Annotated in this window: 58 protein-coding genes, 1 pseudogene and 1 riboswitch; of the genes and pseudogenes, 13 read left to right on the plus strand and 46 right to left on the minus strand. The window is 38.9% G+C overall.

Going from position 1 to position 57671, the window contains the following annotated elements; genetic code table 11:
* Positions 1-254 precede the first annotated feature (254 nt).
* The 24 genes from NSS70_RS17325 to NSS70_RS17440 form a co-directional block, all read right to left on the minus strand.
* Complete coding sequence (locus tag NSS70_RS17325; protein ID WP_130157206.1) at positions 255-494, minus strand: hypothetical protein; 240 nt, start codon at positions 492-494, stop codon at positions 255-257.
* A gap of 67 nt (positions 495-561) precedes the next feature.
* Entirely contained in the window at positions 562-1611 is a 1050-nt protein-coding gene (locus NSS70_RS17330; RefSeq protein ID WP_339210363.1) for a hypothetical protein, read from the minus strand.
* Positions 1612-1665: 54 nt separating this feature from the next.
* A complete protein-coding gene (locus tag NSS70_RS17335) occupies positions 1666-2070 on the minus strand; it encodes a hypothetical protein (protein ID WP_063389154.1) in 405 nt (134 codons plus the stop codon).
* A gap of 88 nt (positions 2071-2158) precedes the next feature.
* On the minus strand, positions 2159-3736 hold the full coding sequence (tnpC, locus tag NSS70_RS17340; RefSeq protein WP_094245431.1) for an IS66 family transposase: 1578 nt from the start codon (positions 3734-3736) through the stop codon (positions 2159-2161).
* Between the two features lie 61 nt (positions 3737-3797).
* Positions 3798-4154 (minus strand): IS66 family insertion sequence element accessory protein TnpB, encoded by a 357-nt coding sequence (gene tnpB / locus NSS70_RS17345; RefSeq protein WP_003352857.1) that lies wholly within the window; start codon positions 4152-4154, stop codon positions 3798-3800.
* A complete protein-coding gene (gene tnpA, locus NSS70_RS17350; protein ID WP_003352856.1) occupies positions 4148-4468 on the minus strand; it encodes an IS66 family insertion sequence element accessory protein TnpA in 321 nt (106 codons plus the stop codon). Before tnpA ends, tnpB begins: the two co-directional genes overlap by 7 nt.
* Positions 4469-4522: 54 nt before the next feature.
* The gene (locus tag NSS70_RS17355) at positions 4523-4675 is read right to left on the minus strand and encodes a hypothetical protein (RefSeq protein ID WP_340882047.1); all 153 of its coding nucleotides are present in this window, start codon (positions 4673-4675) and stop codon (positions 4523-4525) included.
* Positions 4676-5353: 678 nt separating this feature from the next.
* Entirely contained in the window at positions 5354-5593 is a 240-nt protein-coding gene (locus tag NSS70_RS17360; RefSeq protein WP_066251013.1) for a hypothetical protein, read from the minus strand.
* 3 nt (positions 5594-5596) lie between these two features.
* On the minus strand, positions 5597-5767 hold the full coding sequence (locus NSS70_RS17365) for a hypothetical protein (protein WP_157727863.1): 171 nt from the start codon (positions 5765-5767) through the stop codon (positions 5597-5599).
* Between the two features lie 176 nt (positions 5768-5943).
* A complete protein-coding gene (locus NSS70_RS17370) occupies positions 5944-6300 on the minus strand; it encodes a hypothetical protein (protein WP_094244501.1) in 357 nt (118 codons plus the stop codon).
* 402 nt (positions 6301-6702) lie between these two features.
* Entirely contained in the window at positions 6703-7344 is a 642-nt protein-coding gene (locus NSS70_RS17375; RefSeq protein ID WP_066251020.1) for a hypothetical protein, read from the minus strand.
* Complete coding sequence (locus NSS70_RS17380) at positions 7341-9077, minus strand: TNT domain-containing protein (RefSeq protein WP_340882051.1); 1737 nt, start codon at positions 9075-9077, stop codon at positions 7341-7343. The genes NSS70_RS17375 and NSS70_RS17380 overlap by 4 nt, the downstream gene beginning before the upstream one ends.
* Before the next feature lie 4 nt (positions 9078-9081).
* Positions 9082-9411, minus strand: a complete 330-nt coding sequence (locus tag NSS70_RS17385; RefSeq protein ID WP_066249523.1) for a hypothetical protein — start codon at positions 9409-9411, stop codon at positions 9082-9084.
* Complete coding sequence (locus NSS70_RS17390; RefSeq protein ID WP_066249519.1) at positions 9404-10108, minus strand: DUF5081 family protein; 705 nt, start codon at positions 10106-10108, stop codon at positions 9404-9406. The genes NSS70_RS17385 and NSS70_RS17390 overlap by 8 nt, the downstream gene beginning before the upstream one ends.
* On the minus strand, positions 10105-10404 hold the full coding sequence (locus tag NSS70_RS17395; protein ID WP_066249517.1) for a WXG100 family type VII secretion target: 300 nt from the start codon (positions 10402-10404) through the stop codon (positions 10105-10107). The genes NSS70_RS17390 and NSS70_RS17395 overlap by 4 nt, the downstream gene beginning before the upstream one ends.
* Positions 10391-10783, minus strand: coding sequence for a chorismate synthase (locus NSS70_RS17400; RefSeq protein WP_339193342.1), 393 nt, complete (start codon positions 10781-10783; stop codon positions 10391-10393). The genes NSS70_RS17395 and NSS70_RS17400 overlap by 14 nt, the downstream gene beginning before the upstream one ends.
* Positions 10776-15311: a type VII secretion protein EssC gene (gene essC, locus NSS70_RS17405; protein WP_339197407.1), complete on the minus strand. Its 4536-nt coding sequence runs from the start codon at positions 15309-15311 to the stop codon at positions 10776-10778. The genes NSS70_RS17400 and essC overlap by 8 nt, the downstream gene beginning before the upstream one ends.
* Positions 15312-15471: 160 nt before the next feature.
* Positions 15472-16794, minus strand: coding sequence for a type VII secretion protein EssB (gene essB, locus NSS70_RS17410; RefSeq protein WP_340882055.1), 1323 nt, complete (start codon positions 16792-16794; stop codon positions 15472-15474).
* Between the two features lie 57 nt (positions 16795-16851).
* Positions 16852-17103 (minus strand): EsaB/YukD family protein, encoded by a 252-nt coding sequence (locus NSS70_RS17415; protein ID WP_066249503.1) that lies wholly within the window; start codon positions 17101-17103, stop codon positions 16852-16854.
* Positions 17104-17117: 14 nt separating this feature from the next.
* Positions 17118-17630 carry a type VII secretion protein EssA gene (gene essA / locus NSS70_RS17420; RefSeq protein WP_066249501.1) on the minus strand — a complete coding sequence of 171 codons (513 nt, stop codon included), beginning with the start codon at positions 17628-17630 and terminating at the stop codon, positions 17118-17120.
* On the minus strand, positions 17608-20865 hold the full coding sequence (gene esaA / locus NSS70_RS17425) for a type VII secretion protein EsaA (RefSeq protein WP_327848423.1): 3258 nt from the start codon (positions 20863-20865) through the stop codon (positions 17608-17610). The genes essA and esaA overlap by 23 nt, the downstream gene beginning before the upstream one ends.
* Positions 20866-21106: 241 nt before the next feature.
* Positions 21107-21403 (minus strand): WXG100 family type VII secretion target, encoded by a 297-nt coding sequence (locus tag NSS70_RS17430; RefSeq protein ID WP_340882059.1) that lies wholly within the window; start codon positions 21401-21403, stop codon positions 21107-21109.
* Positions 21404-22037: 634 nt separating this feature from the next.
* The gene (locus NSS70_RS17435; protein ID WP_340882061.1) at positions 22038-23993 is read right to left on the minus strand and encodes an NEAT domain-containing protein; all 1956 of its coding nucleotides are present in this window, start codon (positions 23991-23993) and stop codon (positions 22038-22040) included.
* 82 nt (positions 23994-24075) lie between these two features.
* Positions 24076-24477 carry a hypothetical protein gene (locus NSS70_RS17440; RefSeq protein ID WP_066247764.1) on the minus strand — a complete coding sequence of 134 codons (402 nt, stop codon included), beginning with the start codon at positions 24475-24477 and terminating at the stop codon, positions 24076-24078.
* Between the two features lie 516 nt (positions 24478-24993).
* Here NSS70_RS17440 and NSS70_RS17445 point away from each other — a divergent pair.
* Positions 24994-26223 carry an IS110 family transposase gene (locus NSS70_RS17445; protein WP_027725928.1) on the plus strand — a complete coding sequence of 410 codons (1230 nt, stop codon included), beginning with the start codon at positions 24994-24996 and terminating at the stop codon, positions 26221-26223.
* Positions 26224-26864: 641 nt separating this feature from the next.
* Here NSS70_RS17445 and NSS70_RS17450 read toward each other — a convergent pair.
* Positions 26865-27407, minus strand: coding sequence for a hypothetical protein (locus NSS70_RS17450; protein ID WP_130158894.1), 543 nt, complete (start codon positions 27405-27407; stop codon positions 26865-26867).
* A gap of 79 nt (positions 27408-27486) precedes the next feature.
* Complete coding sequence (locus NSS70_RS17455; protein WP_339193347.1) at positions 27487-27873, minus strand: hypothetical protein; 387 nt, start codon at positions 27871-27873, stop codon at positions 27487-27489.
* A gap of 533 nt (positions 27874-28406) precedes the next feature.
* Here NSS70_RS17455 and NSS70_RS20925 point away from each other — a divergent pair.
* Together NSS70_RS20925 and NSS70_RS20930 are read left to right on the plus strand one after the other, a co-directional pair.
* Positions 28407-28550 carry a hypothetical protein gene (locus NSS70_RS20925; protein WP_445206390.1) on the plus strand — a complete coding sequence of 48 codons (144 nt, stop codon included), beginning with the start codon at positions 28407-28409 and terminating at the stop codon, positions 28548-28550.
* Between the two features lie 22 nt (positions 28551-28572).
* Entirely contained in the window at positions 28573-28938 is a 366-nt protein-coding gene (locus NSS70_RS20930; protein WP_445290603.1) for a hypothetical protein, read from the plus strand.
* A gap of 151 nt (positions 28939-29089) precedes the next feature.
* On the opposite strand, the gene NSS70_RS17465 is transcribed toward NSS70_RS20930, so the two are convergent.
* Positions 29090-30340: an IS4 family transposase gene (locus tag NSS70_RS17465; protein WP_340882063.1), complete on the minus strand. Its 1251-nt coding sequence runs from the start codon at positions 30338-30340 to the stop codon at positions 29090-29092.
* Positions 30341-30573: 233 nt separating this feature from the next.
* Between NSS70_RS17465 and NSS70_RS17470 the strand changes: the two genes are divergently transcribed.
* Positions 30574-30930, plus strand: a complete 357-nt coding sequence (locus tag NSS70_RS17470; protein WP_340882065.1) for a cupin domain-containing protein — start codon at positions 30574-30576, stop codon at positions 30928-30930.
* 363 nt (positions 30931-31293) lie between these two features.
* Here NSS70_RS17470 and NSS70_RS17475 read toward each other — a convergent pair whose 3' ends face one another.
* From NSS70_RS17475 to NSS70_RS20935, 4 genes are all read right to left on the minus strand, one after another.
* Complete coding sequence (locus NSS70_RS17475) at positions 31294-31689, minus strand: HI0074 family nucleotidyltransferase substrate-binding subunit (RefSeq protein ID WP_340882066.1); 396 nt, start codon at positions 31687-31689, stop codon at positions 31294-31296.
* Positions 31677-31988 (minus strand): nucleotidyltransferase family protein, encoded by a 312-nt coding sequence (locus NSS70_RS17480; RefSeq protein ID WP_130158900.1) that lies wholly within the window; start codon positions 31986-31988, stop codon positions 31677-31679. The genes NSS70_RS17475 and NSS70_RS17480 overlap by 13 nt, the downstream gene beginning before the upstream one ends.
* A 312-nt stretch (positions 31989-32300) precedes the next feature.
* Positions 32301-32708 carry an IS3 family transposase gene (locus NSS70_RS17485; protein WP_340882068.1) on the minus strand — a complete coding sequence of 136 codons (408 nt, stop codon included), beginning with the start codon at positions 32706-32708 and terminating at the stop codon, positions 32301-32303.
* On the minus strand, positions 32705-32839 hold the full coding sequence (locus tag NSS70_RS20935; protein WP_445290589.1) for a transposase: 135 nt from the start codon (positions 32837-32839) through the stop codon (positions 32705-32707). The genes NSS70_RS17485 and NSS70_RS20935 overlap by 4 nt, the downstream gene beginning before the upstream one ends.
* Before the next feature lie 372 nt (positions 32840-33211).
* Here NSS70_RS20935 and NSS70_RS17490 point away from each other — a divergent pair, with 372 nt between their 5' ends.
* From NSS70_RS17490 to NSS70_RS17510, 5 genes and pseudogenes are all read left to right on the plus strand, one after another.
* Positions 33212-34036, plus strand: coding sequence for a S8 family serine peptidase (locus NSS70_RS17490; protein ID WP_157727859.1), 825 nt, complete (start codon positions 33212-33214; stop codon positions 34034-34036).
* 1 nt (position 34037) lies between these two features.
* Entirely contained in the window at positions 34038-34955 is a 918-nt protein-coding gene (locus NSS70_RS17495) for an SAR2788 family putative toxin (RefSeq protein ID WP_094244484.1), read from the plus strand.
* Between the two features lie 327 nt (positions 34956-35282).
* A complete protein-coding gene (locus NSS70_RS17500) occupies positions 35283-35759 on the plus strand; it encodes a hypothetical protein (protein ID WP_066247761.1) in 477 nt (158 codons plus the stop codon).
* Between the two features lie 146 nt (positions 35760-35905).
* Positions 35906-36251 (plus strand): annotated as a pseudogene (locus NSS70_RS17505) (transposase); the annotation flags it as partial.
* A 430-nt stretch (positions 36252-36681) separates the two neighbouring features.
* On the plus strand, positions 36682-38349 hold the full coding sequence (locus NSS70_RS17510) for an IS1634 family transposase (protein ID WP_340882070.1): 1668 nt from the start codon (positions 36682-36684) through the stop codon (positions 38347-38349).
* On the opposite strand, the gene NSS70_RS17515 is transcribed toward NSS70_RS17510, so the two are convergent.
* The 6 genes from NSS70_RS17515 to NSS70_RS17540 form a co-directional block, all read right to left on the minus strand.
* Entirely contained in the window at positions 38326-39036 is a 711-nt protein-coding gene (locus NSS70_RS17515; protein WP_340882564.1) for a recombinase zinc beta ribbon domain-containing protein, read from the minus strand. The two genes, NSS70_RS17510 and NSS70_RS17515, sit on opposite strands and share 24 nt — an antisense overlap.
* A gap of 472 nt (positions 39037-39508) precedes the next feature.
* The gene (rlmD, locus tag NSS70_RS17520) at positions 39509-40903 is read right to left on the minus strand and encodes a 23S rRNA (uracil(1939)-C(5))-methyltransferase RlmD (protein WP_130156880.1); all 1395 of its coding nucleotides are present in this window, start codon (positions 40901-40903) and stop codon (positions 39509-39511) included.
* The gene (locus NSS70_RS17525) at positions 40900-41790 is read right to left on the minus strand and encodes a DNA-3-methyladenine glycosylase family protein (protein ID WP_340882072.1); all 891 of its coding nucleotides are present in this window, start codon (positions 41788-41790) and stop codon (positions 40900-40902) included. Before NSS70_RS17525 ends, rlmD begins: the two co-directional genes overlap by 4 nt.
* Positions 41791-41849: 59 nt before the next feature.
* Positions 41850-42647 carry a delta-lactam-biosynthetic de-N-acetylase gene (gene pdaA, locus NSS70_RS17530; protein ID WP_327856984.1) on the minus strand — a complete coding sequence of 266 codons (798 nt, stop codon included), beginning with the start codon at positions 42645-42647 and terminating at the stop codon, positions 41850-41852.
* A 123-nt stretch (positions 42648-42770) separates the two neighbouring features.
* On the minus strand, positions 42771-44315 hold the full coding sequence (locus tag NSS70_RS17535) for a fumarate hydratase (RefSeq protein ID WP_094244479.1): 1545 nt from the start codon (positions 44313-44315) through the stop codon (positions 42771-42773).
* Between the two features lie 146 nt (positions 44316-44461).
* Positions 44462-45625: a pyridoxal phosphate-dependent aminotransferase gene (locus NSS70_RS17540; protein ID WP_339210374.1), complete on the minus strand. Its 1164-nt coding sequence runs from the start codon at positions 45623-45625 to the stop codon at positions 44462-44464.
* Between the two features lie 87 nt (positions 45626-45712).
* Here NSS70_RS17540 and NSS70_RS17545 point away from each other — a divergent pair, with 87 nt between their 5' ends.
* The gene (locus tag NSS70_RS17545) at positions 45713-46495 is read left to right on the plus strand and encodes a carbon-nitrogen family hydrolase (RefSeq protein ID WP_340882074.1); all 783 of its coding nucleotides are present in this window, start codon (positions 45713-45715) and stop codon (positions 46493-46495) included.
* Positions 46496-46561: 66 nt separating this feature from the next.
* Here NSS70_RS17545 and mtnA read toward each other — a convergent pair whose 3' ends face one another.
* The 7 genes from mtnA to NSS70_RS17580 form a co-directional block, all read right to left on the minus strand.
* On the minus strand, positions 46562-47623 hold the full coding sequence (gene mtnA, locus NSS70_RS17550) for an S-methyl-5-thioribose-1-phosphate isomerase (protein ID WP_063386758.1): 1062 nt from the start codon (positions 47621-47623) through the stop codon (positions 46562-46564).
* A complete protein-coding gene (mtnK, locus tag NSS70_RS17555; RefSeq protein WP_340882075.1) occupies positions 47583-48860 on the minus strand; it encodes an S-methyl-5-thioribose kinase in 1278 nt (425 codons plus the stop codon). The genes mtnA and mtnK overlap by 41 nt, the downstream gene beginning before the upstream one ends.
* Positions 48861-49118: 258 nt before the next feature.
* A complete protein-coding gene (locus NSS70_RS17560; protein WP_340882076.1) occupies positions 49119-49289 on the minus strand; it encodes a hypothetical protein in 171 nt (56 codons plus the stop codon).
* A gap of 239 nt (positions 49290-49528) precedes the next feature.
* Positions 49529-50059, minus strand: coding sequence for a 1,2-dihydroxy-3-keto-5-methylthiopentene dioxygenase (locus NSS70_RS17565; protein ID WP_339193354.1), 531 nt, complete (start codon positions 50057-50059; stop codon positions 49529-49531).
* 22 nt (positions 50060-50081) lie between these two features.
* Positions 50082-50729: a methylthioribulose 1-phosphate dehydratase gene (locus tag NSS70_RS17570; RefSeq protein WP_339197486.1), complete on the minus strand. Its 648-nt coding sequence runs from the start codon at positions 50727-50729 to the stop codon at positions 50082-50084.
* Positions 50726-51415 (minus strand): 2-hydroxy-3-keto-5-methylthiopentenyl-1-phosphate phosphatase, encoded by a 690-nt coding sequence (locus NSS70_RS17575; protein WP_186439276.1) that lies wholly within the window; start codon positions 51413-51415, stop codon positions 50726-50728. The genes NSS70_RS17570 and NSS70_RS17575 overlap by 4 nt, the downstream gene beginning before the upstream one ends.
* The gene (locus tag NSS70_RS17580; RefSeq protein ID WP_340882078.1) at positions 51412-52635 is read right to left on the minus strand and encodes a 2,3-diketo-5-methylthiopentyl-1-phosphate enolase; all 1224 of its coding nucleotides are present in this window, start codon (positions 52633-52635) and stop codon (positions 51412-51414) included. Before NSS70_RS17580 ends, NSS70_RS17575 begins: the two co-directional genes overlap by 4 nt.
* Before the next feature lie 77 nt (positions 52636-52712).
* Positions 52713-52818: riboswitch (SAM riboswitch) on the minus strand.
* Between the two features lie 169 nt (positions 52819-52987).
* On the opposite strand from NSS70_RS17580, the gene yfkAB reads away from it, so the two are divergent.
* Positions 52988-54109: a radical SAM/CxCxxxxC motif protein YfkAB gene (gene yfkAB / locus NSS70_RS17585; protein WP_063386763.1), complete on the plus strand. Its 1122-nt coding sequence runs from the start codon at positions 52988-52990 to the stop codon at positions 54107-54109.
* A gap of 57 nt (positions 54110-54166) precedes the next feature.
* Here yfkAB and NSS70_RS17590 read toward each other — a convergent pair whose 3' ends face one another.
* Both NSS70_RS17590 and cax read right to left on the minus strand, forming a co-directional pair.
* Positions 54167-54916 carry a YfkD famly protein gene (locus NSS70_RS17590; RefSeq protein WP_395994375.1) on the minus strand — a complete coding sequence of 250 codons (750 nt, stop codon included), beginning with the start codon at positions 54914-54916 and terminating at the stop codon, positions 54167-54169.
* A gap of 108 nt (positions 54917-55024) precedes the next feature.
* Positions 55025-56080 carry a calcium/proton exchanger gene (gene cax / locus NSS70_RS17595; protein ID WP_130156871.1) on the minus strand — a complete coding sequence of 352 codons (1056 nt, stop codon included), beginning with the start codon at positions 56078-56080 and terminating at the stop codon, positions 55025-55027.
* A gap of 397 nt (positions 56081-56477) precedes the next feature.
* On the opposite strand from cax, the gene NSS70_RS17600 reads away from it, so the two are divergent.
* The gene (locus tag NSS70_RS17600) at positions 56478-56606 is read left to right on the plus strand and encodes a hypothetical protein (protein WP_339210386.1); all 129 of its coding nucleotides are present in this window, start codon (positions 56478-56480) and stop codon (positions 56604-56606) included.
* A gap of 208 nt (positions 56607-56814) precedes the next feature.
* Positions 56815-57444, plus strand: coding sequence for a hypothetical protein (locus tag NSS70_RS17605; RefSeq protein WP_340882080.1), 630 nt, complete (start codon positions 56815-56817; stop codon positions 57442-57444).
* Positions 57445-57671 lie beyond the last annotated feature (227 nt).

Raw genomic sequence — 57671 nt, forward strand, 5'->3', positions numbered from 1 at the left:
AGCTTTTCTGTTCTAAGCCTTTTTATAAAGTTATCAAGGGCATCACTTTCATTATTAAATATTACTTCCGAACCTGTTACAATATTGGATCTTTATTATCATGGATAACATAAAAAGGATTCAAAAACCCCTCTTCTCTGAACCATTTATTACGGTCAAATTTAATTTCCATTAACTATTAATTTTATTTCATCGACATGGAATAGCTTAGAAGCTTTGGATAAGTAGTGCGGTCAAATTAAAATGTTTATTTTCTATCTACCTATTTTTCCCATCGTTATCATATATAAAAATTTGAAAATTTGATTCTCATTTCCCCTCTCGATAATTGAAAAATTTTGTCTTTCATCCACATTATATAAGATCCAATTATCACCTTCAAAGTAGCAACCTGTTGAAAATGGTACATTGGTTTTTCTACCAATAACAATATTCAATTCTTCCAAATCTATGCCTAACTCTTTTATTTTATTTTCATATTCAGTTCGTGTCATTTTTTACCAACCTCCTTTATTTTGTAATATACCGATATCCTCTAAAGCTTTCACATTTATTGGAGTGTTAATTTGTTTCACACCACCCGTAGTTATTTTCCCATGGAGCTGCTTCCCCCATAACACCATATGTTGAGTCTATTTCTTTTTCTTTATACAAAGCTACCAATTCAGGATTTGATTGAAAAGCTTTATATTGAGAATACCAATTGGCAATAACATTTTCAGTAATATGAGGATTATTAGTTCCAATCTTTATATTTAATTTATCAATAATAGAATTTATTTTGTTAACAGAATCTTCTGGATGGTCAATACTAAAATTTTTAATAGCATCTATTGCATCTTTATAGTACGTTTTATCAAAATAATAGGTGTTCCTCGCATACTCATTTTCAATATAACAAATAGAACGTTCACTTTGTGTACTATGATAACCATTTTCTACCACACCTAAATTGTTGCCAAAAGGACTTCCAATTCTATCTAGTTCACTTGGAATTAATATTTCTCCAGTTTCTTTATTAAATACACCAATTGCAGTATCTTTATTCAAATCTGGAAAACTTGGCCAGTCAATATCTGGCCATTCTCCCCAATTAGAATAATCAGCATTTTTTATCACTCTAACATCATTTAAAACATTAAAATTTATTTTTTGTTCCGGTGTTAACTTATTGAAGTTAGCTTTCATAATTTCAATCTTTTCAGCATTAGATAACGTTTCATTACACCAAACATTATCTCTGAGATATTTATTGAAATTATCTTGTGCCTCTTTCCCTATACCTTCAAATGATTCACAAACATATTTTTCTAATTTAGGATCTATAGTACTTTCGCCTGTTCCCATATCCTTAATGTTATATTCGAAGCCATCGTTGTTAACTTTATTCCCCCCAACATTCACCCCATCGACCTTGCTCAAGTATGCCCGGATTTTGTTTTCCACCGCATGCGTATTTTCCGCCGGAACCTTAACATCCCCAACCCCTTCCATGGCGAATCCCATTTGCCGGTCAGGGATCGCATTTTTCAGATTTGTTATGGCGTTGTCTACGAATCGGCCGACTTTAGGCGCACCGTTTGCTGCGCCGATTTTCAAATGCTGCGGCACTTCTAATTCATTAGCCTCCTACTCGATGTTTAGTAAATTCCCACCTTGTGAAAATCAGAGTATGATTGATTTCTTATGTGTTATAGTTTTAACCCTACTTTTTGGCACCCAATCCATAAATGTATCTCGATCTTTTCTGTCTAGATCTAACTCAACTCCTATTGCAACATCAGATGTAGCAACAAGATATTCATTAACATTTTCATTTAATATTTGCACCTCTAGTCCATCAATCACTCCAATAAGTTCTATTTCATAAATATCTTCTATCTCATTCTGTTCAACTTCATTAATATACACTCTAGGGAGATTACTAATGTCATAATTATCTGGATATTTTTTTTCTTTAAACCCCTTATCTAAATCTGTTGCATTATAGCTAATTAACCTAACTTTATTCTCTATTAATCTAGCCTTATAGTCCTCACCTTTATATTTGGCATATAATCCTTTTTTCAAAATAATCCCTCCAGTAATTATTTTATCGGAACAAATCTACGTAAGCGTAAAATAATCCCCACCTTTTAATGATAGGGATTAAATACTATTATTGTGATAAGTTATTAAAAACCCGACAATTCAAAGGAATTGTTTTGGACCAAGGAAGTAGTTGATCAAGCTCATCCATATTGCTTATATCCATATTGGGAAGCCTTTCAAATAAGTAGCGAAGATAATAAAATGGATTTAATTTATTCTCTTTTGCTGTCTCCACAATACTGTAAATGATTGAGCTGGCCTTAGCTCCTTTCGGAGTATTGCTAAAAATCCAGTTCTTCCTTCCGATCACAAATGGTTTAATGGATCGTTCACTTCGATTATTATCGATTTCTAATCGTCCATCCTCTAAAAATGCCACGAGTTTTTCCCATTGGTTGAGGCAGTATGTAATGGCTTGACCTAATAGACTCTTTGGTAAAACATTGCTTTTCTCTGTTTTTAGCCATGCTGAAAAAGCCTCCAACAATGGTTGGCTGTGTTTAAGTCGTTTTTTATATCGTTCTTCTGGTGTACATTCTTTCAAATCACGCTCGATGGCAAATAGCTGATTACAGAAATTGAGTCCTTCCCGAGCTGTGACTGCTGAATGACGTTTGGATTCAGGAAGTACGTTTAAAGCCTCATCGAACTTTCTGCGGGCATGAGCCCAACATCCAACTAATGTTACGCCGGATACCTTATGGTATCCTGCATATCCATCGACATGCAGGTATCCTTTAAACCCTTTTAGGAATTCTTTGGCATGTTCTCCTGCTCTAGTTTCCTGATAGTCATAAAGGACAAGTGGTGGATCCTCTCTTCCAGTCCGATAAAGCCACATGTAAGATTTCGATGTGCTTGACCTTCCAGGTTCATGTAAAACCTGAACAGTTGTTTCATCCGCATGTAGAATGTCTTTAGAGAGGAGATGCTCTTTCATTCGTTGATAAATTGGCGCAAGCCATTTTTCGGCACCATAAAGCATCCAATTGGCCATGGTTTGCCTGGATAAGATCACACCTAATCGTTTGAACTGTTGTTCTTGGCGATATAGAGGTAGCCCCTCTACATATTTTTGATTCATAATATATGCCATGCTTGACGGTGAAGCTAAACTTTTTGGATACACAGATTTTGGGGCAGGTGCTGTAACGATTGGTGTCTCTATTTCATTACGCTCACAATGACGGCATCCATAGACATATCGAACGTGTTTTAAAACTTTGACTTGAGCCGGAATAATCACTAATTCTTGTCGTACTTCTGTGCTCATTTCGTGTGTTTTTTCACCGCAACACGAACAGACCTGCTCTTCTTCGGGTAAACGATATTCAATCGTTTCCATAGGCAGGTTTTCAAACGTAGCTTGACGTTGACCACGTTTCTTTTTACGACGATATGTAATTGTTTCAACAGTTGGCTCTTCGGCTTTTACATTAGACTCTACCTCTGCTTCATTGAATAAAGGTAGTTCTAATTGATTAGGATTTGTTTTTTCGCTTGAAGAGCCAAATTTTCGTTTTTGACTAAGACGATACTGTTCTTCATACCATTGTAATTTCGCCGTCAATTCAACGATTTGCTGTTGAAGTTTTTCAATTAATTCAAATGGGTTTTGGTTAGGATTCTTTAAATTTTTCATCATGTAGTAATAATTCGACGGTTTTAGCTATTTTCCTCCAAGGTTTTTGTTAAAAGTAAAAAATTCATATAACTGTTCTAGCCTTTACTTCTGGGTGTGCTTTCTTTTGCTCCATTGCAAGACCATCCAATAACCAGCGTAATTGCCGATAACTAATTTGTATCGTTCCAGTGTCATTTTCATTTGGCCATTGAAATTTTCCTTTTTCCAATCGACGATAATAAAGCCAAAAACCATTATAGTCCCAGTGAAGAATTTTTAATTTATCTCGCTTTCGATTACAGAACACAAAATAGCTTGATGAAAAGGGATCTAAATCAAATCCCTCTTTCACCAAAGCAGCTAATCCATCAATGGATTTTCTCAAATCAGTACTTCCTTTTGCCAAGTAAACTCGTTCAGCTCTTGTACCAACTAACATGTTGATTTCAACGTCCTAACCACTTCTGAAAGAAAGGCCGGATCGAAACCAGGTTTTACTTCAATTGAAATCCCACTAATTTCAATCCGTAATGAATTTTCAACTGTTTGTGAATGATCTTCTAGGGTAACGGATGCCCATTTTGTAGACTTTCCTTGATTTTTTATTGGATTTTCAATTTTTCTTAACCAGTATTTAAACTGGTGAATACTCCATTGATTTTCCTTGCACCAGTTTACTTGAGTTTGACCGCTTTTACGATAGTCAGCGATTCGTTGTTCCCAAACCTTTCGTAATTCAGGATTCTTAGGCATAAAAAAACCTCCTTCAATTTCATCTTGAGGAGATTATCTCATGAAATTAGCACATCAAGAAGGTGTGCAAGATTTGACGCTTACAAATCTACCAACGTCTTCGTCATATATAGCGCGTAAAAATTCTTCTCCATTGATTACTTCATACAATTCAGCCCCATCTTTTGGAGCAAAGTAACCTTTAAATTTCCATTCAGGAACTCTCATTTATCCACAAATCCCAACTTTAACGATTCTGGATCCTACTTATTATTATTAGATTTCCATCCATATTACGAGTCATTTCATATTCTTTTCCCTTATAAGTGGCGAAACGGCCTTTTCTGATCATGTTTATTCACCTCGGTAATTTGATAGGATTGTCTATTTATGGAAAAAAGGGGTGTCTAATAAGTCGTTTTTACGGCTTATTGACACCCCCATTAATGTTTTAGAAAAGTTGATATATCGGTGTTTATGATTTTTTGTTTTCAATGGCGATTTGACTTTCTGGACAGCCCTTCAAAAATTCTGTCGATCCCTCTATTAAAAAATTTTATGCTCTACCACATTTATTGACAGAAAATATTTTATGTTTCTATTACTTAAATACCTTATTGTTCTTAGCTAATATTATATATCCTAAAATAACAGCTTTTCTGTTCTAAGCCTTTTTATAAAGTTATCAAGGGCATCACTTTCATTATTAAATATTACTTCCGAACCTGTTACAATATTGGCTCTTTATTATCATGGATAACATAAAAAGGATTCAAAAGCCCCTCTTCTCTGAACCATTTATTACGGTCAAATTTAATTTCCATTAATTATTAATTTTATTTCAACGACATGGAATAGCTTAGAAGCTTTGGATAAGTAGTGCGGTCAAATTAAAATGTTTATTTTCTATCTACCTATTTTTCCCATCGTTATCATATATAAAAATTTGAAAATTTGATTCTCATTTCCCCTTTCGATAATTGAAAAATTTTGTCTTTCATCCACATTATATAAGATCCAATTATCACCTTCTAAGTAGCAACCTGTTGAAAATGGTACATTGGTTTTTCTACCAATAACAATATTCAATTCTTCCAAATCTATGCCTAACTCTTTTATTTTATTTTCATATTCAGTTCGTGTCATTTTTTACCAACCTCCTTTATTTTGTAATATACCGATATCCTCTAAAGCTTTCACATTTATTGGAGTGTTAATTTGTTTCGCACCACCCGTAGTTATTATTTCACCGTTTTTTTCCCATGGAGCTGCTTCCCCCATAACACCATATGTTGAGTCTATTTCTTTTTCTTTACACAAAGCTACCAATTTAGGATTTGATTGAAAAGCTTTATATTGAGAATACCAATTGGCAATAACATTTTCAGTAATATGAGGATTATTTGTTCCATTCTTTATATTTAATTTATCAATAATAGAATTTATTTTGTTAACAGAATATTCTGGATGGTCAATACTAAAATTTTTAATAGCATCTATTGCATCTTTATAGTACGTTTTATCAAAATAATAGGTGTTCCTCGCATACTCATTTCAATATAACAAATAGAACGTTCACTTTGTGTACTATGATAACCATTTTCTACCACACCTAAATTGTTGCCAAAAGGACTTCCAATTCTATCTAGTTCACTTGGAATTAATATTTCTCCAGTTTCTTTATTAAATACACCAATTGCAGTATCTTTATTCAAATCTGGAAAACTTGGCCAGTCAATATCTGGCCATTCTCCCCAATTAGAATAATCAGCATTTTTTATCACTCTAACATCATTTAAAACATTAAAATTTATTTTTTGTTCCGGTGTTAACTTATTGAAGTTAGCTTTCATAATTTCAATCTTTTCAGCATTAGATAACGTTTCATTACACCAAACATTATCTCTGAGATATTTATTGAAATTATCTTGTGCCTCTTTCCCTATACCTTCAAATGATTCACAAACATATTTTTCTAATTTAGGATCTATAGTACTTTCGCCTTTTCCCGTACCCTTAATGTTATATTCGAAGCCATCGTTGTTAACTTTATTCCCCCCAACATTTTTTACAAAGAAGTGCTATTTTTCAAAGTCTTTCGTTGCTCATTCCGTCATCAACCCTTAGACCGATTGGGACCGGCCCATGTCGAGATACCGCGATAATAAAGAAAAAGCTGAGGTTCTATGAATTAAGACTTCATATTTTAGTGTTTATGATAAATTAAATCAGTTTCGTAACTATCACCGCTGTAATTATTTTTTTAAATACAATCTCTTTAATTCTTCTGTTTCTTCTTTCTTTAATTTTAAATTGTAATGTGAAATGATCTTTTTCATTAAGGAGTCAAATTGCTTTAAATAAAAGCCATAATTATAAATTATCACAAATGCACTTGTCAATCTTTTGTTTCGGACAATTGGGATTATATTATTCTCAAGAGACAAGTAAAAAACATCACAACGATCGTCATTTATTTTATCAATATTTATTTTTCCAATTTCTTTTCTATACAAAGAAAAATAATTTTTCCCTATATGATCTTCAAGGATTTTATTTGCTTTATTAACATCTTCTCCTATATTTCGCAGCATTTTTCTTACGCTATTACTTGGTTTATCTTGATTAAAGTAACTATACACAACTATATAAAATGCCAATTGGCCAAATTCCGAATCGGCATATTGTCCAATCAAAAATTCTTTATTTCTTTGGACTTCATATAATCTCATTTTTTTGTTGACAATATCAGTTTTACATCTTATAGACATATCGAAATACACATTGTCTTTATCATAATTTTTTTGATAGACAGAAACTTCTTTTAACGATTGGTTATCATTTTCAACGATAAAAAGATTAGGATCCTTCTTTAAGAGTTCAAGCACATTCATCATGGACTCCACTTCCTTACAGAAACAAGTTCAATTAAATCTTCTTCAATTAATTCATTAATTGTATAAGGTTTCCCATTTTCATGGTATTTTACAAATTGTGTTCCCCCGCCTGGTCTGCCAAACCAAGGCGCAGCTTTACCAGATTTAACACTAAAGTCTTCCAATACTCTATAAACGTAATAGTTTGCTTCGTCACTATGCAATGCGAGCGCTCTCTCTTCATACGGAACACCCTTTGGAGAAAAGAAGCCTCCAGTTGGTTCTCCATATCTATCTATTAACATTCCTTCTTTCAGGATTGTGTCAACCGGTTCTTCTGCGAATCCATCATTTGGAGGCCATATTACTTCTCCAGTTTCTTGATTATAATATTTTGGATTATCATATACATCTTTATATTTAAGGTACTTTTCCTCACTGGGTGGATACATCCATTTTTCAATTTTCGCTTTATCACCTGGACTTAAACCTTTTGAATTATCTTTAATTTCTTTTATGTCCTCCAAATTCACCCCATCGACCTTGCTCAAGTATGCCCGGATTTTGTTTTCCACCGCATGCATATTTTCCGCCGGAACCTTAACATCCCCAACCCCTTCCATGGCGAATCCCATTTGCCGGTCAGGGATCGCATTTTTCAGATTTGTTATGGCGTTGTCTACGAATCGGCCGACTTGCAACGCACCGTTTGCTGCGCCGGTTTTCAAATGCTGAGGCATTTCCTTCGCCCATGCTTTCGCATTTCGAATGCGGGCAACGATGTCTTTTTCAGCATGGACAACCATGTCGCAGGCACGTAGTGATTTTTGCTGGAAGCCCGTTTTTAACCCCGTTAATAATTGAAGATCACTTGCTTCTCTTAGAGGTGAAAAGCGGGCGGCGCTGCTGAATCTAGAAAGCGCGCTGACGCCAGGGACGATATCCAATGGAGCGAGGACACCACGGAATACTCTTTCGCCTGTTTCTAGTTCCCTCCCTGAAATCCAGTCTTTTCCGGAAACGGCCGAGCTTAATTCCAGTGTACCATAGGCCATGCCCAATGCCATCCCTGCTGGCGGACAAATAAATGAGACGCCGACAATCACGACGAGCGCCGCTATTTGCCCCCAGAATTCTTTGTTCATTTGCCCGTCTTTGATCGATTCATACTGAAAGGCGTAGGAATTCAATGCATTCTTTATGTATTCTTTTTCCGAAAAGTCCTGGTGGGGATTCAGTTCTTTCCATGAGGCGTATTCCCGTTCCATCAGCCTGGCATAGTAGTTGCTGCCGCTGAACAGATCTTCTAGTCCGACCTCGGCTTTTGGCACTTCGATCGTCTCTTGTGTGCCATAAGTTCCTGGAACGACGATTATTTCTTTAACACCGATGTGGTTTTTCGTCTTGATCTCTGATATCGATAAGTTGCGCATCGCTTCGACAAAAGCATCGATATCTTGATAAAACGGCTCATCGATCGTACGGTCGACAATATCTCCGACACGGCCGCTAAAGCGGTGCAGGACGAGATAATCTTCATATAATTGTTGATATTGGCTTTTGCGGTCCGTGTGGGTGAAAGAGATGACACCGTCGCTATCATATTTGACGATGTCTGATTGGGCGTCTTCCAAAAGATCACTGATATCTTTTAAGTTGTCGATCATGCCTTTTCCCCATGCACCGAGGCCGATCAGATCGCCAATGCCTTTCTTGGTCCTTTCCCATTCGGAAGGTATATATTTGACATCCATCCGATTATACCTCCAATTTTGCTATAATCTGTTCCGCAATTTGTTGGTCCACTTCCATCATGGTTAATAAAATGTCCATTACTAACGTTGCTGCACGACTGTAATGATCGTACAAATCCATGATCTTTTCATTCGCTTCATCGTATACAGCCATCGCTTTCATCGCTTTGCCCGCCGTATAGTAATCAAGGCTGCTTAGTTTTTTTATATTGGGAATTGCCGTTTCCTCTAATTCCGAAAGAATTCTGTTCAAATAATTAAAAACAGTCGTGATTTCATCCGGATTGACATCAATGGTGCCGGATCCTCCTCCGCCCATATTCGCGTTAGCCATGCGCTTTTGCCTCCTTATAAGGAAATTCCAATTCGTCAAAGAGCAGTTTCAGAAACCAATATTGGCTTGCATGGTAGTATTTCTTTTGTGGGATATCCACCATAATCAGATTTTGATCTTTCGTAAAAATCATCCACTGCTGATAGAATTTCGGATTGTCAGGCTCCATCGGCCGTTCAGTCATATGAAAGAATTCAAGATTCATAAACATTTTTTCCGGTTCAAAACTTTCTACTTCTCGCCTTTCTTCATGGGTTAGTTCACGCTTTAAAAAAGTTTTTTCAAGCGGCGCCGGTTCTCTTGACATTAACGGAAACTGTTCGCTTAGCAATTTGAGAACAAAAGCTTTGGCCATGATCCTTAATTGGTATAAGTTATTTTCTAGTTCCACCAAAACGATCAGCTTGTCATTTGTTTTCTCGAAGAAAGCAAACATTAAATTATTAATTCGCACATATTTTTCACTTTGAGCATAATGTTCCAGTGCTTGAATGACCAAGGCCCCCGCCTCTGTGATTTTGCCGGCAGAATCTAATATTTGTTTTTCTTTTAAGCGTTCGTGAGCTTCTTTAAAAACTTCTTCTCCCTTTAATTGGTAAATTTGTTTATCCGGGAGGCCGAATATCGTATTGCATCCAAAAGCCGCAGCCAACAAATATAATTCCGGTACGTTAAAAGCATCGCGAGCAACGTTCATAAGTTTCTCACTTCTTTAACTGATGGATCGTTCAAAAAGTCATGGAAATAACTTTCCAAATTATTCAGGGCTTTTGTCTGTTTCGCTGCAGCCTTTTCCATCTCTTGATGATATTTGTGTATAATCTCGAGATAGGTAAGAAATGCGTCTCGTGATTTTCCACTCCACCCCGCCGAGTGAATATAGGAAATTAATTGGCTGCATGTGTTCTTCGTGTTTCTAATCGACTCTTCAAGCGCTTTTGCCGTTTCTTTCGCTTCATTTACTTTGGCACCGTTGATTTTAACGCTTCCCATATAACCGCTCCATCCTTTCTTTCCGTTCTCTTTCCTCTCTTTCCGCTCTCTCCCTCGCTTCTTTAATGGCTAAGTTTTTATAGTAAATGTATCTTTCGTATGCCTTATTTTTGGCGGACACAAGAGAGCTTCTTTTCTGCTTTTCCAGTTGGAAATATTTATTCAGCTTCTGATTGAGTTCTTGCCGCTTAGGTTCGAAGTCGTTTGATGGAATGTCTGAGATGGATAAATGAGCTGCTTTTCCTACATAGCTTTCGTAGATTCCTTCTGCTTCCAAAACATTTTGATCATAATCCGAAAGTGCATCATGAAGTTTTTCGTAAAGCTTATGGTAATCATCTCTTTTTTTCTCCGTCGCCGTTTTGAACCAATCAAACATGTTCGCTCACTTCCTCCTTTGTACGATATGGCGCGGCGATTTTAATTTTTACCGCTTTTCCATATCGGATATAATAAGCTTCGTAAGGCGGCAGGTTCTTTTCCTTATACGGCCGATTCATCACTTCCAAAATATTTTGGTCGGCAACCCTGCCAATCAACACACCCGTTTTTTGTTTTTTGATCATAGTGGAAATGTCATCATACATTCTTTCAATTCTTCCCGGGATTCCGCCAATAATGAAATAGATTCCAAGTCTTGCTCCCGTTTCCATCAGCTTTGCAAGCGTTGACTGCGACAGCGCCGACATCGTTTCAACGACAAAGGAGGCATCGGTGATTAAAACAACGAGCGGACGGATTTGGTTCTTAAAATCGCGTATGGTCGCTCGCCCGTTTGTTTCCAACTGGATTTGGCGAAATGCGTCTTCCCTTGCCTCGTATAGTTCTTGAATTTTGGCTACAAACAAATCCATTGAAGCTCCATTATCCGCATACAAATTGACATGGTTTTGATACAATTGGAATGCTGCTGCAGCATTATCCAACAAACCGACATCAATGTGCTCATTGAGCGAAATGCTGGATAGAAGAGTTAAATACGTTTGTTCCACTGCATCAGCCATTTCTCCTAAAATTAATGTATTTTGGTCTTCAACAACCTGTAGTGCTACAGGCTCTACTTCTTCAAAATCCACCGCAAATGGAATGCCTCCTGACGCCAACATATCTTTTGCCTTCGGATGTTTAATGAATACAGAAAATTCAACCACTTCTGGAACCATTGGAATTGGAGCCGGCGTTTTGCCTTTCCACGCTTCACGCATACCTTTGCTCTCCGTTTGGATTCCCTCAATGATTTGCAGCGTATCTTCGCCTTTTACAGGCAAAGCTGTTTGAAAAGCAGTTGGCTGATCCAATTTGATTAGGCCGCGGCCTGGTATTTCCTCAATCGATAAATCCGTTCTCCCTACAATATTGCGAACTTCTGTAGCATCTATCATAAACAAGGCAATCTGATGTTTAATATTGGCGAGGAGAGGCGCTCTTAACGCGCTTTGCCTTCCTGCGCTGATGGCAAGATGTATACCGACGCTGACGCCTTCCCTTGCAACTTGCGCGACCATATTCTCAAAATCATCCTTATAAGAAGAGTCTAAAACGGAATCATACGTATCGATTATGAGTAGAATCGCCGGAACGTTTTCGCCGATTGCCTTTTCGTACATGCGAATGTTGGCAACTCCGTATTTACTTAATTTCTGCTTGCGCTCCTTCATCTCGTTTCGTAAGCGGCGAATAAGCTTAGCCATTTTCACTTCGTCATCTGCCATAATGGTGTCGGCGACATGGGGCAAATCTTTCAATGGCAACAAACCGTTAGTTCCTAAATCGATTAAATACATATGAACTCTTTCGGGGTTATACTGTCTGGCAATATCCACTGCCAAAGTCTGCAAAAAGGTTGATTTCCCATAGCCTGGGCTGGAATAAACAGCTAAATGTCCATCCTTCTCCAAATTCAAGGTTAATGGCTTTTGCTCTTGCATTTCCGGCAAATCTAAAAAGCCGATGGTCGCTTCAAGCCCTTGCTTCTCTTGATACCAAGCTTCTGTATATTCTACTTGATGCAGCTCCGTTAAATAGATCTTCTCTTCTAACGGCGGCAGCCACGGTCTTGGCAATTCTTCCACACCGATTTTTTCAGCGTAGGCGTTGATCCAGTCGACGACAGCTTCGAGTTCAGTCGGGACTTTTACTATTTCTTTGCGGTTGGAAAGGCCGCTTAAATCCTGAGAAATCGGCTCATATTGGCCAAGCTCGTTTATCGCGTAAATCGTCGTGTCCAAAAGGTCTTGGTCCTCCTGATCCGGAACATAATTTGCGCCGCTCCATGCGCTTTGAAATAGTTCGTAAATTTCATTGTTGCCGACTTGCAGGTAGGCGCGTCCCGGCAAGGTGATTTCAGCGGCGTCCGGTGTTTTTAAAATTTCCATCGAGTCGCTTGTGTTTTGGACTTTGAGTGCCAGTTTAAATTTCGAGTTGGACCAAATTTGATCGTCGACAACCCCGCTCGGTTTTTGCGTTGCCAATATCAGATGGATGCCGAGCGAACGACCGATGCGGGCGGTCGAGACAAGTTCTTTCATGAAATCCGGCTGCTCCGCTTTCAGTTCGGCAAATTCGTCTGAGATCAGGAATAAATGCGGCATCGGCTCTTTCGCTTCGCCCGTTTTATATAACTTCTGGTATTGGTTGATATGGTTGACGTTATGCTCTCCAAACAAGCGCTGGCGCTTCTTTAGTTCGGCTTTGATCGAGGCAAGCGCGCGCATCGACTGGACACCGTCAAGGTTTGTGATGGTGCCGAGCAGGTGCGGCAGCTTCCGGAACAGATTCGCCATCCCGCCGCCTTTATAGTCGATCAGCAAAAATGCAACTTCATGCGGATGGAAATTAACGGCAAGCGAGAGAATATAAGATTGAATGATTTCAGATTTCCCCGAACCCGTCGTCCCGGCGATCAGCCCGTGCGGTCCGTGCGCTTTTTCATGGAGGTTCAACTGGACAATATCCTCTTTTCCCCGCAGTCCGATCGGTACTGCCAGGCTTTTATATGCTTCGTTTCGTGCCCAGCGTTCTTCAATCCCGAGCTCCTCAACCTTTTCCACGCCGTACATTTCAAGGAAAGTCACGCTTTCCGGAATGGAATTTTTCAAGTTTTGCAGGTGGTTTAAAGGAGCCAAAGCACGGGAAATGTCTTCTTTGTTAAAACCGTCCGGGAAGTGATCTGGAACAAACCGTTTGTTTACCAATTCGCCGTTTTCGATAATGATGTTGCCATAGTGGGCATCGCGTATATCAATCACCGTTTTTACATGCTCAGGCAATGACTGCATGACATCTTCCACAAACACGAGCGAAACACCAAGTTCGATTGGATCTTCATTAAAAAACTCCATGATCGTATGGTCTAAAATCAGCTTTTCATCTGTAATAAAAATGACAAAATGCGGTGAAAAATAGATATTCTCATTTTTGTTCGCTTTCTCATCAATTGTTAATTTTCTTTCTTTTAAAATTTGATAGAGCGAATTGAGAACCTGGTCGCGAGATCGCTCGTGGTATATAAAACCTCTAATATTTAAATCACGCAAACTGGCATGCGGCAGCCAGCGCATCCAAGCCCATTGTTGCTTTTCTTCCTCCGGGAATATCGTCACAAATTGAACATCGTGATAACTGTGAAATAAGGCTGTTTGCATGACGAGCATTTGCAGCTGTTCCAACACAAGACGGCGCTGACCAATATATCCCACTGGCCCATTTAACAAGGACGTTACAATCGGAACATCATGCAATTTTAAAAATTGTGATCGAAGGCTGCGCGCCTCCTCGACCAGTTCATCTTTATCCTGTGTAAATTCTTCCATGCTGAATTCGATGTCAAAGCTGGCATCCACTGTCCCTGTTCCAACGCGATACATTAAAAAGTCATGGTGAAACCTCGTCTTTTCGTAAATCCGCGAGTCCACCCTTAAGGCCATATCACGGATTTGCTCCACACTTGGGTAGTGATAGTTTAAGGCATGGCGCTGTTCTTCACTTGCTTGATACAATTCATGTGTTTTTTGCTTCAAATAATCCCGGTAGCTCTCCTCCCGTTCTTTCATATCCAATCGATATTGCCGCAAGCTTTTCACATAAGAGGTGATGGAAAAAATAACTGTGACAATCGTCATAGACAGCATCACAATTAAATAAATGCCGCTTCGCTGAAAAAAGGAAACGAGTACGAAGGCTGCAATCATGACTAGCGGCGGAACAATGACACGGGCAAGTTGTTCACTCGGTTTGCTTGGCTTGCTGGATGGTTTAGCAATTTTCCGTTTATCTTCCGGAACACGGTAAATAATGCGCGGTGAACGGTGATAATCAGGATAATCCGCGTTATACTTGCTTTGTGCGCTATATAATGGCACCAATTTAGATATATAGGGTTCGGAGGCCAATATCTCCAAACGATCTCTGGTCACTCTGACCATTACACCGGCAAAAAAAAGCTCATCCCCCGCTTCAATCTTCACTTCTTCTCCATCCACAAATGTATAGTTATGATAGACAGTGCCCTGATAGACAGCCATTTGAAAAGAGTCTCCCAATTGATCACGGAACAATACGAAATCAATAGCAGTATTGGGAATCTGCACATCATCATACGTATTTTTGCCAAAGGTAATGTTCAATTTATTGGAAATGTCATAGTAGTGCCAATCATTATGCTCCGTAAGGTATATTTCCAGCGGAATATTGTTTATCTGTAATGAAATGGCACCATTTATCAATGATTTATTTTCAACCTTGCATGTTTCACCATCCCAATCCACCCAAATGGTGTCGGATAAACCGCGAAAGGTAATAGTGTCAGACCATTGGCCGCCGATTGATACTCTTTTCGGTTCATGGTCATGTAAATGGCATTTATGCAATTGTTTATCATAACTCACCAGTAATAATCGTTGTGCCATCTCTTTCTCCCTCTCTACATGCAATTAAGAAAGACGCATGCCTTTTTTTCCAGTAAGCGAAATGATTGGGGTACATGAATCGTAACGTTTAATTCTTTAAAACTAAAAATCAGCTGAACTATTAAAATGATAGCCGCTCATAAATGCAGGCAAGATCCCCTCATTTCGTTTCTTCTGTTTGGTTTTGTTCAGGAACCTTTTTCTCCGTTCGATCTGTCTGTGTCCCCTTTGCTTGATCGGTTACTTGTTGTTCTGCAGCTGCCGGCGCGGATCCACCCGTTTCTTCAGTTGGATTGGCTTTCTCCGGATCCGTCACAAACAAAGATTCCAGACCATATTTTTCTCCATACGATTTTAACTTCTCTTCATATTGCTGCACCTGGTTTTGCCGTTCGGTTCCACTTAAGTTTGGATCATTTTTTGCCTTCTCAATTTTTTTAATATAGCTGTACATGATTAACACCGGATCATCGAGATACATCGCTAAATCAAGTGATTTATCCAAATCTCCGCGGCCATTGTAAATCCAATACAATAAGTAGTTAGGATCGCTTTTTAAGCTAATATTATTCATAATGGTGTCTTTTTCTTCATCGCCCAGATTTTCGGATTTAACATATGAATAGGCCAATATATATTTTCCCGAATCTGGCAATTTTTCAGGATTGACACTTTCGAGATCTGAAATGACTTCTGAATAATCCTTGGATAAAAAAGCCCTATGCGCTTCCAAAAGGTGCTGCTGAAACGGCAGCTTGAAAAAGCCGAAGTATACAACAGGAACAGCCAAAATGACTGCAGCTGCGATCATGGCAATGGATAAACGTTTAAATAGCTGAAATCTTTTTTTTGGAACGATTTGCATATTTTTCTCTGTTTCGCGCTTTTCCTTGCTATACTGATTGTGTAAAAATTCAACAAAGTCATCAAAATGATCAATTTCACTGATTTGACGTTCAAACTCGGTATCTTTTGCATTTTTCCATGAACCTGCATATAGTTCATCGAAATTATATTTTTTTGAAAATAGGGCGATACTCAAGCATTTATATTGCAGCAGGAAGGTTTCGTCGTTGATCTCATAGGGGGGTAGCACCTGTCGAATGCCTCTGTAAACCAAAAAAGGTATAAGATTATCGTCAAATATGAGATTATGTGGATGCAGGAAGAACGTAATTCGCGTATCTAAAATTTTTCTGAAACGGGCCAGATTGCACAGCAATCGCAACTTGTCACTTCGCCCCAAGCTTTGAATGGTTTCCCAATGGTTCATATTGGAATCAACTTGAAATTGGAAAGTGAGAACCTCTTCCCCGTCCTCCACTTCTACCGGAACAAACTGGTCTGTATTCTCCTTCATCAGAGCCAATTCACGAATATCTTTCACGCGGGTCTGCGATTTTGCCAGTTCTAATTTCCATTGATTGTTTTCAATAAAAAAATGATAAGACACGGAATCCATTTTAATTGTTTTTTCCTTCATGATTTCTGACTCCTTTTCAACGTTACACAGGCTATGATAAAAAGCATGGTTCTTGTTCTATAAAACAAGTAAAATATCTCCATTCGCCACTGGGAACTCGCTAATCTGGTCGTCATCCGCCAGTAAAAGTTCTTTAGTCGGGATTTTTACCGCAAAAAGGGAATAATTAGGGAGTTCGAGCCTTAAAGATTCATTCAAGTTCGACAGCAGCTGTTTTATCGGCTGATGTGCCGGTATCCTCACATCATATCGACCTTTCCCCCATTTACTAAAATCAACGGTCACATTGATATGCGTTTCAACGGGCATTCCTGATCTCCCCTTTACTCCATTATTTTTCTTATAAGAGCCAAAATTCCGCCGACCAACATAACAGCAAATCCGCTCAGAAATCCAATGGCTATCTGATTTACCCTTTCCTTTTTCTCTGCATGATCCGCAGTGCTTTGGCTAGCGGGAGAAGAATGCTGCGTAAAAAAATGTTGTGAAAATAATGTCTTTTTCGCATCGTAAAAGCTTGTTTTTGCATCGCTCGCCACCGAATCGGCAAAAATTTCTTCTTTTAGATGATTCACTGCATGATCCAGCTCTTTTTGTTTTTTCTGGACCGCAGCCCGAGTTTGTTTTTTAAACAAACCGGGCGCGATTTTTTCCAGTTCAGTTTCACTCTCACTTTGGGATTCTTGTGATTTTATGTCATCGCTGATACGGTCTACTTGTAAATCAAGCTTCCCACTGTGATCCAAATGTTCATCTGCCAACGAATGTGCAGAAAGCAAAGGCTGGACGCCTATAGCTGCAGCAACTAAAATACTAATTCGGATTAGCTGCTTCATCCCTTGCCTCCTTACTTTGTGTAAACCCATTTATCACAAATAAATGTCCGACAAGACTTAAAAATGCTGTCCCCACTAATATGGTGATGATCAATGGATCGTACTTTGTATCGTCAACAAAACCTAATAGCAGCTTCTCAATATATTGCAGTGGCGACAATTCTTGCAATGTAGATGCTAAAGACTGTTTGTCGAAATTCAGCCCAAGAGTTTCTGTCAACAATACATAAAGGCTTAACATGCCAAGAAGTAAAAACATCCCGATCATTTTAAGCTGTCTTAGCAAATAAGCTCCTGCCAGCACCATGGTGAACATAATCAGGGAGATCAGGCCAATCCATTGAAAATATTTTTCTTGTGGAATATCGATAAAAGAACCTGACAGCAAACCGATGATGATTCCTTCGATAACGCCAATTCCTGCTGTCACCCATGTGATCGGAGTATTTTTCCAAACCAATGTTCTGTTTTCTGAGAAATCATCCTTTATCAATCTTTTTCTTTCAGACGTTGCAATGACGTATGCAGAAAATAAAGCCAAAATAAAACAGATTAACACCAAATAATAAGGGATAAAAGTATCTTTAACTACTTTCACTTCGCTGTTTTTTGTCTGCACCGGATTTGATAGAAAATTCAACAAGTTTTCATTTGGACGGTCGCCTATACGGCTGTTGGCTAACACTTGTCCAAAGTTATCAGCAAACTCTTGATCCTTCAGCAGCTTATTAGTCAAATCATTTGAAAGCTTTTGAGCCTTTTTCACTAATGTGTCGCCGCTGTTTACAATATTGTCAGCCTGTTTATCAATCGCATCAAAAGTTTTATAGACGCTGTCTGTTGAAATCAATACATTTTCAGATTGATCTGCCAAGGATTGGCTTGTAGCCAGCAATGTTTGAAGTTGATCGTCTAAGGACAGAACAGCGCTTTGTTCTTTATTTTGACCGGCTTGTATCTCACTATTTGCGTTTTGCAGCTTCAAACTGGCTTCCCGCCATGCTTCCAACCGCTGTAATGTATTGGTAATGCGATGATTCAATTCTTCTGCTTGTATCGTCGCTTGTTGGACTAATAAAGCCATTTCGTCAGAATGATTTTGAGTTTTCTGAACTAGCTGCTTATAACCTGCTATCTTATTTTTAAGGTCTTCCGTTTCAGCTCTGACATCCTCAGTTATTTTCCCGGCCATATAGTCGGATATGGCTTCTACAATATCTTGTTTATGGAACAGGTAATAAAGAGAATCCTCTGCAGCCATATCCCCCAAGCTACGTTGTTCCAATCCATTGGCTAAATCGGAAATACTTTTCCCAAAATATAATTCATATAACATCGCTGTTTTTTGATAATCTCTGATACTTTCATTAAGGCTTTTCATGAAAGTATTAGCCGGATCACTTATCAGCTGAGACATTACTTTATGATAGATAACATTGTTAATATCTTCTCTTTCAACAGGAGGTTCATTTGTATTCTCATCATTTGAATCGTCCTGTGTCGATTCGGAATTACTGTTTTCATTCATATTTAGAGCTTCAGGATCAGGCTGTTGCTCTTCTGGCGGCAATGGATCAGATGGATCAGACGGCTCTGGCGCCTCTGTATTTTTATGCTTTTGAATAATCTTCCATTCCCATGCAACAGGCTGAAATAAATCAATTTTCGCATTTTCGTCCTTCAAGCTTATTTTTATGTTGACTGTAATATTTCCTTTTTCAGTGACAGGAAGATCAAATGTAACGTTGTTCTGATCTCCATCCACTTTAAAAACATTTGTTTGCCCATTAGGAAGAGTCAATGTCACTTCATGAATACGAAAAAGTTCAGGAACTGCCGCATTTATATTTTGACTCTCAATATTTCCGCCTAGAATAGCTGCATTGTCCGACAAAATGATGCCTGATTCCGTTAAATCCTTTTTCACTTTGTTTATTAAATTTGCTAAAGGAAGCCCCGTACCGTTGGATGGTTGTGGCTGATATTGAAATTCCCGATTAAATTGGTTTGTCACCTTGATAACCATTTTGATATCGCTCTTCACCGACTCATCGATGTTTAAATCATCAATTTCTTCCCGTTTTAACGTTTGAAGTTTATCAATTTGGCTTTTAATCGTTTTTTGGACAATTTTATCGGGAGTATCAAATATTTGATTTAACGAAACGTAACTGTTTCCGACACCATCTTTCATTTGTTTTGCCAGTTTTTTCGCAATATTTTCCTCTGTTTCATTTTCTAGCTTTTTCGTTAATTCTTGCTCATAGCTGTCTATTGTTTCCAATGTTGATTTTAACGACATCTTCAGCGCTTCAGACTTCAAGAAAATATTTTGGTCCTCCATGGAATTGAAATGGAACTGATTATAAATTGCTTGATTGGTTTCAACCAGTCGGTTAATATTTTGCTGAACGTCTGCAGCGTTTAGACTGCTGTCGAATGCTGTTAGCTGATCTGCAAAACCTTTTGCCAAAGTTTCATGAGCATTCTTCATTTGTTGGAAATCTAAAAAATTTGTTTGATAAGCATTTGTTGCTTTTGCCCCTTCAACAAAGGAGCTCTGGTAATTTTGCAAGATATCCTCCAGACCTTTGAAAGCATCGGTTGATACCTTTGTTTGATCCTTTACTGTCGCAAACTGATTAGTGAAACCAGATAATGGTTGATGAATATCATGATTATATATATTGGTATGATTCCGTTCCTTCCTGACAAGTTCAGCAACATTGTCTTGGGCCTTTTGTAAGTTTCCTATTACACTAGCGAAGTAAACATCAATAATTCGACGATTAAAATCCTCTAAAATTGAACTAGCCGTTTTTTCCGCCCGGGCTTTCATGCTGCTGTTGCCCGATGCATTAATCTTATAGTTTAAAGTGATTTTCTCCGGATTTTTATCATTCATTGATAGTGCTTTTTCTGTAAAATCATTTGGAATGATAATAATCATGTTGTACAAATTGTTTTTAAAGCCGCTTTCAGCAACACCACGGCTGACAATATACCAATCATGTTCATTATCTTTTTCAATACTTTTCACAAATTCATTGCCAAATGCGTATTTTTTGCCATTAAAGGTGCCGCCTTGATCTTCATTTACTAAAGCAACAGTCATTTTTTGCTCATCATCATTTGTACTTTTCGATACTTGGTTTAATGCTAAGTAGGAACTTCCTGAGGAAAGCATGAGCACCAGTCCAAGAAACAAGAAAGAATTGAGCACAAATTTCTTCATTCCATTCACCCCCTTTTATGTGAATGACATACAGATATGTTGGGATGAAAACCAAACATGACAAACATCCTCAAAGGCACTGCCTTCTTGCCAACGCCTCATTTTTCCTTGCACATCCATTCCGAAAATATTTATGTATTAAGAAAAAAGCCACACAACATCGTCGCGTGGCTTTTTTGACAACACGGAAGTCGTCCAACCATCTAAGCCTGGTATTAGACATGAAGTCAACGCGGATTGATTATTGAAGCCCAAAATTGCGTGATAGCTGCTCATCATGTTGAGCTACTGCTTCCGCTGTTCTATTCAATTGCGTATTAATATCATGCATAAGCTGGGCAAAGTTTTGCACCTTCGGTTTTAGTTGATTAAATTGATCATCAAATCCTTGGAAAGCACGGCCTTCCCACTCAGCACGAAGTTCATTTTGTAAATTTGTTAAATCTCTTAAAATTTGCTCAATTTGCAAACCAGCTTGCCCATAACGCTGAGCCTTCGTTTTTAGCTCCTCTGGGGTCATTCGAATTTGTCCTGCCAAAATATCCATCTCCTTCAAAATAGTTTTGTGGCATTCGTTTCTTTAAATAATATCGAATGCTTAATAAATATTTTCCTATAAATGTATTTATCAATAGTTGGAAAAACAGTCAAACGCCCGATGAAAGATGTCAAATTTCACACAGTACTTTTTGCCCAAAATTATCTCGAACCTATGATTTTTTCTAAAAACAATTGATGGCATACAATTCCATTTAACCAGTAATTCGGAATTCTAAAATTGGTTATTTGTGGTTTTTATGTTACATTTTATGGTGCATATAACTTATTTTTTGTAAAAAAATCTAGGTAATGGAAATTGTTTATATTGCGCTTTCATAATTGAGGATTTTTTGTTAGGAGGATGCCGATTGTAGTTAAAAATGCTGTCTTTTTTTGAAATTTTGATAACCCTAAGGACCTGTTCTTTGATGCAAACGCGGAAAAGTATGCTTACAACAGTTAATCCCGTATAACATCTAATACCCTTGCCTATATTGGCAAGAAAAAAGGAAGCAATTACCTCTAAATAAGACAATTACTTCCGGGATTTTTCTTCATTTCTACTTTTTTTGGACTAGACCATTGCAAGGAGAGGCTATCAATTTTTTGTATCTTCACTTGGCATTCTCTTTTTAGTTATATTTTTTTCTTACAACAGCAAAACATATACTCCCCATTCCAAGTAAAATAATGCCAATCAGTAGGAAATTAAATTGATTGGTAGCTGTATTTGGCAATTTTTTACCTTCTAGTTCCTTCTTTTCTTCTGCTAACTGTTCAGATTTTGTTGGTTGTCCGATTTTTTCTTCCGGCTGTTCAGGTTCTGCTGGTTGCTCAGGATCTTCTCCCGGCTGTTCAGGTTCTGCTGGTTGCTCAGGATTTCCTCCCGGCTGTTCAGGCTCTGCTAACAATTCGGCTGTGATAAGCGCAAAATATACAGAGTAAGCAGCAGTTTCCCCATTATTTGAAATCTCTATAGTATACGGTATGGATGGATCAATATCTTTAAAAATATGTGAAGAATCAGCTGCTATTTCCTCACCCGTTTCTTGATTTTGTAAGCTAACTTCGACATTAGCTTTCGGAATGATTTGTAAGCTTAATTGACCATTTTCATCAACAATTAAATGGCTTTTTTCAACAAAATTCGCAAAATCCGCTCCAAAATCTGCTAAACTGAGAACATATGTGCCTGCATCATAGTGTTTCGTTTTTAGAATATTTGTTACTGCTTCTTTCAATGCTTGCGTAGCAGATAAAATTTCCACTCTTGTTGCGGCTAATTTGTTACTAACCTTCTCAGCTTCATTAAGTGACGTTTGAAAAGTATTCACATGCTCCCCATCAGCTTCCAATTTACTTGGATCGATTTTCTTTGCAAGTTCAACGAAATCTTTTAAGTCTTCTTGGATATTGACATTAAAGTTTAAATATACTTCTTTTTCCACACCATCCGTATTATATTTCACATAAGAAATGCCTTTCCAAACATCGTCTCCAGCATCCTTGTGCCTAATGTTTATTTGATAAATATTAGTATCATTTTTCGCTTCTACAAAATACACTTTAGACATAGCACTTGAAAAACCGCCATTTGCAGTATCTGCGGCTTTATAAATTTGTAAAGTTTCTTTTGGTAAATGAACAGGAATATTAGCAACAGTTTGATATGTTCCAAATTGCTTTAATACTGCTGTTGTTTCTTCGCCGAAATCACCTGCATGCTCGGACAGTTCTGCATCATCACCAATAGAGTTTAAAACTCTAAATCTTAAAGGCTCTATCTTAAAGAATTGATCCCTCTTTACAGAATCCATTGCAAATTTTAGACTTTCTATTGCTGCATCAACCTCTGTTTGTGTAGCATTTGGATTATTATAAACGTTTTCAGCGTTGGCAAGCCTTCTTTGAATTTCGGGGACAGCATAGCCATGTTCTCCTTCAGAATAAACATATGGAATCAAAGTCCCTCTAGGATGCACTGTATTAAAGAGGTGTCTTGCCTCCTCAAGCACTTTTTCCAATTCAGATTTATCCGTTTCAACATCAATCGGTAGAGTACTTGTATCTAATTGTAATTGAACATTGTACCAATTATCATATATGCCACCAGGCATACCAGGGACATTTTCCATATGCACATGCATTAAAATATCTAAAGCTTTTGTTACATCCTCCATTTTATAACGAATCACATAATTCCCATTATCTTTTCGTTCTGGCTGAACTTGCTGATACCCATCCATACCAGATATGTTATCACCTGAAATAACAGCCTTTGGCTTACCTGGCAGTCGATAACCAATATAAGGTAAATAATCTTTGTTTACTGCTGTAATTTCATGCTCAAATATTATCGTATCATCTTCTATAATCAATCTTCCTGAATTAGCAACATACAAATAACCATGAGCTGCTGATGTTTCCGCAGTTCCATCTTTTAAATAACGATAATCAACTCCTTCATATGTTCCATTTACTAATCCTGCCCCTTCCGCATGAACATTATGAAATATTGGAAGGATAGGTGATAAAGTCAACAGGAATATTGCAATACCTATCCATAATAACCTACTTTTCCTCTTCAAGCTGATCTCTCCCTAATCACAAAATTTTTCCAATGGAGAGTGAATGGAAAAACCCCGCCACTCTCCAAATATTCTGAAAATATCAAAGCCATTGAATAAATAGAGGAATATATCCACTATGCGGACCAGCGTTTACATATAATTGAACAGCTAAATTTACATCGAAATCATAGACGTCAAAAGTAAATTGAACATTTCCATCCGCATCAACTGTCCGATTGGCGGAAACATAATCACTGCCATCCCATACTAATAAATCACCAATATAACTAGCATCCTTCAATGTAATAGTTGCAGAATTACCATCGATAACGGCATCACCAACAATAAACGAACTCGCGTGACTAGAATAATTCCCATTAGAATCTAAAAACTGATAATTTAATGTTGCGGCAGATACAGATACAGCAATCGCTATGGATAGCAATAATACACTTATGAACATCGCAACAGTTCTTTTATAGCTTAGATTAGTTTGAATCATTCTCTACCATTCTCCTTCATTTCTTGGTATTACATCCATTCTCATAAACCCTGCCATTACTTATTAAATCAATTGCGTTTACTTACTCCTCCCTCCTCGTATACTAAGTTTCAGAAAGTTTTTTTATCGAATTTCCAGTCCGATACGCTCCTTGACAATCGCATATCTTGGGTGGTTGCCTTTGTGGGAGGGGCGCGCCCCTCCCACAAAGGGTTCAGCGTACCGGGGTTGGACTTTTCGCAATGTTCCTGGATAATGGTCTTAGGATCATCGGGGATACTCTTCTCACTCCTGTAGCTTCGACTACTTGTAAAGTCTGTCTCCCCGGCTCCTGTTTGGACGTCTAACCCGCAGGCTGTTCCCGTTGGTTTTCCCCATGCTGGAAGGAGCAGCTTCCAGGGCAGCCCATGGTCCAACGTGAGTTCTCATATGCGAGGGTGACTGGTCAACAGGCGCGATCCGGGGGCATCCCGAAGAGTCCAACCCCTCGATCCTACAACAATAGGAGGTGATCTCATGAAACTCTACGTCGGGATCGACGTGAGCTCACGCGACTTAGCCACCTGCATTATGGATCATGAAGGAAATACGTGCGCACGCTTCAAAGTGGATAATCATCTTCTGGGCGCCACCTTCCTTCGGGATCAAATCCTCCTGTGGGCTAACAAGCGAAAGCCAACCGAAATTCTGATCGGGATGGAAGCCACCTCGGTCTACAGTTGGCATCCAGCTATGTTTTTCCACCAGCAGGAGGCCTTGCAGGCTTGGAACGTCAAGGTGTTTACGATCAATCCAAAGCTCATTCGCAAGTTTAAAGAAGCCTATGTCGACTTGGAGAAAACGGATGACATCGATGCTTGGATCATTGCGGATCGGCTTCGCTTCGGCCGTCTGAAGATGACGGCTGTCCTCAAGGAGCAGTTTCTCGCGCTTCAGCGACTGACACGCATGCGATATCATCTCGTCCACCAGTTAACCCGTGAGAAACAGTATTTTCTCCAGCACTTGTTTTACAAATGCAGTTCCTTTACCCAAGAGGTGGACAGTTCGATCTTCGGACATGCCATTCTCGAACTGCTGCTTGAGTCGTGGAGCCTCGATGACATCTGCCAAATGGATGTCAAGCAGTTGGCCGACTTCCTGCGCCAAAAAGGGCGCAATCGCTTTGCCGATCCGGAATGCATCGCCAAGTCGATTCAAAAGGCGGCCCGTTCGTCGTATCGGTTGTCCAAGTGTGTCGAGGATTCCATCGACTTGCTGTTAGGGCTGTCGATTCAATCAATCCGCAGCCTGCAATCGCAGCTCAAAGAGCTCGATAAAGCCATTACCCGCCATCTTGAAGGCATTCCGAACACACTGCAAACCATCCCAGGCATCGGACCGGTTTATACCGCAGGCATCCTGGCCGAAATCGGGCAAATCGAGCGGTTTCACAACCAGGCCGCCTTGGCAAAATATGCCGGCTTGACATGGTCCAAGCACCAATCGGGCCGTTTTCAAGCCGAGGACACCTCCCTCATTCGTTCCGGCAATCGCTATCTCCGTTACTACCTAGTGGAGGCTGCCAACTCGGTGCAACGGCATGATGCGACGTTTCGTGCGTACTACCGGAAGAAGTATGAGGAAGTGCCCAAACACCAACATAAACGAGCCCTCGTCCTCACCGCTAGAAAACTCGTGCGTGTGATCGATGCGCTGCTACGCAACGGTCAAATCTACACGCCAAGAAAGGGGGAAGATCGATAAGAGGATCGATCTGGTATACCAATATCAACCTTTAGACCCAGTTTATTACATGTACCAATACTGGGTTTCTTCAGTATTGCCTTTTTTCGGATCATCGGACAAGGGAATTTCCAATTTCTATGATTTTTCACCTTGACATATTACCGCAGGACTTTATGTTTTTATATGCCAGGGCATTTAATGGAAACGATAATCATTCTCAATATATGGCGTAAAAAAACACCATTGATTATGATTTCGTTTCAATAATGATAATCATTATCAATGGTGCGCGAAAAAAAATGCCCTGCATAATGAGTGGCATCTTGATGTAGTAAATAAAATGTTTGCCTATCAAGTATAGTTTTACCATTTACATGTATAATTGTCAACTTTTTTTGTATTGGTATGTCAACACTAAACTAGACAATTTTTTTGAGGTGTTTCTCTTTGTACTCCACCGGGCTTAAATACCCAAGTGTTCCATTACACTTTAAAAACCCTGAGATCCATTGTATGCAAGGATTTCAGGGTTTTTCAATTCTTCTGATGATACATAAAATCATGTATTATTTTGGGAGCGATGTCTTTTTGGATAGATTTTTTCAAAACCTTACTTTTATGCTGTTGTCTTTTGGAAAGTGAAGAAACACTTCCTGCCTTCATCCTTTGATCTTTTCGTATTCTTCCAAAGCGTTTGAATATAGGCTTTCTTTTGAGAAAACAAGATTCGACTGCCGGCAAAACCCGATAAACTTGACAAAATTTTTGCGGACTGCCTCCTTTAATTTTTCCGCTGGTATTGTAAATGTATCCGCCGGTCCTTGTTTTCTCTTTTGTAATGTAATTACATAATTGCCGGCTTCTTTTTTGATTATGGCATTCCCATCGGCATTATCAAGGAAGCATATTTCAAATTCTTTATCTTCTTCCTCTCTTAAAATTCTTGCCAAATCCAGCCACGTTGTTAACAAACATTCGGTTTCCGTTCTTTCCTCCGTGAAAACAGGCTTTCCATCATAACTTAAAAATATATAGCCTGCCAGGTAATCCAAGTTATTCTCTTCCAATATTTTCTTGGCGGCAATCCCGGCCAGAGGGTCATCAATCGACAAAAATTTAGTCTTTTTTACCGTATAATATTCCTCAAGTTCATGGCTGTAATTATATACGAAAGTTTTTATCATAACGTCATTTTCAATCATACCTGTTCTCCTCATTTTCTCGGAAATGCTGTAGATACATAGCCATTAGAATTTATTCTTACTTCATATGTTACTCCCCTTATTTTTTTGTAACATTTACTCCTCGTTTTTTCTTAAGTGCAGAACTTATTTTTGATTTATTAGAATTTATAACATTTGCTACTATATTTTTAATATCATTAACTGTAAAATCCGGATCAAAAAAGTCTTTATTCTTTTTTCCAGTCCAATATCTTGGATGGTGATTCTTCAGGATATGTTCCATCTTGGCTTTTGTAAAAATTACTTTTTTTCCACCACCAACGTTATAAGAAACGTTCCTAAATGTTTTCACTGCGTTTTTTGCTGCACTGCTTGACTTTTTCAGGAAAGTCTTTTTTCCAATTTGTAAAACGGTTTTACTACCTATTTTTTTAATAGTATATCTTAAAACAGCACCTCCGAGTAAGTAAACAAAATACGGCACAGCAGAAGCCTGTAATTAGTAGTGTTATATTCGTATTGTTCACCTGTCTTTAGATCGGTGAATATTGCAATAAAAGAATCCCTTCAGACTCAAGAACACTCACATTGAATTTATTTTCTTGAAAAACCCCATCTTCTTCCGCTTCACTTGAAATTTATATTTTTTCAAACTGTACTTGAGCAAATTTACTAACATAAATTTACAAATAAACATAAAAAGAGACATGAACCGATTCCTTGGTTAGAATAGATGTGCTATCAAACTACCCAAACAAGGAGGTTCATGTCTCTCGTATAGATACGATTAGCACATCATCAAGAAATTTACAATACATGATTTTCTCTCGGATTAAAACGTTATTATTCCAAGTCTGTGATGAACCATCTCGTCCACCTCATAGATGGAATGCTCACAAAAGGATGTTCTGGTACTCTGACGGATCTCCATCAGTTGAGTTACCATCCGAAACACCGAACGACGTTTGAGTCATTTCCGATACCCACCTCGTGACCGTGGGAGGCGAAACGTATCGAATGTATCGCTACGAAGGGGCATTGAACGACATTCCAAATGCGGTGGTATTTTTTTGTTGGAAAACCGATCAACCGATGACGAGCGAGCATTTGCGTTGTTTTTTAAGTACAGACACAAAAACTGAGCGATTAGGCTATTCTTGAATACTATGCGAAACGCTGGTCGATCGAAAGCTACTTTCGGCAAACGAAAGAAACATTAGGTTTCGATCGATATCGAATCCGACATGAGCGAGCCATTAAACGATTTTGGGCCATCGTACAATTTACGTATATCTATTGCATGACAGAACATTCAAGTGATTTTTCAACCGGTCTTGCGAGTGTGAGATCGAGAAAAATTCACAATCTCATTGAGTTTATTTATTACGAAGCCCAACGAGGAATGCTACTAGATTCCATTAAAAAAACCAGTTACGAGTGGCATAAGGGGATCTTTGTTTGCTTTTTGAAGATAATAATAAGTGTATCAGAGCAACTCCTACTGGACGAGATTTTTGCATTCGTCCCTTTTTTCATATTCGAACAGTAGCGTTGCATAAAAAAATTTAATGTTTGTCAAGCTCAATAAAAATTCCAGTTATTTCATGTAACTGAATATTCAGACATACAATCTTTCTAAGCAAGCTTAAAAGGACAATGACGTCTTAATCGGCAGTCCATTTCCACAATTTGGTAATATATTACAGAAACATTGGATCATAAACTAAATCGTCTAGGTGTTCCACCTCCCCTTCTTCAAATTGGTACACGATGGTTTCAAAATCTTTTTCCCAATCGTATTTTTTCCGACCGTTGGACGTTCGAATTGGCTTTTTAAAAAGGGAGCGAACAAAACAGTCAAAACCTTTAAAAAGCAGATTCTGTAAAGTTCGCTTGATCTCTAATAAAGGACCATCGTGATTCACTTTTAATTGGAGCATGGCCTGTAAGCAATAGGTGATTAGGGCGATCCAAATTTGATTGTAAACGGCATTTTGACTTTTTCCATAAAATCTTTTTATCTTAAGGTGCTGTTTCATCCATTTAAAGAAGGTCTCTATCTTCCAGCGATATCGGTATAAATCTGCAATCTCTTCCGCAGAAAGATCAAAGCAATTGGTTATGATGATCACGGGATTCCCTTCGCTGTCGACCGTTTCGATCAATCGGAGAGGATGAGTCATTTTGGTATGATTACGGTCATTTCCTAAAATGACAATCTGATCCCTATAAATCAAACGTTCTGGATTGGGAATCCGTTCCGATAAAACTTCAATCTCTGCGTTCTTTTTAAGCCGGGTAATGAATCGCACCCCTTCTCGGCATAAGCGGTCGAACTGTTTGTAATCGACATACCCTCGATCAAACAAGTAAATCGCATTTGGATCGATTTCAATGAGTTCGTCCATCTGTGTGCGATCGGCATGTTTCGCGGGTAAGATAATCCCTTGATCCGGAACAGTGATATCCTTCGTTACAACAACCTTTAAATGGAGTCGAACACCAGCCTTTGTCTTACGAAAAGTTGCCCATGGATATTGGCTCAAACTCATGCTCATCGTGGTAGAATCAATGACCAGAAGACGACCAATGTTTCGGATGATCGGGGCATTTTTCATTTGCCCTTGGATCTTTAAGACCAGATATTTAAATACTTTTTCAAACAGTTGAGGGGATAATTGGCCTAATTTGCGAGAAAGTTGCGAAGTACTAATTGCATCAAATTCCAGATATGTCTGCAACTCTTCCTTGTCTTTCAAATGTTTGGCCAATTTTGTTAAGCTTTCCAATTCGTTTAACTGAGCGATGATACAAAGTTGTAAAAACTTATACGCCGTTAATTTTTTAATGTATTTGTCAACGTCAATCACATTAATTAGTTTTGAAAAAGTTATTGGATCGATCTCTTTAAATAGTTCATTTATTGTGGATTCTGTGGTATTCTTATCCATAATGGTTTCTCCTTATTCTTAGGATTTGGATAGGACTGCCAATCCTAATTATAAGGAGTTTTTTTATATCCAAAAAGATGAAATTTAACATAAAATTGGGCTTGACAAATTAAAATTAACTTAATGCAATGCTACTGATATTCGAAGAAAGAAGTTTAAACTGAGAAACAGGCGCCAAAAACAAAAGAAACATTAGAACTATCAAAAAAGAGGGGGGAAAACTTTGTCAATTCGTGAAGGAAATAAGCGAACAAATTAAGAAATCGCCCGAAAAGACGACAAGGCAATATTTTGTCGGCCAATTATCACGCCCGCAAACACTTCCATATATAGAAGGCGACAAACTGGAAATCGGAATCACTTCATACGGTGATTTTAAGGGTGAATTGCCGCATTACCACACGCAATCTTATGAATATCAATACATTATCAGCGGAAAAACGGAATATTTCGATGTGGAAACAGGAGAACTGTACACCTTTCAAAAAGGCGATTTCTATGTAACTCCCCCAGGCATTAAATATGCTCAACGGTCACAACCCGGCACAGTTATTTTTTTATTAAAGCGCCCCCGGGGAATGATAAAGTGAATGTGGAACCGACGGCTGAAATCGGGAATTGGCTTAATCAAAAAACAAAATAAAGCAAAAACCGGATCCTTATTGTCAGCCGATCCTTCAGACCCGGCCGGTAAAGCCGTTTTTCCGCTTTTCTCCCGAATACCGTCGATACCGATGAAGCAAATTTCATTTACACAAGTCAATACCGAATGCATGTATTCGGTATTGACGATAAACAATCGATTGTTTGAGAAAAGATAGGGAAAATCTGTTCAATATAAAACGATGTTCATAATTCTTCCCAGGCGTAGAAAATTGAGTGGGCGAACTGCAAATGCCAATCTTAAAAAATAACGATACATCGTTAACGGAATTTTACTCTTCCAACTATATTTAATATTCTCTCTTCTCTATACGGATAATCCAGTTATAGAGAAGTTGATAGTATTTATGGAGATTGCCAAAAATTTCAACAGCTAGCTCTTCATTGTATGTATGAACTGTCAAATTCCGATCATCTACCATTTTTAATGCAATGATCGTTTCCTCATCAGATAAAATTCCAATTTCCCTGCTTGAACGAATTACTCCTTTAGGTGAACCGACATCAATTCCTTCTTTATCATATAAAAATTGTTTTACTGCTTTCCAACAAGCTTCAAAACTAAACACAAATCGCTGAATAGCTGCATCCCGTTCAACTTCCGTTGGATTCTCTAGGAGCAAAACCTCTTGGAAAGCACGAAGAGCTTTTAAAGCAAGTTGAATACGTTCCTTTAACCGTTCCATAAAATTCCTTCCTTTTTCACTTTTTCTTTCATAGCCTGATCGGCTTTAGATAAATCGACAAGATCTACTCTGTACGGTAATGGCGATTCCTCTATTCGTTCACGAAGTTCCACCCACTTAGAAATCGGAATAGCTGAATCTGCAGAAAGAGCGATGTCAATATCGGATGTCCTCTTTTCCTCTTTACGAGCCCACGAACCAAACAGATAGACTTTTACTGATTGATCATGTAATGTTTCAACAATTATTTTTTTCAAAAACGACAGTATCTGCTCCCGATCAGCCGAATTTAAATCCATTTTTTATCAAACCCTTTTTTGAATTTGAAAATGATTATACCATAAAATGTATCATAAAAATGATTTCCATAAGATAAAGCGAAGTATTAATTTTCATCTTTCGTTGCCGCTACTTCAATATATGAAGTATTATTTTCCTTTTTACCGTATATAATCTGTTCAATTATTCCTCTCCACTCTGGATTAATATCTTCCCATTTCTTCCCCCAGTTGGAATTTATAAAATGGTAAGCTTTATATGGTTTATCGGAACTTGAAGATTTGGTGTTATGTCAAGAAAACGGACACGTTAACAGAGAGAAATAGCTGAATTTATGCAGTTACTTTTCTCTGGTTATCGTAATATGCAGCTTCAAATTCACATGGCGATACATAGCCAAAGGCTGAATGACTTCTTTTGCGGTTGTAGAAGCATTCGATGTACTCAAAAATGGCTTGTTTCGCTTCTTTTCGCGTGCGGAATCGATTCAGATAAATACACTCTTTCTTGATGAGGCTATGAAACGACTCCATACAAGCGTTATCGTAACAGTTCCCACGTCTCGACATGCTCACTTGAAAATCATGTTCCTGTAAAAGTCGCTGATAGTCATTCGAAGCATATTGACTCCCTCGATCCTCCAGAATCCGAATACGTTTCTTCAGTTCACGAACTTCGTGGTCTTCGGATCGAAAAGTTTGGGTTTCAGATATTTCAGGTTCTTGCTTATATTTTTTCAACCAGCCATGAAGAGTATTAGCTCACGAGCCACTTGTGCAACGGATTTCGCTTCCTCCAAAATATAACGAACAGTCTGACGCTTAAAGTCATCCTCGTACCGCCTTTTTTTTTTGTCATGTAGACACCTCATTTTTTAGTCTATTATTACTATAATAATCTGTGTCTACTTTTTCTGTCCAATTGGATTACTTCTTTATCTCGTTATATCAAGGACTGTCTGCATATTTCTTCGATCGAAAATTTAGTAAATTTATAATATTTACAACAATTTAATCATTTGCTATATTTCTATATGATTATAATTTGTAGAATTACTGTTTAAACGAAAAAAAGAAAAATCTTCTAATTAAGCAACTGGGTGGTATTTGCGATTCTGAGGATTTATAACGCCCAAATATTAGCCTTTCTCAAATTATAAGACTTTGTGCAGATACGATATCAGCCCTTTAATAGGGGGGAGAAATCTATAAAGAAAATATTTCTTCTGAATGCAAGTATTTTATTGGTATTCGGTACTTATACACTTTACGTATCCAATAAAACAAATTGGGCATTACAAGTAATTGACTTTCAAAACATTGAAGGAACAGCTAGTAAACGCCCTATAAAAATAGCTCTTATTGATAGTGGTATTCAAGCTGAAAAAGCTAATGTGACAGTTGCGGAAACTTTTAATGGAAACGGTTCAAATGATTCTTACGGTCATGGTACTGCTATTGCAAGTATTATTGGCGCCAAAAAAAGTTTATTGAATCCTGTAGAAGGTGTATTTAAGAATGTTGTTTTTTATGATGCTAATGTTTTAGATGAAAATGGAAATGCTTCAATTTCAGATATTGTTGCTGCAATTGATTGGGCAATAAAGCATGAAGTGGATATTATCAATATGAGTTTTGGCATTCAAAAGGATGATCCAGCATTACACGAGGCAATCAAGAAAGGCTATGAACAGAACATTATTTTTGTTGCAGCTGCTGGAAATAACCTTGGATTTGAAGCGGACTATCCAGCTCGCTATCATGAGGTATTATCTATTAGCTCGATTGACAAAAACTTAAAACGAGATCCAACGGCTGCAAAAAATAAAGTTGACTATGTTACTCCTGGTATAAACGTACAAGCTGTAAAAATTAATAAAATGAGAGATAAAAGTCTTGATGGAACATCATATGCAACAGCTTATGCAACGGGAATTATTGCACAACTCTTAAGCGAGCAAAAAATAGATCGAACTTCTTATTTCAAGCATTTAAAAGACTACGCAAAACCTTTGGGCAAACAATCAGAATACGGAAATGGATTATTAACATTAAAAAAAGGGGATTAGAATGAAAAAACTATTGATTATCTCATTATGTTTTACTTTAAGTTTTTTAAGTATTGGACCAACTGCAAGTAATGTATATGCTGCTACCTCTGAAAATGAAGTTCCTGTATCTGTAGAAAGTAACATTCAAGAAGTTTTTAACTATGCAGCAGACGAAACAGAAGAAATTGTCCAAGAACTTGAAGAAGAGTTTAATACTGCTGAGGATACTGAACTAGAAGTTTCTAACTTAAATGTTCAGAATGATAGGATTATTATAGAAAGTAAAGTTTCAACATATAACTATGATGTGGATACTACTTTAGAAATACAACCTGAAGAGAATACTGCCCAGTATAACATTACATATGAAGAAAATGGGGATTTAATTGAAAAAGAGTATGATTTAAATATTAATGTTATAGATGATGAAAATTTTATTATAGAGTTTATTGATAAAGAAACTGGTGAAATCACAATTTATGATTCTTCAGTTGTATCTGCCTCAGCGGTTCCTTATGTTGCATATATTATAGGTTCTCAAGTTGTTCGTTTAGCAATTAAAGGTCTTGCGAAAAAATCTATTAAAGTTGCCAGTAACATGGGAAAAATTCTAAAGCACAATAGTCGAGGCGTTCTATTTGAAGGTAATGCTAGCAAAGGATGGAAACATATAAAGAATGGACATATTTTGGGCAAAGGTGCTAAAAAGGGCGATACATTATTCCCCAAAAACTTATCTGAATCTCAAATTAAAAATATTATTATGGAATCTTTACAAAAAGGTACTTATAAAGGTCAAGCAGCTAATGGTTATAAATCTTATGAATATAACCTAAATAAGTATGGTATAAATAAAATGAAAGTCATTGTTGATAAAGATGGTATGATTGTCACTGCGTACCCGTTGTCCGGAAAAAGTGTGATAAAAGTTAAATAATAAGGAGCAATCCTGTTAGAAGGATTTTCGGGGTCTTGAAAAAATAAAAGCCCTCTAGTATGATGCATGAGTGTCAACGCTCATTGACCCATCATCATACAGAGGACTCTATCATATGAATTTTAGTACAAACCATAAAATTAATCAAGTTCTTGAAAACACGTTAGTAATTGGCAGCGATATTGCCAAGCAGAAGCGTATCCTCAAACTGTAAATCAATAAAGTAATGTAAAATACTAAAATATATATCAGTAAAAATATTTTTTTAATAAGGTATAAACGGGTTAAACCGTTGATATCTCAACATTTAAAGAGGGAGTTATTATAATGAAAATATCTTTTTTTGTTGAATTATATGATGAAATGATTGGACAACCTTTTAATATAGATGACTATTTAGCCTGTCGTTTATCTATTTTTGTGCAGCAAAATGGGGAAAAAAAAGAACTTTGTAATTCCACTTTCCATGACGCCTTGCTTTTAGGTATGGGGAAAATTCTTTTGGAATTAAAAGAAAACCATACATCTTTTTCTAATGGATTTGAAACCTATGAAAATGCAATGGAATATACTTTAAACAAAACTGGTAAATTGCTTATTATTAAAGCCTACAGTGAATACGACAATACAACAGAAATCGCCTTTCAAGGTGAGTTTGAAGATTTTCTTACAGCTTTCTTTAAAGAATATGAACGCTACTTTAAAGGACTTCTTCAGAAGGATCCAAATGCCATTCAACACGATTCTGTTGAAATGATGGAGCAACAATTAAAAGCCTATAAAGAACTAAAAAACAAATATTAACTTACAATATTTAAAGGGAGTATGATTTAAAAAAGTTTTTGGGAGTATGAAATATTTTGTGTAAATGAATAGAATGATAAAAAAGGAAGACCTTTTCTTGATAGAATTGAGTTATCGCAAAAAATTCACAGAAAAGAGATCTCCCTATGAATCAGTTTACAACAGAGCTTGTCGATGCACTAGTCAAAAAAACAAGATATCACCGAGGTTTTCCGTACGCATTTAGAAACGGCAGTGAATACGTTACTTGCGACAGAACTAACATTCTTTTTAGACTTCGAAAAGTACGATCGTATCGGCTTTAACTCAGGTAATTCGCGCAATGGTTCTTATTCTCGTAAGTTACACACCGATTTTGGTGACCTAAATATCCGACACGTGATCTAATGGCGAGTTTAAACAACAACCGTGGCTCCATATAAGTGCTCAAACGATACGCTTGGAGCAACCGTCATTCTTTTGTTTCAAAAAGACATCACAATGACTGAAATTTTATATTTGCCTCATTTTGGGAAATCCTTAATAACACCATTTTTTAATCGAATAAATAATAATTTTGTTTATCTTGCTCATGATGATGGTTGGTTTTGTAAATTATATTGTAATGACATTCTATAGTAATAAAAGGTCCATGGACATGTTTCCCAAACAGGCAAATTAGGCAGACATCAATTCTATCAACTCGAGCCATGTTGAATGTGTGTCGCAGATAGTTTTGAGGAAAAATTAAGCAGAAAGAGCCGAAAATCTGTAACCCGAGTTCGACAGTTTTGAGGCCATTTTAGGCAAATGAAAATGGCCAAAATGCTGTTATATCAAAGATTTCGCGATGCGGATCCTAGAAAAAAACACTGAATTTCATAGGCACACGACTTGTTTATTTTAACTTTTAAAACAGCTGAATATCGGTTATAATATAGGCATGTACATACGGCGAGTAACACGCAAAAACAAAGATGGAACGACCGTGGCGTATCTCCAGCTTGCTCACAACGAATGGGATCCGAAGGCCAAATATGCGAAAGCGAAGGTGATTTATTCGTTTGGGCGCGAAGACGAGGTGGATCGCGCTGTCTTGGAGCGTCTGGCCAAAAGCATTTCGCGATTCCTTTCTCCTGAGCAGGCTTGGGAAATCGAGACGTTGACAGGAGAAGTGTCGGATGACTTTCAGTTTCAATCAAGCAAACGCCTTGGTGGCACTTGGCTTTTGGATCAGCTCTGGATACAACTGGGATTGGGAGAGATTCTCCACTCCTTGTTTGCCTCCCGACATCATCAGATTCCGTTGGAACGGCTGATTTTTGCCATGGTGGCGAATCGTGCCCTTCATCCGTCAAGCAAGTTGGCGATGGAGGAGTGGGTGGAGAAAGACGTGTATATCCCTCACCTTTCTCAAGCCGCCAGCCACCAGTTGTACCGGGCGATGGATGAACTGTTGGCCGTGCAGCCGGAATTGGAACGTCAAGTGTTCCATGCTGTGGCCGATTTATTGAATTTGGAAGTCGACTTGATTTACTTCGATACGACTTCGTCGTACTTCGAAGTGGATCCCTCTGAAACACCGGAAGGAGAATCGCTTCGAAAACAAGGATTCTCGAAAGACAAACGCCCAGACTTGGTTCAAATCGTCATTGGGCTGGCTGTCACCCGGGAAGGAATCCCGATTCGCGCTTGGGTATGGCCTGGCAATACGATGGATATGACGGTCATCAAACAGGTGAAACAAGACTTGATTGGCTGGAAGCTTGGGCGTGTGATCAGCGTGATGGACCGCGGATTTTCGTCTGAAGAGAATTTGCGAATCTTGCAACAGGCCGGGGGACACTACATTGTCGGCGAAAAAATGCGGTCCGGCAAAACCGCCGTCGAAGAGGCCCTAAACCGTCGCGGGCGCTACCAACAAGTTCGCGAGAACTTGCATATCAAAGAAATCATCGTGGGCGACGGAGAAGCGCGTCAGCGCTATGTTCTCGTGTACAATCCCAGCGAAGCCGAACGCCAACGCAAGGAACGGGAAAAGCTGCTCGAATCGCTGAAAGAGGAGTTGGAGGGGCTTCGCCAACTCCCCAATGAAGCTCATCATAAGGCCACCTGCCGGCTGCGTTCCCATCCGTCCTACGGAAAATACTTGCGTCAATTGAAGGATGGAACGCTTCGCATCGACAAGCAAGCGGTTCGTGAAGCGGAAACGTACGATGGCAAATATCTCATCCGAACCTCCGATGACACCTTGTCTGCCGAGGATGTCGCGCTCGGGTATAAGCAACTGGTGGATATCGAGCAGGCCTTTCGGACGTTGAAATCAACACTCGAGCTGCGCCCCATGTATCATCGCTTGGAAGACCGTATCCGGGCGCATGTGCTGCTCAGTTGGCTGGCTCTCTTGCTGGTTCGGATCGTGGAGATCCGAACTCATGAATCGTGGCCGAAAGTAAGAGACGAATGCGAGCGTCTCATGCTTGGACATTTTTCTTCAAAAAACGGCGACCTTTATCAACGAACCGAACTGACGGCCAAACAAGCGCTATTCCTTGCGGCTCTAGGGCTGGAACCTCCTCCAAAGATTCTAGGCATCCACCCTCGCACCTAGATACACGCCCGAAGTGTGCCCAAATGCCTCCGATCCCTTTTGTATCAAGGGGCGAGAGGCATTTTGTTTGCCTAGTGACTGTCGAACTCGGGTGTAAAAGATTTTCGGTGTTCCATCTGCTTTTATTTCAATTCTTCTAACAAATCGGTGTAGCATTTCCTCTGTTAAATCATTGAACAAAAGGTATTTGTCTAACTCGGCTTTTAGCTTAGCAATTTCCTCATGGATATTTTTACTTTCCAATGAGTGTTGTAATTCAGTCTTTTGAGCAGACAGTCTTTTCAATTCTCTATTGATTTCTTCAATAGCCCGTTGATAATCAGCTTTAGTAATGATTTCATTTGCTAACAGGTTGAGAAATTTACTTTTTCTTTCAACTAGCCGTTTCATTTCCCTTTCAATGCTAGCTAGCTTTTTGTTCGTCGTTTTCTCGGCTCTCACCGTTTGTTGTTCTAGTTTCTTTATTAAACCTTCTTTACTGATTTCCCTTGCGTATTTTTTTAGATCAGAAAGGATAATTGATTTAAGGCCACTTTCTTTAATAGCATGGTGACTACATTTTTTGCTTCCATGCCTACCGTATCCCCCACATATATATCCCTTTCGATTTTGTCTGTACCACATGCCTGTTCCACAGTCTGCACAAAAAGCAATATTAGTAAATAAATGCTTTTTAGGAGCAGTTATGTCCTCTTTCTAATTTTCATTTGTGCTTGTTGTTTTTGCTCACATAAAATTGAGCCACTTCGCTCATGAAAACGTGAACCACTCCATTTCCATCGAAAAACACCATCTTGATATGGAGTGAGAGGCATGATAGGCTTGTTGCCTATCGAAACACTTTGATGTGTCGCCTTTCGAGTGAAATCATGCCTCTGGAGGCTCCATGTCAAGACACTCCAGATTTACCATTTGCCAATTTCGAAGTGACTCACAAGTATGTAATCGGAGTGGCTCAAAATTCAATTATCAAATACACTTGTACAGCTTCAAAATCTTCTCTAAGATAATGGCAGGGTGGGAGTTTGATACAATTACTTGATTTTCAGCAGACACTTTCTTTCTCCCTTTTATTGAACGGATAGAAGTAGATAACAACCAAAATGTTAAAATTTACCACAAGCTTACGCCGATTTAGTGTGTAAAAGTTTAAACACGCTCAATCATTTTTTAACACTAGCCGTGAAACACACTCCACATGCGCCGTGTGCGGGAACATGTCGACGGGCTGGATGTATTCGACTTTGTACAAGCTGGAAAGAAATTGAATGTCTTTTGCCAGGGTGGACGGATTGCATGAGACGTAAACGAATCGTTTTGGCTTCACTTTTTTGATTGTTTTGAGAAACGCTCGGTCGCAGCCGGTGCGGGGAGGGTCGACGACGACAACATCTGGGCGCCAGCCTTCTTTTGCCCATTTTGGCATCCATGTTTCTGCTTTGCCTGTGACATATGTTGCATTTTTGATCCCGTGTTTTTCGGCGTTTTTTTTCGCGTCGCGGATGGATTCTTCAATGACATCCATTCCTCTGATTTCTGCTGCATCCTTTGCCAGCCACAAGCCGATCGTGCCGACGCCGCAATAGGCATCTACGATTTTTTCGCTTCCTGTTAAACCTGCTGCTTTTTTGACTTCGTCATAAAGTTTGACCGTTTGCACCGGGTTAAGCTGGAAAAAAGCGCGGGCGGAAAGTTCAAAGGAAAGGTCGCCCAATGTTTCTTGGATGACTTCTTCACCTTTTAACAAAACCGTTTTGTCGCCGAAAATCAGCGATGTTTTGCTTCCATTTATATTTTGCATGACTGATTTTACTTCCGGCGCGCGCTTCATGATCTCCGCTGCAATCAGTTCTTTTCGCGGCAATTCTTCCGCTTTTGTAATGAGGACGACTTGCACATGGTTCGTTTGAACGCCGGCGCGTACGACGATTGTGCGAACGATGCCCGTCCGTTTTCGCTCATGGTAAATCGGAATGTGAAAATCCTCCAGTACTTGTTTTACCGTTTGGGTAATTTTATCTGTCAGCGGGTGCTGGACCATGCAAGAGTGAATTGGAACAAGCTTGTGTGAATTCGCACCATACAGGCCTGCTATCACTTGCTGTTTTTCATTTCCGAGCTGAAATTGACTTTTATTGCGGTAATGCCAAGGGTCGTCCATACCGATTGTCGGACGGATGTCGAGGGCGTCAACCTCTAGGTTCGTATGGCGCTCAAGCGCTTGAATGACAATGTCCCGTTTGGCAGCAAGCTGCTGTTCATATTGCAAATGCTGCAATTGGCAGCCTCCGCATCGGTCATAATAGATGCAGGGCGGTTTCACACGATGAGGGGATTTTTTCCGTATTTTTTTAATAACGGCTTCTGCATAATTTGGTTGGATATTCTCTGCTTGAACGACCACTTCTTCCCCGGGCAAAGCTCCCGGGACAAAGACGACTTGTTTCTTAAAATACCCGACACCTTCTCCGTTAATGCCAAGCCGCTTAATGGTCAGCGGAAATTGCTGTCCCTTTTGAATCGTCACAGATGCCGGTCTATTTTTTATCTTCATTTCGCTTCTCCCCGTCTCTTTTCGATGCTTCGCCATAAATAAAAAGCTGCATAGCTTAAATAAGGAGCCCACTCGCGGCTGTAGTTTTCCATTTCTTCTTTTGTCGGTTTCTTTTCCAGTTGAAAATAATGCTTGATCGCATTTTGCAAGCCGATATCAGCAGCAGGAAACAGATTCGGCCTGCCCAGCCCAAATAAAAGAAAATTTTGCACCGTCCACGGGCCGATGCCGCGCACTTGAACCAATTTTTTCATAATATCATCATCGCTCCATTCATGGAAGGCCTGAAGCGGCAGTGCTCCTTCTGCAATCAGTCTGGAGGTATCAATAACATATTCCGCTTTTCTCATGCTGAATTTCAGCGCCCGCAAATCCTCATAGTTCAATTTGGCTACTGTTTCCGGTTTGGGATAAAACCATACATTATCTACTTGAAAACCAAAAGTTTGCACAAAAGCGGTCGTCAACTGATAGGCAAATGATAAATTTAATTGCTGATGAATAATGCATTTCATTAAACAAGCATACGGATGAAAATCTAGCACGAGCGGCGTCCCTTCATGCTCTTGAAAAAGCGGAGCAAGGTTGGTTTGCAGGAAATGATCTTGAATGGTTTTAAGCGAATTCTTCCATTGAAATATGCGTGTCAGCTCATGGATGGCTCGTTCTTTTTGTTCATCCTGTTCCCCTGATATTTCAAATATTGGGTTTTCCTTCGATCCGATTGCTTTTACAGCGGCAACAAAAGGTTCTTCTTTTTCACTATAAAGAGGAACAAGGACGGTTCGCTTGTGCACGTCCACCTTGTTCAACGGATCAAGTGAAAGGCGCTCTAACACGCGGTCGAAGTCATACGGCGGCGCCGCTTTTATCGTCACTTTCCACATGTTTTTACCGACCTTTATCGTATTTTTTCGGAGCTATTATATCACATAATCCGCTTCTATTAATAAAGAAATGGACTTTCAAACATTTTCTCCATCACTAGATCGTCTAAGCTTTTAAAAGTATAGCCTTGCTGTTTTAAAGTTTTAATCGCTTCATCAAGCGCATCAGCGTTGTCTTTTGATACGGTGTGCAGCAAAATGATCGCGCCCGGATGAATTTGATTGATAATGTTGTCGTATGCATATCGCCAGCCTTTTTGTTCATTCACCTTCCAGTCGACAAATGCAAGCGACCAAAAAATATTGCGATAACCGTATTTTTCGGACAATGCAAGTGTGCGTTCGCTAAAAATGCCCCTTGGCGGTCTCACATATACTGTTCCTTCTTGGCCTGTAAGCTCCTTTACTTTGTCGCTGACGGCATCAAGCTCCTTCTTTATTTTATCAGCACTTATTGTCGTCATATCAGGGTGGCTCCATGAATGATTGCCGACAATATGCCCTTCCTTCACCATTCTCTTTACAAGATCAGGGGCTGTTTTTAAATAATGGCCTGTTACAAAAAACGTCGCATGTACATCGTGCTTTTTCAGTACGTCCAAAATTTTCGATGTATAGCCGTTTTCATAGCCATTATCAAACGTTAAATAAATCTCTTTTTTGCTGGGATCTCCTAAATAAAACGCTCCATATTTATTTAAAAGTTCATTCCATTCTTTCCCGGCATCAGGAGGCTGATGATTATTGTTTTTTTGAAAACCCCAATGAATCGGGTGATTGCTGACAGCAGCAGAGGCGCAGCTAAAAAAAGAAAAAAATAACAAGACAGAGCAATATAAAATCCGGAAATAATTCAAGCTGTGAATCTCCTTTCCATTATTTTTACTATTAGTCTTTATCCGTTTTTAGGAATTATGCTCCATCTTGATTTCAAAAAAATACCATAGCTAATCATCTGGCTATGGCATTGAGTTTAATATTTAGCTAAATACCGGCTCTTTAAATTGAGAAAGCTTTTCTAATGACGATTTTTCAATGTCTTCATGCAGGCTGTTGCCGTGTGAATCCATTGTGACAACGGCCGTGAAGTCTTTTACGCGCAAATGCCACATAGCTTCTGGAATTCCAAACTCCAGCAAGTCAACACCTTCAACCGCTTCGATGCAATCCGCATAATATTGAGCAGCACCGCCAATCGCATTCAAGTATACTCCGCCATGCTCTTTTAAAGCTTGCAGCGTTTTTTGCCCCATGCCTCCTTTGCCCATTACCGCACGGATGCCAAATTTTTTCATAATATCCCCTTGATAAGGCTCTTCGCGAATGGAAGTGGTCGGCCCAGCCGCTTTCACTTCCCAATTGCCGTTTTCATCTTTTAACATGACAGGTCCGCAGTGGTAAATAATTTGACCGTTTAAATCAACCGGCGCATCATGATCCATTAAATATTTATGGATGGCATCCCTTCCTGTGTAAATGATTCCGTTGATGCGAACAACGTCGCCGACTTTCAGCTCGCGGATTTGTTCTTCTGTAATTGGCGCTTGCAGCGTGATGACACGTCTTTCAGAGTCCGTTGATGCTAAATGTTCTTCTTGTGCAGCATTTTCTTGAAAATCAACATCTTCTCCATCTTGATAAAGCCATTTTATGATTTCACCCGTATTTGGATCGATATGCACACCTAAACGGCGGAATGCCCAGCAGTTGTATGCGACAGAAACAAAAAAGCTTGCAGGGATTCTGTGCATTGCGCCGACTTTGCAGCCTAATAAAGTGGTTTCCCCGCCAAATCCCATCGTTCCGATGCCAAGCTTGTTCGCATTTTCCATAATATATTCTTCCAATTGCCGCAATTCTTCGTTCGGATTTACGTCATCGACTTCGCGGAATAATTGTTCTTTCGCTAAATCGTACCCCGCTGAACGGTCTCCACCGATTCCAACTCCAATGAATCCTGCGCTGCATCCTTGGCCTTGTGCTTGATATACCGCATGCAAAATACATTTGCGGATTCCATCCAAATCTCTCCCGGCTCTTCCCAATCCTTCTAGTTCGCACGGCAGGCTGTATTGAATATTTTTGTTTTCGCAGCCGCCGCCTTTTAATATTAAGCGAACATCGATATAATCTTTTTCCCATTGTTCAAATTTTACGACTGGAAGCCCTTCGCCCAAGTTATCGCCGGAATTTTCTCCAGTGAGCGAATCGACCGAGTTCGGGCGAAGCTTCCCGTCCTTCGTCGCTTGAGCGATCGCTTTTTTTATTGTTTCCTTTATTTGAATTTGATTGATACCGACTGGCACTTTAATTTTAAATGTCGGCAATCCGGTATCTTGGCAGATCGGCGATACATTTTCATCTGCCATTTTAATATTTTCGGTTATCGTGGCAAGCGACATCGCAGCTCTTGTACCAGCATTTTCACGCTGCTTCGCCTTCAAAATAGCGCGGCGGACATCCTTCGGCAATTTTGTAGACGTTTCCACAATTAATTGATACATACTCTCATATAATTTTTCCATCCCGCTTATCCCCCTTACATTCAGTCAAAAAACTCCCACTTAACACAATTTTTATTATACTTCTTTTAATTTTGATTGGAAAGGCATTCACGTGCTGATCATTTTTTAGGGGGATAAGGAGAGTGTTTCAACATTCATTGCAGCAGTTAAAAAAGGTTCAGCTTGCGAATTCTATCAACCGCTTCTAAAAGCCTGCTCTCATCAACTAATAAACCAACGCGTATGTATCCTTCTCCATATTGCCCGAAGCCGTTTCCTGGCGCAACGGCGACATCTGCTTTTTCAAGCAAATAATCGGCAAACTCTTCGCTAGTAAAACCTTTCGGAACAGGGAGCCAGGCAAAAAATGACCCTTTCGGAGCTTGAGCGTTCCAGCCAATTTGCTGAATAGCATTGATAAACGTATTTCGGCGGTTTTCATAAAGGGAGACAAGCTCCTCTACACACGACTGATCGCCTGTTAATGCGGCAGCTGCTGCTAATTGTATTGCTGGAAAAAGGCTGCAATATAAGTGATCTTGAATAAGATTAATACTTTCAATGATATTCTGGTTCCCTACAGCAAATCCAACGCGCCAGCCGGCCATATTGTAGGTTTTCGACAATGTGTACATTTCAATGCCGATGTCCTTGGCTCCTTCCGCTTCAAGAAGGCTGGTCGGTTTTTTGCCGTCAAAGCCGATCGCACCGTACGCAAAATCATGGACAACGGAAATTCGATGCTTCTTTGCAAACGTAACCGTTTCCTCAAAAAACTTAAGATCGGCCGTTGCTCCTGTCGGATTGTTCGGGTAGTTTAAATACATCAATTTTGCCGCTTCTTTATCCTCCAACGGAATGGCGTTGTAATCAGGTAAAAACCGATTTTCTGCCAACAGCGGGAACGTTTTAAATTGAGCCCCGGCTAAAACAACGCCTGATAAATAGTCTGGATAACCCGGGTCGGGCAATAGCATTAGATCTCCTTCATTTAATAGGCACATCGGCAATTCAACAAGTCCAGTTTTCGTACCGAATAAAATCGCCACTTCTTTTTCCGGATCTATATCGACTCCGTATTGTTTCTTATAATATTCACTAGCCGCATGTTTTAACTCGATCAGACCTGAAAATGGTGAATATTTATGTGTTTTCGGGTCTTCTGCTGCGGTTTGCAGCGCTTTGACGATATGCGGGGGAGTCGGCTGGTCAGGATTTCCTTGTCCTAAATTAATAATATCTCTTCCTTCGGCTACAGCGTTATTCACTTTTTTCACAAGGGCAGAGAAAAATTGTGTTGGAAGCTTTTTTAAACGTTCTGAAATCTCCACTCTAATCCACCTTTTTTTATAAAAATAGTTGAAATTATCATAAAAATTCTATAGTCTTTATATAAAAATGTCTAGGGGCTGAAAATCATGAAAGTTGCTTGTATACAAATGAATATCATTTTAGGCGAACCGGACCAAAACTATGAAATCGCTCAAAAAAATATAATAGAAGCAGCAAGCCATCAAGCGGATACAATTGTTTTGCCTGAAATGTGGAATACAGGATACGCCCTTGATCAGCTTGATGAGCTTGCAGACAAAAATGGAGAAAAAACAATTGAGCTGCTGACATCCCTTGCTAAAACATATCATGTCAATATTGTCGGCGGTTCAGTTGCAACGAAAAAAAACGGACAATTTTTTAATACCATGTACGTTGTCGACCGATTCGGAAATATCACCGCTGAATACGACAAAGCCCATCTGTTTAAATTGATGGATGAGCATAAATTTATGAGTGCCGGCCAAAAAGTAAATATATTTGAGCTGGACGGCATCACTTGCGGTGGTGTTATTTGTTATGACTTGCGTTTTCCGGAATGGATTCGCACCCATGCATTAAAAGGTGCAAACATTATGTTCATTCCTGCCGAATGGCCGAAAAAGCGAATTGACCATTGGCAATTGCTTCTCCAAGCACGGGCAGTTGAAAATCAAATGTTTGTTGTAGCAGTAAACCGGGTCGGAGCGGATCAAAATAATGAATTTAATGGACACTCAATGGTCATTGCCCCTTGGGGCGAGCTTCTTGTTCATGATCAAACAGATGAAGGAATTTTTTACGCCCAACTGGATCTTCAAGAAATCGACCGTGTAAGAAAAACCATTCCTATTTTTCAAGAAAGACGTCCGGAATTATATTTCGAATAAAATTTTACACCCCTTAAAAGAATGTGAAAGCATTCCCTTTTAAGGGGTTTTTGTATGAAAAGGCAATTAAACGCTTTTCATGTGTTTTAAACTTTTGGTAAAGGGTGGATAGGCAATCCCTTTTTCTGTAATAATTGCCGTAATGAGTTCATGATCGGTCACGTCGAATGCCGGATTATATGTTTGCACATTTTCCGGCGCCATCGGTTTTTCATACCATTTTGTCGTGATCTCCTCTGCTTTTCTCACTTCGATCGGTATATGTTCCCCTGTCGGACAATCTAAATCGATTGTTGAAAGCGGAGCACAAACATAAAACGGGATTCCATAATATTTTGCTAAGATTGCCACTCCGGAAGTTCCAATTTTATTGGCAGTATCTCCGTTTGCGGCAACTCGATCACACCCGACTAAAACCGCTTGTACTTTTCCCTCCTTCATCACAATGGATGCCATGTTGTCACAAATTAACGTTACATCCACACCAGCTTCCTGCAATTCCCATGCAGTTAGACGTGCACCTTGAAGAAGCGGTCTTGTTTCATCTGCAAAAACTTTGAAATGGTAGCCTCTTTCTTGGCCTAAGTAGATGGGAGCTAACGCAGTCCCATATCTCGCCGTCGCAATTGTTCCTGCATTGCAATGGGTCAGAAGACCCCAGCCGGGTTTTAATAATGACAGGGCATGCTCCCCAATCGAATAACAGACTTGCTCATCCTCATTACGGATATGTTCTGCTTCTTCCTTCAGTGCGTTTTTAATTTCCTCGATGCTTTTGTCTTTTTCTACTTTCAGTCTATCCTCCATGCGATCTAAAGCCCAAAATAAATTCACTGCAGTCGGCCGCGATGAAGCCAAATACTGTTTGATTTTTTGAAAATCATCCAAAAGCTGTTCATAAGTCGACGCTTTTGATTGCTTCGTGCCTAAATAAACACCGAATGCAGCAGCAATTCCGATCGCAGGCGCTCCTCTAACCTTCAAATGGTAAATGGCTTCCCATATTTCTTCTGGAGTAGAAAGATGCAGAAATACTTTCTCATTCGGCAATAGCGTTTGGTCAAGTATGATCACCGTATTGTTTTCATCATCCAGTTGTACGGATTGAATGGCTTTTACTGCTGTCATATAACTTTTCCCCTTCAATAAATTTGCGGACACTTTGTAATAAAACATTCACAAAGTCGTCGCCTGTACGAATGTTTGCACGTTCAAGAATAAAGGTTTTACCAGCTGTTAAACAAATTTTTTCAGCCAAAGCTCGGGATTCTTTATTTTCAATTGACGTGATGTCTTTTACATGGGCGATCCCAATAATTCTTCTGCATAATTCAAGTCCGGCAGCGGCTGAGGCATCCTCAAGGATGGAATTTAAATACCATTCTTTAAAACCAGGTGCACTTGCAGTTCTTTCTTTTATATTCTCATCCCAAGCATGTAAAAATTTATTTGTAAACAGCTCTATTACGTCTGAGATTGTTTGTTGAATATATTGCAAGTAGTCTTCCTTTGTTTCTTGATCTTCAATTGTAAAGCTTGCATTTACATAGGCGAAAAAAAGGTTTGCAATCACATTCCCAATATCGAACCCAGCAGGTCCATAAAAAGCAAACTCAGGATCGATTATTTTTGTTGAATCTTCCTTTATAAAAATGGAACCGGTATGAAGGTCGCCGTGGAGGAGGGACTGTGCTTTTGTCATAAAATCAAACTTCAGTTTAGCTGTTTCCAATGCAAGCTTTGAATCATTCCAAATTTCTTCACGGATGAATTCTCTCGTTTCTGGAAATACATCATTTTGCTCACAATCGTAAAAAGGTTCTGTATACACGAGATCTTCTGTTATTTCACATAATTCTGGGTTTGTAAATTTTTGCACCAATGCTTTCTTCTCTTTATGATCGATAACGGCATCTGAAGTAAGCAATAAGGTGTTGACAAGAAACGTTGTAATATGGTCGGCAAACAAAGGAAATTTTTTATGTTTTAAAAGAGCTGTCCTCATAATTTCATGGTCAGATAGATCATCCATCACACAACAATTCATAATCGGATCATACGAATAAACCTTAGGTACAAATCCAGGCGCTAATTCCCCTTGCAGCTTCAATGCTTCGCTTTCAATCCGATTGCGATCTGGCGAAACTTTAAAGGCGTCTGAAATACGTGCAACCGGACCAGCTTGTTTAATAATGACAGACTGACCGCTATTTTGATCAACGACTCGAAATACATAATTTAAGTTGCCATCGCCAATCTCTCGGCATTCCAATTCTGCGTTTTGTTCAAAAATATCGAGTTTTTTCTGTACATATTCGATGACATCTTGCTCAGTCATCGTAAAATATGTTGTAAAATCCTTCAAAAAAATTCCCTCCTCTATCTTTATTTGTCATAAAGCGAAAAAAGAGTCTTTCATAATATCCATTCACAATATGGGGACGACATTATTACAAGACCACTTCGTCACCTGCTTGTAAAAGCGATTTCGGCAAATGCTCCAAATGGATTCGGATTTCTAGATCCAAAGCAGCCGCCGCATCCATTAAATAGAGGGGGCTGTCTAACAAGTCGATTTTCCGGCTTATAGACGCCCCTTTAATGTTTTAGAAACGTTGATATATCAATGCTTATGATGTTTCGTTTTCAGTAGATTTTGACTTTCTAAGACAGCCCCTTCCCAAAAATATAAATCTGCATCATTTATTCTTGATTTTCCCCATCCCGCCATAATACTTGATAATTTATCTGTGTTTACTTGGTTTTCAAGTGAAACTATATCCTCTTGTAACATGAGACAAGCCTATTTTTGTGGTGCTCTTCAGCTGCAAACTTCTTCGCTAAAATGTGTAAACCTATTAAAACCGGGTCAGCAGCCGCTGTGGTATTTTCATAGTTTTTTTGCATTCAGGAACATTGTTCACTGAGCTGGATGATTGTGTATCCGAAGAGCAGACAGTTATATGAAAAAGATGATGTTAAGCTTGCAGCTGTGAACGTTTAAAGCCGCTTTTTCATAAATTCTTTAAAAACTTAATTTACTTCTTCTTTTTCGTAAACAGGCACCCAGCCTTCTTCTGACACAAAGATGCGGATCGCAACAACTTTTCGGTCATCAGCTAATGTGAAATAGTGGCGTCTGCCCTCTGGAACAGAAATAAGGTCTCCCGGATTAAGATGCACTTCAAAAAATTTTCCGTCCTGTCCTTGAATAACAAAAATTCCATGGCCGCTAACAATAAAGCGCACTTCATCATCTGTATGATGATGTTCACGCTGAAAATTTTTCAGCAGCTCTTCAAGGTTTGGCGTATGATCTGCTAAAGAAATGACATCCCAAGCTTTGTAGCCGCGTCTTGCTGAAATATCTTTAATTTCATTTTCAAAAGATTGTAAAATCGTTTGTTTTTCCTCATCATTTAAAAGATATTTCTCTTTTAAATGCTCTGGTAATTTGGCAATATCCCATTGCTCGTAAATAACACCTTGTTGATTTAAAAATGAAATCACTTCCTCTTGATTGCTGATAACTTCGTTTGTTCCTTGAATTTTAATCGTTGTCATGTAAAATACCTCCTTAAAATGTTTAATTATTTAAAGCTCCTGTACTCGCAAGGAGACCGGCTTTTGCTTGAATAAGAGCAAGCTGATACTGAAATAAAAATTCACAAGCTTCTAAAATTTTCTTTGCTTCAAAGCCATCTTTTCCCCATACAGTAATTCCGTGGTTGCGAATAAGAACTGCCCCTTTATCCTCCTCCACGAAATCGCCCAAAGTGCTTGCTAATGTAGGAATATGGGCATAATTATAAATAATCGGAATCTGTAATTCTGCATCTTCCTCCCAGCGGTCAAACGCTTTTATCAGTTCTTGTCCTTGAAATACAATTTTCCCAGCGTCACCATAAAGTTCAGAGATGACATTATTTGCAACCGTATGTACATGCAGGCTGCAGCCGGCTTTGCTTCTTTTATATATTTCGCAATGCAACAGCGTTTCTGCCGAAGGCTTCAGCTGTGTTGCGCCTACAGGATTTCCTTCTCCATCAACAAGCAAAAAATCTTCCTTCGTTTTTTTTCGTTTATCTTTGCCGCTTGCGGTCACAAGAAACTGAAGCGGGGAATCTTGAACTTTTATGGCTAAATTGCCGCTTGTCCCCATAAACCAATCCCTCGCAGCAAGCTCCTCTTTAATCTCCGCAAGCTCATGAACACGAGTTAAAACGACACTCATTTTGCGCCACCTTTTTCTTCTATGAAATTTGTTTTGTTTATTGTCTTCTCTAAAATGTCAATACAGTCGTAAAATGTTTCGAAAGATTGATAAGGAATAGAAAATTCTTGACATTTTTTTGATAAATAATCACGTGCAATAACTGTATCTGCAATCTTCGCGGCTTCTAAATCTGTGACGGAATCCCCGATGATGATGGAATGAGTGTCAGCATTTGCAATTTGCCGAATAATTGTCGGTTTGCAGCACCCACAATTTTGGTTGGGACATTTTTCATCACACGTATAAGGCCAATGAATGGTGATCGTTTCTCCGCTAAAATCCGCTTTATTGCAAAACAGTGCGGTAATAGAATCAAAAGGCTGCAACAGCGGTTTAATAAAAAAATCGATTCCGCCGCTGACAATGTATAAAGGAATGTTCATGTTTTTCGCATAATGAACAAAGTCGCGAAATCCTTCCCTTATTTCTGCAGTTTCTAAAATATAGTGAATGATGTCACCCTTTAAAGAAGATGGAAGAAGTGCAAACATCTTGCCGACTCCTTCCTGAATACTAATCGACTGGGAAAGGACGCCATCCTTCAATTGCTCCCACTCTTTTGGAGCGAAACGCTTCATGATGCTAACGATGTTATCTTTTTTTGTCACCGTTCCATCAAAATCACAAAATATTACTGGCTTCAATTGGACGGTGCCTCCTTCCATCCCCAGAGCCGAATTGCTTTTTGTAATTCTATGTCTTCAGCTGCTTCATTAAGGGGAACACCCCGGGAAACAGCGTCAACTGCCTGACGGAAAGCTTTTCCTCCGCCTTTAGCACCTTGCGGGTGACCGTGAACACCGCCTCCTGCATTAATGACGCAATCTTTTCCAAAATCATGAATTAAAATGGGAACAAGACCCGGGTGAATGCCAGCAGATGGAACAGGAAAAACTGGTTTTAAAACTGATTCCTTCACCAATTCTTCTTTCACTTTTAAAACTTTGTCACGCTCCAATGCAACGCTGCCATATGGTGAAGGGAACAACGAAAAATCTGCTCCAGCAATTCTTATCAATTTTCCAAGCAATAAGGAATGAGAGAGCCCATATTTTTCGGATGAAGTAAACGATCCGCTAAACGCCGGATGAGCCATAATTGGGAGGGCGATTTCATCATCTTCCCTTAATGCTTGCAGCACATCGAGGCCATATGTAAAAACATTAAATAGCAAAATATCGGCACCTAATTCTTTTGCTTTTCTTGCCTTATCTTTCAATTCAAATGTTTTTCCCGTCAAATTGACCGCATACAAAGTTCGGTGCCCTTTTTCTTGATACACGTTATCAAGAACTTTTTTGCCTTCCTTTATTCTTGTTTCAAATGATGTGAGCGAATTTTCAAAAAGTATTTCGTCATCCTTTACTAAGTCGACGCCCCCGAGAGCCTGCTCCCGCAATTGGGCAAGAAGGTAATCCATATCACGTCCAATTACACCTTTAAAGATGCTCATCACTAACGGTCTGTCGTAAACGCCAAGTTTTTCTCGTAACCCCTGAATTCCAAATCGAGGACCTGGAAAATACCGAAAGATCTCATCGTCAAACTGCAAATCTAGTAATTTTATTTCTCCATCTAGTGATAATTTTCCAAAAGTTGTCGTTAAGATGGCAGGAATGTCTTTAGAAAAGTTTTCTCCCGGAAAGCGAATGTGAAGCTGTGCAATCGTTTTGCCGGAGGATGGATCCTCGCCTGTTTCTTTTATTTCAACCACTTGTCCTTTATGCTTTTTTAACTGCTCTTGCACTAAAAGAGGAAGGTCAGTCCACGAACCTACCGTTAATCCAAGAGCAATGCCTTCTGCTTTTTTTTCTAAATCTTCTCGTTTCGCAATGATTTGGTATACTGCTGTTACGTGACCCATTTTTTCAATCCTCTTCATTAAATATTGTTATATAAATAAAACCTCTTCAATAAGAAGAGGTTTTTTGTCAAAACAACTTCTTATCTTTCAACATCTCTGTTGGGAGAATTAGCACCGTGCTCATCATATGAGTCGGTTGCCGGGCTTCATTGGGCTCATCCCTCCACCTGCTCTTGATAAGAGTTTTATTATTAACTTTATAATTCTTATTCATTTACTTGGATTATGCCACTATCCTTCCACCCTGTCAACACTTTTTTACATCATATTCGATTCAAATTCGCTTACATTTTTCTGATGGCATGCTACAATTATTTAATGGTGCAGTTTAATTAAAGGAGAAATGATTTTTATGGAAACTTATACAACCCTCAAAAAGATTACTCCTTCCTATGATCCTTGGGAAGCTTATTTAGATATGAAGGAATACGGTGAATTAACATTATCAAATATAGAATTTACCACCACCACAATCTGCAATATGCGATGTGAGCATTGCGCTGTAGGATACACTTTATCTCCGAAAGATCCGGAAGGGCTGCCGCTCGATTTACTTTTAAAAAGGCTAGACGAAGTGCCGACATTGCGATCCCTTTCGATTACCGGCGGGGAGCCGATGCTTTCGATAAAATCTGTGGAAAATTATGTCGTTCCCATTTTAAAATACGCACATGAACGCGGGATACGAACCCAAATCAATTCCAATTTAACATTGGACTTGAAACGCTATGAAAAAATTATCCCGTATTTAGATGTTTTGCATATTTCCCATAACTGGGGAACAGTCGATGATTTTGTTGAAGCCGGATTTGCAATGATGAAAAAGAAGCCTCCATATAAAGAACGTGCAAAATATTTTGAACGAATCATTGAAAACTCTAGAGCTCTGGCTGAAGCGGGAGTAATTGTTTCAGCGGAGACGATGCTGAATAAACGGACGGTTCCTCATCTTGAAAAAATCCATAGACAAATTGTAGACGAAATGAAATGTCAACGCCATGAGGTGCATCCAATGTATCCAAGTGATTTCGCTAGCAATCTTGAAACGCTCAGCTTGGATGAGATACGCGAAGCAATTCATAAGCTTTTGGATATCCGCGACGAATCAGTGTGGATGCTGTTTGGAACACTCCCGTTTTACGCTTGCAGCGACAATGAGGAAGATTTAGCATTGCTGAAGCGATTGAGAGAAAGCAAAAACGTGACTGTTCGAAATGACCCTGACGGCAGATCCCGTCTCAATGTCAATATTTTTACAGGGGACATTATTGTGACAGATTTCGGCGATGTACCGCCGCTTGGAAACATCAAAAAAGATACTCTTTTATCAGCCTATGAAAAATGGATGCAATCCCCGATTGCCCAACAGCTGAATTGCCATTGTCCAAACGTAGCGTGTCTTGGACCGAATCTTTTAGTGAAAAATAGTTATTACCGAGACTTAGATTTTACAAAAAGAAAAGCGCGCATATAAATAAAAGGGCTTGGGCTTCTTTCGGCAATATATTTGCCTTTCGCCCGCCCTTTTCTATTATCTAGGCTGATTGGTAATAAGAAAGTGGAAGGATGCCCGATCCTGCACAGGAATCCATGCTCCAATGCCTTGTTGCGTAACATTTTTGACAACAATTTGCTTCTTGCTTCCCTTTAACATTAAATACACTTCTCCGTAAGTGACTTTTCCTTTTTCGTTGACAGCGGGAACGTATGCGTATAAATACCCCATTTTTTTCGGCGGGATATTATATACTTGATTTTTTTTCGTCCCGAAGCCGACAATTGTTTCAAATGCTAGCGGCATTTTCGATTTCTTTGCCGCCTTCATCAGCATCATTTTTTTGACATCTTTATGATCAGAAATTCTAGCGGTTAATCCTCCTTTAACCCGTTTTTGCGCCTCCTGTTTATAGCTAATTTGAACGGGCGACTTACCGCCTCGATTGTCAAAAAAGTTTGTATTGATTTTTTGATACTCCCAATTGACTGTTGTTTCCTCAGATTCATAATTCAATGCCCACCGTCCCAAGTAAATGGCGGCTCTATATCCTATGGCGGTTGGAGAAGGTGTAATGGAAGACTCATTTAACATTTTAATTAAAACAGGATTTTCAATCGGGACGTTGGATGTTTTGATTAACTCTTTTGTTAATTCACTTGGCTGTAAATAAGGAAGATTTTGACTCGGATTTGGATACGTATTTTCTTTTGAAATATCCATCACCGATTTGGGGATAGTTGGTGCTTCAGCGAAGCTTAAGCTTGAAAAAACCGATGCAAGCATGACTGAAATAAATAACGTCATTAGCTGTTTCATGTGGTTATCTCCTTTCAAGTAGCCTTTGCTTGTAGTTTTTTCAAGCTATTTGTATTTTATCCGCAAAATATCTTCCTATAATAGATAGAAGCCTATCCCCATGATGACATAAGCAGCAAGCAAAGTAGCCCCTTCAAACCAGTTCGTATCGCCGTCATTGGAAATTACAATCATGAGCAGTACTCCTGTCGCCATGGCAATCAACTCAGGAAGTGTAAAGACGAGCGGCATTTTTTCTGAAAACAGAAGCGAAATTAATACAAGCAAAGGCGCAACAAACATGGCAATCTGCAAGGTTGATCCGATGGCGATTTCAACCGCTACATCCATTTTATTTTTGTAAGCCATAATAATCGCAGACGCATGCTCCGCTGCATTTCCAACAATGGCAACGACAATTACCCCAATAAATAATTCACTCCAGCCAAGTTCATGTGCGACCGTTTCAAACGTATGTACAAGATTTTCCGAAACATATGCAACCGCAATTGTTGCCAAAAACAAAATGATGGTTGCGATCTTGCCAGACCATTCCGGGCTTTCGTGTTCTTCGATCTGCTCCTCTTTTTTCTGATAAACTCCCCGATGGGTTACCAATTTAAAAAACAACGCGGCTAAATAGAGCCCGATCATAATGATGGAAATGCCAATGCTTAACGTCAATGTGTCCGTATCATTCATTGTTTGTGCAAACACTTCTGGAATGACAAAGGCAACAATGACCGCAAACATTAACAATCCAGAATTATGTCTTGCGTCGTATTCATTAAACTTCTGCCGCTTGTACTTTAATCCACCAACAAAAAACGATAAACCTGCAACAAGCAGCAAGTTGCCGATTACAGAACCTGTGAGAGATGCTAAAACAACTGAAATTAAACCTGCTTTTAACGCAAAGATTGAAATAATGAGCTCAACAGCGTTCCCAAAAGTCGCATTCAACAGTCCGCCAATTCGTGGACCTGCCACAATCGCCAAGCTTTCTGTCGCTCTTCCCATAAAACTGGCAAGTCCGATAATCGTTAAACAATAAATTGCAAATAGAAGCAGTGCATTCCAATGCATCAAACTGCCAATAACGGACAACGGCAATCCAACAACAACCAAGATCGATAATATACGATTGAACATAAAGCTCACCACCCATATTTAGCAATAATTTTCCCGAAAACTTTGCTTACTTATTTTAACAAAAGTTGTTTAAAATAAACACTTCCTTCTAAAAAAGGCCGTTTACAATTATGGAAAAAATTTGTCCGTAAAAATTATTTTTATTCTGACATAAGCAATATATTTTGACAAATCGAGCATTTTGCAAAGAGTCAGTCAAGACTTTGTGGGAACTTTTTTGATTCGCTGAAAACAGATGTAAGTCATAGGTTAGCGAACCATTTTTTTGAATTTCATCTGTAAGCGCTTTGGGACTATCATCCCTTGCCATGACAGACCGATATGTATACCTTTTTTTACCATCCCTTGAATTCAGACAGGGCATGATAGATCGGCGTCCCGGACGATTGCTGTAAATATGGAAAAATTAGAAAAGGCCATTCAAAAGATTACAAATGAGATGAGACGTTGCAAAGAAGCGGGTTTTGTAGATGGTATTCCATTTTGGGAACAAGCGTTAAGTAAGCTACTGAAAGAGAAAAAATAAAGGTCACTTATCCATTAAGGCATTGTAATTAGTTTCTTTCTTTTAAGGATTTTCGAGTTTGTTGGTATTTAGTCTACCAGTAATAAAGTTCTAGAATACTTTATTTAATGGTATTTTTATACCAAAAAATGAAATATGTGGAACTATATTGATAAAATTAACGTCTATAAGTGTGATAGAAATTAATATACTAAGGAGGTAATTTAATATGCGTAAAAAAATTTTACTTGGGGCTTTAAGTTTATCTTTGTTAGGAAGTACATTACCATCATACTCAGCGTTTGCGGCAGAAAAACAAGATACATTAAACGTCTATTCTCAAGGATATAATGTATCGTTATCAGAAAATCTTATTCAAACAGCTGATCAATATGTTGTTGTCGAAGAAAATAAATTTGTATTGAAAGATGAGAAAAAGTTAAAGGAGATTCTTTCTGAAAGAGATTTTGAGATTGTTAACAATTTAGTATCTCAAGCTAATAATAATTTAGAGACCATCAGTGGAGCTAATACAGCGGTAGTAGGAAATAGTGTTGTTGTAATGCCTAAAGACGTTTCAGCTAAAACTATTAGTTACGCTAAAGCTTCTGAAGGAAAAAGAGCAATTAAATTTCATTGGTGGGGAATCGAACTGTGGTTGACTAAGACTGATGTTCGAGCCATAGTAAAAGGTGGAATTTCTGGTGGTGCAGCATATCTAGGTAGTATATTTGGAATAGCTGGCGCAGTTGCAGGAGCTGTTGTAGGAGCCATAATATCTGAGTATATAACAGGTGTCCCGATTTATGTTAAATATACTTATGGTAATAAATATCCTCCTATTGTCTTACCTCAATAAAAAGGGTTGAAAATTATGAAAAAAGCTATTATATCTGCAATTTTTGCAGGATTAGTCGTTTTAATAGGTGAGTATATATTCACAAATAGCTTAATTAAGTTATCGGTTCAAATACCCGTGTTATTAATTGGTATTGTGCTGATATATAGGCTACTGGGAAAATAGATTGATACACATTTTCGCTGTATAAAATCTTTACAACATTCCCCTGTACTGTTTTAAGTGCA

The sequence above is a fragment of the Aeribacillus sp. FSL K6-2848 genome, assembly GCF_038004325.1.
In the GTDB taxonomy this organism is placed as follows: domain Bacteria; phylum Bacillota; class Bacilli; order Bacillales; family Aeribacillaceae; genus Aeribacillus; species Aeribacillus composti.

Coding starts and splice junctions, on each gene's coding strand:
- NSS70_RS17325 (WP_130157206.1), bottom strand. CDS start 494: ATGACACGAACTGAATATGAAAATAAAATAAAAGAGTTAGGCATAGAT.
- tnpC (WP_094245431.1), bottom strand. CDS start 3,736: ATGATGAAAAATTTAAAGAATCCTAACCAAAACCCATTTGAATTAATT.
- tnpB (WP_003352857.1), bottom strand. CDS start 4,154: ATGTTAGTTGGTACAAGAGCTGAACGAGTTTACTTGGCAAAAGGAAGT.
- tnpA (WP_003352856.1), bottom strand. CDS start 4,468: ATGCCTAAGAATCCTGAATTACGAAAGGTTTGGGAACAACGAATCGCT.
- NSS70_RS17355 (WP_340882047.1), bottom strand. CDS start 4,675: ATGAGAGTTCCTGAATGGAAATTTAAAGGTTACTTTGCTCCAAAAGAT.
- NSS70_RS17360 (WP_066251013.1), bottom strand. CDS start 5,593: ATGACACGAACTGAATATGAAAATAAAATAAAAGAGTTAGGCATAGAT.
- NSS70_RS17370 (WP_094244501.1), bottom strand. CDS start 6,300: ATGAAAGCTAACTTCAATAAGTTAACACCGGAACAAAAAATAAATTTT.
- NSS70_RS17375 (WP_066251020.1), bottom strand. CDS start 7,344: ATGATGAATGTGCTTGAACTCTTAAAGAAGGATCCTAATCTTTTTATC.
- NSS70_RS17380 (WP_340882051.1), bottom strand. CDS start 9,077: ATGGATGTCAAATATATACCTTCCGAATGGGAAAGGACCAAGAAAGGC.
- NSS70_RS17385 (WP_066249523.1), bottom strand. CDS start 9,411: ATGGCTAACGCGAATATGGGCGGAGGAGGATCCGGCACCATTGATGTC.
- NSS70_RS17390 (WP_066249519.1), bottom strand. CDS start 10,108: ATGAACGTTGCTCGCGATGCTTTTAACGTACCGGAATTATATTTGTTG.
- NSS70_RS17395 (WP_066249517.1), bottom strand. CDS start 10,404: ATGGGAAGCGTTAAAATCAACGGTGCCAAAGTAAATGAAGCGAAAGAA.
- NSS70_RS17400 (WP_339193342.1), bottom strand. CDS start 10,783: ATGTTTGATTGGTTCAAAACGGCGACGGAGAAAAAAAGAGATGATTAC.
- essC (WP_339197407.1), bottom strand. CDS start 15,311: ATGGCACAACGATTATTACTGGTGAGTTATGATAAACAATTGCATAAA.
- essB (WP_340882055.1), bottom strand. CDS start 16,794: ATGAAGGAAAAAACAATTAAAATGGATTCCGTGTCTTATCATTTTTTT.
- NSS70_RS17415 (WP_066249503.1), bottom strand. CDS start 17,103: ATGCCCGTTGAAACGCATATCAATGTGACCGTTGATTTTAGTAAATGG.
- essA (WP_066249501.1), bottom strand. CDS start 17,630: ATGAAGCAGCTAATCCGAATTAGTATTTTAGTTGCTGCAGCTATAGGC.
- esaA (WP_327848423.1), bottom strand. CDS start 20,865: ATGAAGAAATTTGTGCTCAATTCTTTCTTGTTTCTTGGACTGGTGCTC.
- NSS70_RS17440 (WP_066247764.1), bottom strand. CDS start 24,477: ATGATTCAAACTAATCTAAGCTATAAAAGAACTGTTGCGATGTTCATA.
- NSS70_RS17445 (WP_027725928.1), top strand. CDS start 24,994: ATGAAACTCTACGTCGGGATCGACGTGAGCTCACGCGACTTAGCCACC.
- NSS70_RS17450 (WP_130158894.1), bottom strand. CDS start 27,407: ATGATTGAAAATGACGTTATGATAAAAACTTTCGTATATAATTACAGC.
- NSS70_RS20925 (WP_445206390.1), top strand. CDS start 28,407: ATGTATCGCTACGAAGGGGCATTGAACGACATTCCAAATGCGGTGGTA.
- NSS70_RS17465 (WP_340882063.1), bottom strand. CDS start 30,340: ATGGATAAGAATACCACAGAATCCACAATAAATGAACTATTTAAAGAG.
- NSS70_RS17475 (WP_340882066.1), bottom strand. CDS start 31,689: ATGGAACGGTTAAAGGAACGTATTCAACTTGCTTTAAAAGCTCTTCGT.
- NSS70_RS17480 (WP_130158900.1), bottom strand. CDS start 31,988: ATGGATTTAAATTCGGCTGATCGGGAGCAGATACTGTCGTTTTTGAAA.
- NSS70_RS20935 (WP_445290589.1), bottom strand. CDS start 32,839: ATGAGGTGTCTACATGACAAAAAAAAAAGGCGGTACGAGGATGACTTT.
- NSS70_RS17495 (WP_094244484.1), top strand. CDS start 34,038: ATGAAAAAACTATTGATTATCTCATTATGTTTTACTTTAAGTTTTTTA.
- NSS70_RS17500 (WP_066247761.1), top strand. CDS start 35,283: ATGAAAATATCTTTTTTTGTTGAATTATATGATGAAATGATTGGACAA.
- NSS70_RS17510 (WP_340882070.1), top strand. CDS start 36,682: ATGTACATACGGCGAGTAACACGCAAAAACAAAGATGGAACGACCGTG.
- rlmD (WP_130156880.1), bottom strand. CDS start 40,903: ATGAAGATAAAAAATAGACCGGCATCTGTGACGATTCAAAAGGGACAG.
- NSS70_RS17525 (WP_340882072.1), bottom strand. CDS start 41,790: ATGTGGAAAGTGACGATAAAAGCGGCGCCGCCGTATGACTTCGACCGC.
- NSS70_RS17535 (WP_094244479.1), bottom strand. CDS start 44,315: ATGGAAAAATTATATGAGAGTATGTATCAATTAATTGTGGAAACGTCT.
- NSS70_RS17545 (WP_340882074.1), top strand. CDS start 45,713: ATGAAAGTTGCTTGTATACAAATGAATATCATTTTAGGCGAACCGGAC.
- mtnA (WP_063386758.1), bottom strand. CDS start 47,623: ATGACAGCAGTAAAAGCCATTCAATCCGTACAACTGGATGATGAAAAC.
- NSS70_RS17560 (WP_340882076.1), bottom strand. CDS start 49,289: ATGTTACAAGAGGATATAGTTTCACTTGAAAACCAAGTAAACACAGAT.
- NSS70_RS17565 (WP_339193354.1), bottom strand. CDS start 50,059: ATGACAACGATTAAAATTCAAGGAACAAACGAAGTTATCAGCAATCAA.
- NSS70_RS17570 (WP_339197486.1), bottom strand. CDS start 50,729: ATGAGTGTCGTTTTAACTCGTGTTCATGAGCTTGCGGAGATTAAAGAG.
- NSS70_RS17580 (WP_340882078.1), bottom strand. CDS start 52,635: ATGGGTCACGTAACAGCAGTATACCAAATCATTGCGAAACGAGAAGAT.
- yfkAB (WP_063386763.1), top strand. CDS start 52,988: ATGGAAACTTATACAACCCTCAAAAAGATTACTCCTTCCTATGATCCT.
- NSS70_RS17590 (WP_395994375.1), bottom strand. CDS start 54,916: ATGCTTGCATCGGTTTTTTCAAGCTTAAGCTTCGCTGAAGCACCAACT.
- cax (WP_130156871.1), bottom strand. CDS start 56,080: ATGTTCAATCGTATATTATCGATCTTGGTTGTTGTTGGATTGCCGTTG.
- NSS70_RS17600 (WP_339210386.1), top strand. CDS start 56,478: ATGGAAAAATTAGAAAAGGCCATTCAAAAGATTACAAATGAGATGAGA.
- NSS70_RS17605 (WP_340882080.1), top strand. CDS start 56,815: ATGCGTAAAAAAATTTTACTTGGGGCTTTAAGTTTATCTTTGTTAGGA.